Origin of the sequence: Lelliottia sp. SL45, assembly GCF_026672535.1 — a bacterium.
Lineage (GTDB): Bacteria > Pseudomonadota > Gammaproteobacteria > Enterobacterales > Enterobacteriaceae > Enterobacter > Enterobacter nimipressuralis.
Map to the genome: position 1 here is coordinate 1 of NZ_JAPPRH010000003.1, position 57671 is coordinate 57671.

General features: G+C 52.4%; 55 protein-coding genes, 1 tRNA gene and 6 pseudogenes (1 of these 62 running past the window's edge). 32 read left to right on the forward strand and 30 right to left on the reverse strand.

Features of this window, described 5'->3' with window-relative positions; genetic code table 11:
* From OVA10_RS05970 to OVA10_RS06055, 18 genes and pseudogenes are all read left to right on the forward strand, one after another.
* On the forward strand, nt 1–1551 hold a 1551-nt coding region (locus OVA10_RS05970; protein WP_268195605.1), incomplete at its 5' end, for a DUF2345 domain-containing protein.
* Between the two features lie 11 nt (nt 1552–1562).
* Entirely contained in the window at nt 1563–2369 is an 807-nt protein-coding gene (locus OVA10_RS05975; protein WP_268195606.1) for a hypothetical protein, read from the forward strand.
* Between the two features lie 474 nt (nt 2370–2843).
* The gene (locus OVA10_RS05980; protein WP_268195607.1) at nt 2844–3107 is read left to right on the forward strand and encodes a bacteriocin immunity protein; all 264 of its coding nucleotides are present in this window, start codon (nt 2844–2846) and stop codon (nt 3105–3107) included.
* Between the two features lie 105 nt (nt 3108–3212).
* On the forward strand, nt 3213–3476 hold the full coding sequence (locus OVA10_RS05985) for a bacteriocin immunity protein (RefSeq protein WP_268195608.1): 264 nt from the start codon (nt 3213–3215) through the stop codon (nt 3474–3476).
* A gap of 7 nt (nt 3477–3483) precedes the next feature.
* Nucleotides 3484–3936: a type VI secretion system baseplate subunit TssE gene (gene tssE / locus OVA10_RS05990; RefSeq protein ID WP_268195609.1), complete on the forward strand. Its 453-nt coding sequence runs from the start codon at nt 3484–3486 to the stop codon at nt 3934–3936.
* A 13-nt stretch (nt 3937–3949) separates the two neighbouring features.
* The gene (locus OVA10_RS05995) at nt 3950–4420 is read left to right on the forward strand and encodes a hypothetical protein (protein ID WP_268195610.1); all 471 of its coding nucleotides are present in this window, start codon (nt 3950–3952) and stop codon (nt 4418–4420) included.
* Between the two features lie 81 nt (nt 4421–4501).
* On the forward strand, nt 4502–5878 hold the full coding sequence (locus OVA10_RS06000; RefSeq protein ID WP_268195611.1) for a VasL domain-containing protein: 1377 nt from the start codon (nt 4502–4504) through the stop codon (nt 5876–5878).
* A 29-nt stretch (nt 5879–5907) separates the two neighbouring features.
* Nucleotides 5908–6555: a hypothetical protein gene (locus OVA10_RS06005; protein WP_268195612.1), complete on the forward strand. Its 648-nt coding sequence runs from the start codon at nt 5908–5910 to the stop codon at nt 6553–6555.
* Between the two features lie 616 nt (nt 6556–7171).
* Nucleotides 7172–8032: a small-conductance mechanosensitive channel MscS gene (mscS, locus tag OVA10_RS06010; protein WP_268195613.1), complete on the forward strand. Its 861-nt coding sequence runs from the start codon at nt 7172–7174 to the stop codon at nt 8030–8032.
* Nucleotides 8029–9114 (forward strand): AI-2E family transporter YdiK, encoded by a 1086-nt coding sequence (gene ydiK, locus OVA10_RS06015; protein ID WP_268195614.1) that lies wholly within the window; start codon nt 8029–8031, stop codon nt 9112–9114. Before mscS ends, ydiK begins: the two co-directional genes overlap by 4 nt.
* Nucleotides 9111–9449: a glycine zipper family protein gene (locus OVA10_RS06020; RefSeq protein ID WP_268195615.1), complete on the forward strand. Its 339-nt coding sequence runs from the start codon at nt 9111–9113 to the stop codon at nt 9447–9449. Before ydiK ends, OVA10_RS06020 begins: the two co-directional genes overlap by 4 nt.
* A 154-nt stretch (nt 9450–9603) precedes the next feature.
* On the forward strand, nt 9604–9972 hold the full coding sequence (locus OVA10_RS06025) for a hypothetical protein (RefSeq protein WP_268195616.1): 369 nt from the start codon (nt 9604–9606) through the stop codon (nt 9970–9972).
* Nucleotides 9973–10236: 264 nt separating this feature from the next.
* Complete coding sequence (locus OVA10_RS06030) at nt 10237–10641, forward strand: ion channel (protein ID WP_268195617.1); 405 nt, start codon at nt 10237–10239, stop codon at nt 10639–10641.
* 38 nt (nt 10642–10679) lie between these two features.
* Nucleotides 10680–11177 (forward strand): MgtC/SapB family protein, encoded by a 498-nt coding sequence (locus OVA10_RS06035; RefSeq protein ID WP_268195618.1) that lies wholly within the window; start codon nt 10680–10682, stop codon nt 11175–11177.
* 36 nt (nt 11178–11213) lie between these two features.
* A complete protein-coding gene (locus OVA10_RS06040) occupies nt 11214–12302 on the forward strand; it encodes an acyltransferase family protein (protein WP_268195619.1) in 1089 nt (362 codons plus the stop codon).
* 67 nt (nt 12303–12369) lie between these two features.
* Nucleotides 12370–12783 (forward strand): helix-turn-helix domain-containing protein, encoded by a 414-nt coding sequence (locus OVA10_RS06045; RefSeq protein ID WP_268195620.1) that lies wholly within the window; start codon nt 12370–12372, stop codon nt 12781–12783.
* 1049 nt (nt 12784–13832) lie between these two features.
* Nucleotides 13833–15018, forward strand: a pseudogene (locus OVA10_RS06050) (acetyl-CoA C-acetyltransferase).
* Between the two features lie 17 nt (nt 15019–15035).
* Nucleotides 15036–15530 (forward strand): phosphate acyltransferase, encoded by a 495-nt coding sequence (locus tag OVA10_RS06055; protein WP_268195621.1) that lies wholly within the window; start codon nt 15036–15038, stop codon nt 15528–15530.
* Here the strand turns inward: OVA10_RS06055 and OVA10_RS06060 are convergent.
* Nucleotides 15467–16273: pseudogene (locus OVA10_RS06060) on the reverse strand (IS5 family transposase). The gene OVA10_RS06055 and the pseudogene OVA10_RS06060 overlap by 64 nt on opposite strands.
* 162 nt (nt 16274–16435) lie before the next feature.
* Between OVA10_RS06060 and OVA10_RS06065 the strand changes: the two are divergent.
* Nucleotides 16436–17618: pseudogene (locus OVA10_RS06065) on the forward strand (restriction endonuclease).
* A gap of 36 nt (nt 17619–17654) precedes the next feature.
* Here the strand turns inward: OVA10_RS06065 and OVA10_RS06070 are convergent.
* The 9 genes and pseudogenes from OVA10_RS06070 to OVA10_RS06110 form a co-directional block, all read right to left on the reverse strand.
* Nucleotides 17655–18104, reverse strand: a pseudogene (locus OVA10_RS06070) (IS66 family transposase); the annotation flags it as partial.
* Nucleotides 18105–18185: 81 nt separating this feature from the next.
* Nucleotides 18186–18497, reverse strand: a pseudogene (locus tag OVA10_RS26045) (transposase); the annotation flags it as partial.
* A 22-nt stretch (nt 18498–18519) separates the two neighbouring features.
* Entirely contained in the window at nt 18520–19782 is a 1263-nt protein-coding gene (locus tag OVA10_RS06080; protein ID WP_174340250.1) for a GIY-YIG nuclease family protein, read from the reverse strand.
* Between the two features lie 3 nt (nt 19783–19785).
* Nucleotides 19786–21801 (reverse strand): DEAD/DEAH box helicase, encoded by a 2016-nt coding sequence (locus OVA10_RS06085; protein ID WP_268195623.1) that lies wholly within the window; start codon nt 21799–21801, stop codon nt 19786–19788.
* A 13-nt stretch (nt 21802–21814) separates the two neighbouring features.
* Entirely contained in the window at nt 21815–24520 is a 2706-nt protein-coding gene (locus OVA10_RS06090) for a class I SAM-dependent DNA methyltransferase (RefSeq protein WP_268195624.1), read from the reverse strand.
* A 202-nt stretch (nt 24521–24722) separates the two neighbouring features.
* A pseudogene (locus OVA10_RS06095) lies at nt 24723–25182 on the reverse strand (tyrosine-type recombinase/integrase); the annotation flags it as partial.
* Between the two features lie 111 nt (nt 25183–25293).
* Nucleotides 25294–26484, reverse strand: coding sequence for a tyrosine-type recombinase/integrase (locus tag OVA10_RS06100; protein WP_268195625.1), 1191 nt, complete (start codon nt 26482–26484; stop codon nt 25294–25296).
* A gap of 176 nt (nt 26485–26660) precedes the next feature.
* A tRNA-Phe gene (locus tag OVA10_RS06105) sits at nt 26661–26736 on the reverse strand.
* A 95-nt stretch (nt 26737–26831) separates the two neighbouring features.
* Nucleotides 26832–27545: a DUF554 domain-containing protein gene (locus OVA10_RS06110; protein WP_268195626.1), complete on the reverse strand. Its 714-nt coding sequence runs from the start codon at nt 27543–27545 to the stop codon at nt 26832–26834.
* Nucleotides 27546–27735: 190 nt separating this feature from the next.
* Between OVA10_RS06110 and OVA10_RS06115 the strand changes: the two genes are divergently transcribed.
* Nucleotides 27736–29871: an ornithine decarboxylase gene (locus tag OVA10_RS06115; protein WP_268195627.1), complete on the forward strand. Its 2136-nt coding sequence runs from the start codon at nt 27736–27738 to the stop codon at nt 29869–29871.
* Nucleotides 29872–29938: 67 nt separating this feature from the next.
* Here OVA10_RS06115 and OVA10_RS06120 read toward each other — a convergent pair whose 3' ends face one another.
* A complete protein-coding gene (locus OVA10_RS06120; protein WP_100778979.1) occupies nt 29939–30631 on the reverse strand; it encodes a response regulator in 693 nt (230 codons plus the stop codon).
* Nucleotides 30621–32258: an ATP-binding protein gene (locus OVA10_RS06125; protein WP_268195628.1), complete on the reverse strand. Its 1638-nt coding sequence runs from the start codon at nt 32256–32258 to the stop codon at nt 30621–30623. The genes OVA10_RS06120 and OVA10_RS06125 overlap by 11 nt, the downstream gene beginning before the upstream one ends.
* A 345-nt stretch (nt 32259–32603) precedes the next feature.
* Here OVA10_RS06125 and OVA10_RS06130 point away from each other — a divergent pair, with 345 nt between their 5' ends.
* From OVA10_RS06130 to citG, 8 genes are read left to right on the forward strand one after another with little or no spacing between them, the layout of a single operon-like run.
* Entirely contained in the window at nt 32604–33965 is a 1362-nt protein-coding gene (locus OVA10_RS06130; RefSeq protein ID WP_100778981.1) for a 2-hydroxycarboxylate transporter family protein, read from the forward strand.
* A gap of 17 nt (nt 33966–33982) precedes the next feature.
* Entirely contained in the window at nt 33983–34846 is an 864-nt protein-coding gene (locus OVA10_RS06135) for a fumarylacetoacetate hydrolase family protein (RefSeq protein ID WP_268195629.1), read from the forward strand.
* A 13-nt stretch (nt 34847–34859) separates the two neighbouring features.
* A complete protein-coding gene (gene citC, locus OVA10_RS06140) occupies nt 34860–35894 on the forward strand; it encodes a [citrate (pro-3S)-lyase] ligase (protein ID WP_268195630.1) in 1035 nt (344 codons plus the stop codon).
* 16 nt (nt 35895–35910) lie between these two features.
* Nucleotides 35911–36204, forward strand: a complete 294-nt coding sequence (gene citD / locus OVA10_RS06145; RefSeq protein ID WP_100778984.1) for a citrate lyase acyl carrier protein — start codon at nt 35911–35913, stop codon at nt 36202–36204.
* Nucleotides 36201–37076 (forward strand): citrate (pro-3S)-lyase subunit beta, encoded by an 876-nt coding sequence (gene citE / locus OVA10_RS06150; RefSeq protein ID WP_181826831.1) that lies wholly within the window; start codon nt 36201–36203, stop codon nt 37074–37076. The genes citD and citE overlap by 4 nt, the downstream gene beginning before the upstream one ends.
* Before the next feature lie 10 nt (nt 37077–37086).
* Complete coding sequence (citF, locus tag OVA10_RS06155; RefSeq protein ID WP_268195631.1) at nt 37087–38607, forward strand: citrate lyase subunit alpha; 1521 nt, start codon at nt 37087–37089, stop codon at nt 38605–38607.
* Between the two features lie 2 nt (nt 38608–38609).
* Nucleotides 38610–39149, forward strand: a complete 540-nt coding sequence (citX, locus tag OVA10_RS06160; protein WP_268195632.1) for a citrate lyase holo-[acyl-carrier protein] synthase — start codon at nt 38610–38612, stop codon at nt 39147–39149.
* On the forward strand, nt 39127–39930 hold the full coding sequence (gene citG, locus OVA10_RS06165; protein ID WP_268195633.1) for a triphosphoribosyl-dephospho-CoA synthase CitG: 804 nt from the start codon (nt 39127–39129) through the stop codon (nt 39928–39930). The genes citX and citG overlap by 23 nt, the downstream gene beginning before the upstream one ends.
* Nucleotides 39931–39966: 36 nt before the next feature.
* Here the strand turns inward: citG and OVA10_RS06170 are convergent, their stop codons facing one another.
* The 5 genes from OVA10_RS06170 to mutY all read right to left on the reverse strand — a co-directional run bounded on the left by OVA10_RS06170 (nt 39967) and on the right by mutY (nt 44774).
* The gene (locus OVA10_RS06170; protein WP_102104719.1) at nt 39967–40641 is read right to left on the reverse strand and encodes a class I SAM-dependent methyltransferase; all 675 of its coding nucleotides are present in this window, start codon (nt 40639–40641) and stop codon (nt 39967–39969) included.
* Between the two features lie 161 nt (nt 40642–40802).
* Entirely contained in the window at nt 40803–42059 is a 1257-nt protein-coding gene (locus OVA10_RS06175) for a nucleoside permease (protein ID WP_100778989.1), read from the reverse strand.
* Nucleotides 42060–42284: 225 nt separating this feature from the next.
* A complete protein-coding gene (mltC, locus tag OVA10_RS06180; protein WP_100778990.1) occupies nt 42285–43361 on the reverse strand; it encodes a membrane-bound lytic murein transglycosylase MltC in 1077 nt (358 codons plus the stop codon).
* Nucleotides 43362–43416: 55 nt separating this feature from the next.
* On the reverse strand, nt 43417–43689 hold the full coding sequence (locus OVA10_RS06185; RefSeq protein WP_100778991.1) for an oxidative damage protection protein: 273 nt from the start codon (nt 43687–43689) through the stop codon (nt 43417–43419).
* Nucleotides 43690–43715: 26 nt separating this feature from the next.
* The gene (gene mutY / locus OVA10_RS06190; protein WP_268195634.1) at nt 43716–44774 is read right to left on the reverse strand and encodes an A/G-specific adenine glycosylase; all 1059 of its coding nucleotides are present in this window, start codon (nt 44772–44774) and stop codon (nt 43716–43718) included.
* Between the two features lie 138 nt (nt 44775–44912).
* On the opposite strand from mutY, the gene trmB reads away from it, so the two are divergent.
* From trmB to OVA10_RS06205, 3 genes are read left to right on the forward strand one after another with little or no spacing between them, the layout of a single operon-like run.
* On the forward strand, nt 44913–45632 hold the full coding sequence (trmB, locus tag OVA10_RS06195; RefSeq protein ID WP_100778993.1) for a tRNA (guanosine(46)-N7)-methyltransferase TrmB: 720 nt from the start codon (nt 44913–44915) through the stop codon (nt 45630–45632).
* A complete protein-coding gene (locus OVA10_RS06200; protein ID WP_095283305.1) occupies nt 45629–45955 on the forward strand; it encodes a YggL family protein in 327 nt (108 codons plus the stop codon). Before trmB ends, OVA10_RS06200 begins: the two co-directional genes overlap by 4 nt.
* Nucleotides 45956–46004: 49 nt before the next feature.
* Entirely contained in the window at nt 46005–46724 is a 720-nt protein-coding gene (locus OVA10_RS06205; protein ID WP_100778994.1) for a DUF2884 domain-containing protein, read from the forward strand.
* 58 nt (nt 46725–46782) lie between these two features.
* Here OVA10_RS06205 and hemW read toward each other — a convergent pair whose 3' ends face one another.
* Genes hemW through OVA10_RS06230 form a run of 5 tightly spaced genes read right to left on the reverse strand, consistent with a single transcriptional unit; the run spans nt 46783 to nt 50097 of the window.
* Nucleotides 46783–47925, reverse strand: a complete 1143-nt coding sequence (gene hemW, locus OVA10_RS06210) for a radical SAM family heme chaperone HemW (RefSeq protein ID WP_268195635.1) — start codon at nt 47923–47925, stop codon at nt 46783–46785.
* Nucleotides 47918–48511: an XTP/dITP diphosphatase gene (locus OVA10_RS06215; RefSeq protein ID WP_100778996.1), complete on the reverse strand. Its 594-nt coding sequence runs from the start codon at nt 48509–48511 to the stop codon at nt 47918–47920. The genes hemW and OVA10_RS06215 overlap by 8 nt, the downstream gene beginning before the upstream one ends.
* Before the next feature lie 3 nt (nt 48512–48514).
* The gene (gene yggU / locus OVA10_RS06220; protein WP_100778997.1) at nt 48515–48811 is read right to left on the reverse strand and encodes a DUF167 family protein YggU; all 297 of its coding nucleotides are present in this window, start codon (nt 48809–48811) and stop codon (nt 48515–48517) included.
* Nucleotides 48808–49374: a YggT family protein gene (locus OVA10_RS06225; RefSeq protein WP_095283298.1), complete on the reverse strand. Its 567-nt coding sequence runs from the start codon at nt 49372–49374 to the stop codon at nt 48808–48810. Before OVA10_RS06225 ends, yggU begins: the two co-directional genes overlap by 4 nt.
* An 18-nt stretch (nt 49375–49392) precedes the next feature.
* Entirely contained in the window at nt 49393–50097 is a 705-nt protein-coding gene (locus OVA10_RS06230) for a YggS family pyridoxal phosphate-dependent enzyme (RefSeq protein ID WP_268195636.1), read from the reverse strand.
* An 18-nt stretch (nt 50098–50115) separates the two neighbouring features.
* Between OVA10_RS06230 and OVA10_RS06235 the strand changes: the two genes are divergently transcribed.
* On the forward strand, nt 50116–51096 hold the full coding sequence (locus OVA10_RS06235; RefSeq protein WP_181826827.1) for a type IV pilus twitching motility protein PilT: 981 nt from the start codon (nt 50116–50118) through the stop codon (nt 51094–51096).
* Between the two features lie 5 nt (nt 51097–51101).
* Here OVA10_RS06235 and ruvX read toward each other — a convergent pair whose 3' ends face one another.
* The 8 genes from ruvX to metK all read right to left on the reverse strand — a co-directional run.
* The gene (gene ruvX, locus OVA10_RS06240; RefSeq protein WP_268195637.1) at nt 51102–51518 is read right to left on the reverse strand and encodes a Holliday junction resolvase RuvX; all 417 of its coding nucleotides are present in this window, start codon (nt 51516–51518) and stop codon (nt 51102–51104) included.
* Nucleotides 51518–52078: a YqgE/AlgH family protein gene (locus OVA10_RS06245; RefSeq protein ID WP_100779002.1), complete on the reverse strand. Its 561-nt coding sequence runs from the start codon at nt 52076–52078 to the stop codon at nt 51518–51520. Before OVA10_RS06245 ends, ruvX begins: the two co-directional genes overlap by 1 nt.
* Nucleotides 52079–52193: 115 nt before the next feature.
* Complete coding sequence (gshB, locus tag OVA10_RS06250) at nt 52194–53141, reverse strand: glutathione synthase (RefSeq protein WP_100779003.1); 948 nt, start codon at nt 53139–53141, stop codon at nt 52194–52196.
* Nucleotides 53142–53161: 20 nt separating this feature from the next.
* The gene (gene rsmE, locus OVA10_RS06255) at nt 53162–53893 is read right to left on the reverse strand and encodes a 16S rRNA (uracil(1498)-N(3))-methyltransferase (RefSeq protein WP_100779004.1); all 732 of its coding nucleotides are present in this window, start codon (nt 53891–53893) and stop codon (nt 53162–53164) included.
* Between the two features lie 83 nt (nt 53894–53976).
* On the reverse strand, nt 53977–54684 hold the full coding sequence (gene endA, locus OVA10_RS06260; protein WP_268195638.1) for a deoxyribonuclease I: 708 nt from the start codon (nt 54682–54684) through the stop codon (nt 53977–53979).
* A 94-nt stretch (nt 54685–54778) separates the two neighbouring features.
* Complete coding sequence (locus tag OVA10_RS06265) at nt 54779–55276, reverse strand: SprT family zinc-dependent metalloprotease (RefSeq protein ID WP_100779006.1); 498 nt, start codon at nt 55274–55276, stop codon at nt 54779–54781.
* A 115-nt stretch (nt 55277–55391) separates the two neighbouring features.
* Nucleotides 55392–56789 carry a sugar porter family MFS transporter gene (locus OVA10_RS06270; RefSeq protein WP_100779007.1) on the reverse strand — a complete coding sequence of 466 codons (1398 nt, stop codon included), beginning with the start codon at nt 56787–56789 and terminating at the stop codon, nt 55392–55394.
* A 438-nt stretch (nt 56790–57227) separates the two neighbouring features.
* A protein-coding gene (gene metK / locus OVA10_RS06275) for a methionine adenosyltransferase (protein ID WP_102104710.1) crosses the window boundary here: on the reverse strand, nt 57228–57671 show its 3' portion. It continues 708 nt past the right edge of the window; only the last 444 of its 1152 coding nucleotides appear in the window; the start codon falls outside the window, past its right edge; it ends in the stop codon at nt 57228–57230.

Sequence of the window (57671 nt, forward strand, 5' to 3'; positions counted from 1 at the left end):
CTTCACCACGAGCGAGAGCTCAACAGGTCGGCCCGCATTCACCTGTTCAGCAATGCTGCACACCTCACTCCCGGGCAGGTGCTGGAGCCGCAGGGCGACGTCATTACGGCCCTGCAAGAAGGCGTGATCCTCACGCTGGTGACCTTCCGTGGCGCCCGTGATTCCCGTCTGCATGTGTCGGTCTGGGGCCAGCCTTATACCGAGCGTTACTGCTTCCGTCCGGTAGAGATCCCTCGCCCGGTCATCCCGGGTACGCTTCCGGCCCGGATCGAAAGTCGCGAAAAAAATGATACCTACGCACACCTGGACGAGCAGGGGCGCTATCGGGTGAAACTGGACTTCGACCGGGAGGGGACGGAATCCGGTTACGGTTACCTGTGGCTGCGGATGGCGAAGCCTTATGCCGGTGAAACGCTGGGCTGGCATACGCCGCTCATCGATGGCACCGAAGTGGCGATTGCGTACAGCAATGGTGATATTGACCTGCCGTACATCGCTTATGCGCTACACGACTCCGAACATCCCGACCTCGTGAACCGGGACAATCACACGCGCAACGTGCTGCGCACCCCGGCGAACAACAAGCTGCGGATGGAAGACAAACGCGGTGAGGAGCACATCAAACTCGCCACGGAATACGGCAAGACGCAGCTCAACAGCGGGCACATGGTGGACAGCAAGGGGCAGCTTCGCGGTAAAGGCACAGAGCTGCGTACCGATGAGTGGGGAACGCTGAGAGCAGGGAAGGGACTCTTTGTCGCTGCGGATACGCAGGCGAAAGCGCAGGGCGAGGCCCTGGACATGGATGCAGCGCTGAAGGAAATCGACAGGCTTAATCAGCAACTGCAACAGCTGGAAATGGCCGCAGAAAAAGCGCAGGCGCTGAAGGGGGATGTCGACAGCCAAATACAGATGTTTGAGCAGCGGCTGAAACCGCTCAATGAAGCGGTGCTTTTCTCGGCGCCGGAAGGCATGGCCCTGACCAGTGGTGAAGATATGCAGCTGGCAGCAGGCCGGAACCTGGCGGTTAACGCCGGGGGCGATATCAGCGTCGGAACGATGGGCAATCTTACCACGCTGGCCGGAGAGAAACTGGGGCTCTTTGCCCGCACTGGTCAACTTAGCCTGAAATCCGGAGAAGGGCCAGTGGATGTCCAGGCGCAAAACGCCAGTATGCGGTTGTTCGCTGAGAAGAAGCTGACGCTGAGCTCAGCGAGTGACATCTCCTTTGTCGGGAAAAAACGTATCACGCTGATCGGCGGCGGAAGCTATCTGCGACTTGAGGCCGGAAAGGTCGAGTATGGTACGACAGCGTCGTATATACGCAAGGTGAAGCGGACTATGTTTGCTGGTGCAACCGATCTACCAATTGAGTCAATGAAGCAGATGACAATGATCACTCAGTATTATGACAGAACGTTAAGTTTCTCTTCAAATGTCAACTATCGAGTTGAAACAGTGGATGGAGAGGAATTACTTTCTGGCTCCGGCACAGATGGGTATATAGACAAGAGTGATAGTGAATCTGAGTACTGGGTCTTTGTGAGCTGAGTGATAATTCAATGAAAAAAATAAATATTGAAATCGATGGGAAATCATATTTAATCGTTACAAAAGATGGGAAGGCAGAACTAGGAATAAAAGGTAACACCACTCCTGAAAAAGATGAAGAAGCTCATGAAATTGAAGTGCCAAATATTTTAATAATCACAAGGAAAAATGCTGATGTTTTGTTCATTTTGAGAGGGTGCGAAAAAGATTCTTTTAGAATTATGACAGCTCAGGAACTGTATGATAAATTTAAATATCAATGGTTTGAACCGTTAGCCGATAACTACCGTGAGTTACTGTATGTGAACAATGCAGATTATATCTTGGATGCATACAAAATATTTTCCTGGGATGATATTGCCAAATTTGCATTAGTTGATAGAGCGTTGATGTCTTATCGGACCGAAGGGAGTGGGGACTGGAAAAATGTTTCTAATGGAGGAAATAGATACCTGTTGTCACTTATCGATAATATTCCATATTGGACTGATGCGGTAGGCCAGATTCCATTCGCAGTTGGTACCTATCGAACTTTCCACACGGTAAAAGCAACAGTTGAAACAGGAATGACATGGGCTACGGGAGGACCGTTGGATGCATTAATGCAGAAATCGGATTCAACTAATGAGTATGATAATTTCTTCGTACTTCGAGGGGCGTTGTATGCTAGCAAAAAATTCACATATAGTGTTAACCCTACTGGAAAAACCTATCCAGCCGTTGAAGTTATAGAATCATCGGTTGATATAAGTGCTAAAATGTTAGGGAAAAGCATAACTAAAGAGGAGTTAGAACGATATGGCATTTGGAATAAATAGTAAATCCCCTTTAAAAATATGTTTCTTCATTTGCTCGGCAATTATAATGATGGGGTCGTATTCTTTAGCCTCACTTGCATACAAAAGCTTATTTTTCATATCCTCTCACAAAAGCGTAGGAATGATTTTTATATCATTCTTTTTTATATTTGTCGCATCACCAATTTTGTTGCTTTCTTTTTTTTCTTCAATAAGAGTAAGTGTGGTAATATTTTCATTGGGAATCGTGTATTTATTTTATGAGTGGTTCTCAGTACATCCTCTTCGTGTTACTCTTATGGGGTGCTGTTTTTCACTTGGATATTTTTTTGCAGTGAAAATGAATAAACACTTCACTCATTAGACAAAGATTAAGCCAATTAAGCCAATTAAGCCAATAAAGCCATGAAAATAAAAATAGCCATCACTTGATATGGACCATTTACCAGTAGCTAGCCCGAGAAGGCGTATTGATCTTCATAGAGAAAAAAGTGAATGACAACTTCATATAAACAGCTTAGTGATTATACTGAATGCGAGTTTATCCAATTCGTAACCGACATTGTTGAAGTCAATTCAAATTCAGAGGAAGAACATCACGCTTTGGTATCAAAGTTCGAAGAGCTGGTTCAACATCCAAGGGGTAACGGCCTTATTTATTATCCAGAAGACGGTGAGGACGATTCCCCTGAGGGAATTGTCCAGGCGATCAAAATATGGAGAAAATCAAAAGGGCTCCCATTATTCAAAGACTCATAATTCAACAACATTAGGTATGCTCTTTGGCTGCGAGATAGCAGCCCCATATATTAATTATTAATCAACGATAAAACTTATATTACGGGAGGCCTTGTGGAATTCAAAATGCGCTTTGAAGATTATACTGAAAATGAGTATAAAAATTTCTTGCAAGATATTTTTAAAGCAAACACCGAGCCTGATGATGATAAGCTAGACGAGCTGCTTGAGCATTTTGAAAAAATCACCAGTCATCCCGATGGACCAGACTTGATATACCACACTATAGATGAGGAAGACTGCAATCCAGAGGGAATAACTAAGGTAGTGAAAGCATGGAGAAAATCTCAAGACCTCCCGCTTTTTAAAAACTCTGAAGCTGATTCGTGAGGTCTAAATGCCAGATAGAAAATCACCATCTTTATACGAAATTCTTACGGGCAACTTTACAGGGGATCTTCCCCTTGAAGTTGTAAGCGAAGAAGACCAGGTCATTTTATCAGTAATGGATAACATCCAGCGTATATTGAACGCCCGGGCCGGTACCATTTCCCATCTACCCGATTATGGTTTGCCCGATATGACCAAAATTCTGCAGGGCATGCCGGGTACTGCTCACGAGCTGATCGATACGCTGGCCGGTGTCCTGCTCAGATATGAGCCGCGTCTGAAAAAAATCAGCGTGGTCCTGCTGGAGCAGAACGCCCCCGGTGAACTGCGCTACGCGATTGATGCTGAACTTAAAGGTGTCGGTCTGGTGCGCTACGGCACTGAATTTATGCCCGAAGGTCGCGTCCTGCTGCGACACCTGAAGAGTCAGCAGTATCTGGACTCAGCAACCCGTCTCTGAGGTCAGATAACACATGTCACTAAAATTACAGTTTCTCGATAAATTGCAGACCAGACAGTCTGCACCGGCTTCATCTGTCAGTAAGAGTCAGGCCGATATCGCAGAGTTTCACCTGAGAATGACGCTGCTTCAGGAGCAGATAGACGCGTGGCTCGACGGTATCGGCCTGAAGGTGGGGACGTTCAGCGTCTGCGTTACGGAGCTGCTGGCGGAGGGCGGAGCATTTTATATTGACGGCATCGTTCTGCGCGTCGACGACCGGGCGGTAAAGTTTACACCGGTATTTTTGTACGGCCAGAGCGTGGTCGGACGTGTGGACGTGACCCTTCACGCAGAAGGGTGCATCACTTCAGTGGGGCGTTTATTCATGCAGGCAGGTCAGCTTAACGACTGGCGACTGACTCAGCCAGGGGCACCGGCCATGCCGGGAGAGCATTTTGACGAAGGCGCATTTTTTGGCCTGATTTTATCGCTGCTGCCATAGCGGACCTGCAGAACCCGCAAACCCGCGCGAAGCCGCTTAACCAGAAAACAACGTCCGTCATTCTGATATGGATATTCAGCTGTGAATAACATGACTCCCCGTAAAATCAAAACCGGTGGCGACCCCAGGGCGCTGCCGGATTATGCCGCCCTGCGCGATGAGCTGAGCAAACTGACGCATCCGGCGCGTCCGGATGTGAACTGGCGATATGCCGAAAAACTCTGCCTCTCACTGTTTGAGCAGAACGGCGTGGAGCTGCAGACGGCAGCCTGGTATACCCTTGCCCGTATGCAACTGGCCGGCCTGTCCGGCCTCAATGAGGGGCTGGCAATACTGGAAGCACTGATAAGCCATCAGTGGGGGACGCTCTGGCCGCAGCCGGTGCATGCCCGCATGGAAATCCTCAGCAGCCTGAGCCTGCGCCTGCAGCAGCGGATGCGCACGCTGGCGCTGAATTACGGCGACCTCAGCCAGCTGTACCGGGCGGAACAGCTGCTTGGCCGTCTGGGTACGGTACTGCAGCGCCTGGAGCTTAAGCATCTGAGCCAGCTGGATGTGCTGCGTACCCTGATGCACAACAGCGCCGTCCGGCTGGAAAACAGCGATGGCACCGGCGCGAACATTCAGCCCGGCATCGTGTTGCCTTCCACTATGATGAATGGTTCGACCGCATCCACGAGGGACCTTGCTGGTGGTCCGGATGACGATTTCAGGGGGCCAGGCAGTGCAGTGAAGTGGGTATATGTCGCGCAACCGGAACCGCAGCCAAATGTGGAAGTGCTGTTGACAAAGCCTGCTCCGGTTAAAAAATGGAAATCCTTCGCGGGCGGGATGTGTACCATGCTGCTGATAAGCGCAGCTGCCGCATTCGGCTGGCAGTATCTTCACCGTTCCGACCCGCTACAGATTCAGTTTGCCGCCTCCCTGGCACCGTTACCGGCCGTGCTCACGCCTGAGCAACTGGCCATTCTGCAACAGCGGTCATCGTTACCAGCACAGGTAATCGCTCAGACACAGCAGCAGCTGGCCAGGCTGGAAAAATTACCTCCCGACTGGAATATCGCCTATGGCAGAAAACTCGCTGAACAGGCACGGACGCTGTGGCCGGAGCAGGCTAAGCCTCTGGTACAACAGTGGGAACAGCAGCTCAGTAGCGCCTTGCTGCCAGCGGAACAGCTGAACGGCTGGCATCAGGGAATGACAATCCTGCAAAAACTGAGCGACAGGCTGAACGGGCTGGATGAGCAGAAAGGGAAATACATGACGGTCAGCGAGCTCAAATCACAGGTTTTTGCTGCTACACAGGCATTCGGTAAAACGGTACCGGTTGAAGAACAGCTGCGGCAAATGAGCATTCCGGGTCTTTCACAGACAATCCCGGCCGCGCAAAAGATGCAGACAGAACTGCATCTTAAGCAGTTAATCACGCGGTATTCCGCCGTAACAGAACGCCAGTAACCGTCCTTACGCGTATTTTCGGAGTTTCAATGGATGAGAACGAGCTTCACAGAAATCACTGGTGCGAATGGTCAGCTGCAGACCTCACTTTTCTGGAGGTCAACTACCGTACCATGCCCCTGCCTGAGCTTGCCCGCATTCTGGGGCGAACGCCCGGCTCCGTTCGCCTGATGGCTCATAAACTGGCCTGTCAGGAAAAGGCATCGCCACGATGGACCGCAGAAGAAGACGATATCATTCGTCAGCACTATGCTTCAGGCGCAGGCGCTGCATTCATTGCGACGCTTCTTAAAGACAGAACGTCTTCGGCTGTCTTTACCCGGGCCGATACGCTGGGAGTGACCAGCGGCAGGTACTGGCGGGAGGAGGAGCGTCGAATTCTGAAGGAACACTATCCTGCTATCGGTTCCGGGGGGCTTAATCTGCTGCCAGGCAGAACCCCTGAGGCTATCAAAATAATTGCGGGAAGAATGGGGCTTCGTAAATCAAGCAGCAGCCGCGAGGGGTTTCGTCCGTGGAGCGACGCAGAGTGGAGGCTGCTGGAGGAAAACATTCATCTCAGCATTGCTGAGCAGCAGGCAACACTGTTTCCGGACAGAACAAAACGAGCAGTGGAGAAGGCCCGCGAGCGATTACTCAAAAAAAAACGGGCTCTTTGCCGCGAGCTTAAGGCGTGATGCGTTAGCCAGTTGTCTTTAGTGCCGGATAACGCCAGGCGAACCGTGCTGTCGGCCACAGGCAACGCCTCAACTTTGTGGTGAGCATTTTCCCGTAACGTCGATGCCAGACCATGCCCGCCCGGAGCGGAATACGCAATAACGGCCTGCTGAGAGGCATCGTTAATTTAAATCCCACTTTAAGCAATAACGATATTTCGCTTATATCCACCCCGCATCATAAATTCCCGGCGCGGTTCGTAACATTCGAAATTCGCAAGTGAGAAATAAAATCAAAAAATAAATAGCAAAGAAATGCTGTGAGCAACTTTATATTTTAATTAGGGAGGGTCTGGTGCGTCAAGAAATCATAAGACCATGCCGGCATTGTGGGGCGCTTATTTCAACTGATGCCACACGGTGTGGGCACTGTAAAGTCATAAGCCCCTTTTCCGGACGATGGGGTCGATATTTACTGCCGTGGATACTGAGTGCCTTATTACTTGCCGGCTTTGTCGTATTTACTTTTTTTTACGGGTGATATATGGCCTGCATATACAGGATGGCGGGAACGTCATTGCCTTAGCTTATTTTCAACCAGCACCCGTTTGGGTGAGATTTTAAAATGGAGTCGTAAATGAAAGAACTGAACATTACAGATGAAGTTGATAAGGCCGGTGAGTGGCTTGTAAAAAACCAGGGGTTATTAACCGAATATGCGGTCAATATTATTTCGGCAACCGTCCTGTTAATTACCGGACTGATACTTGCCCGCCTTGTCAGTGCGGCGCTTGACCGTGTGCTATCACGTCGCGGGATTGACGTGACGGTATCGGGCTTCCTTGCGGTCATGGTCCGCTATGCCATCGTGGTCTTCACGGTCATTGCCGTACTCGGTCGTCTTGGCGTGCAGACCGCGTCGGTCATTGCCGTCATGGGGGCCGCTGGCCTGGCTGTGGGACTTGCCCTGCAGGGTTCGCTGTCAAACTTCGCCGCCGGCGTGCTGCTGGTGACGCTGCGTCCCCTGCGTACCGGTGAGTTTGTGGATGTGGGCGGTGTGGCCGGCACGGTTGACCGGGTGAATATCTTTTCCACCACCCTGCGCACGCCTGACAACAAAATCATTATCGTGCCGAACGGCAAAATCATCGCCGGGGACATTATCAACTTCTCGCGCGAGCCGCGTCGCAGGGTGGATATCACCGTGTCGGTTGCCTGGTCTGCCGATATTGAGCAGGTGAAGCGCGTGGTGAGTAATGTCGTTACGGCCGATAGCCGGATTATCCATGAAAACGGCATCACGGTACGACTGAATGAGATGGCCCCGCCGGCCCTGAACTTCGTGGTGCGCTGCTGGACGGATACCGCCCTTTACTGGGATGTCTGGTTTGACCTGACGGAAGCCATCAAGCGCGGGCTCGACGACAACGGTATTCCTGCACCGCGCCCGCAGATGGATGTCAGCATCAGGAACGCCGGGCAGGAGCCTGCACGATGAGCACGCAAACGCATAACCGCGACCTGCCTCAGACCGTTCTTGGGGTTCTGCTGCTGCTCACGCTGCTGGTCTGCAGCGTCTGGATTATCCGCCCCTTTATACTGAGTGCCGTCTGGGCGGGGGTGATTGTCACCGCAACCTGGCCTCTCTTTCTCTGGCTGCGTCACAGAATGGGGGGGCGACGTCTGCCTGCCATTCTGGTGATGATGCTGTGCCTCTGTGGTCTGGTGTTACTGCCCATGGTGTATGGGATGACGGCATTATCCGCCGCGGTGAAAGGACTTGTTGCCTGGCTGACTCACCCTGAACCCTCAGCCCTGCCGGCTCCTGATGTTCTTTTGCGTATTCCGGTGGCCGGTCATTACCTGTATGAAAAATGGATGATGCTCGTGCAAAGTGACATCTCCGTTATCGCAGGCGCGCTGAAGCCCTGGCTGATAACCGGTGCAAGGCTTGTTACAGGCCAGCTCGCGGGGATGGGGATGCTGCTGGTAAACAGCATCATGATGCTGGCCGTCTGTCTGCTGCTTTATTTCTTCGGGGAACGTGTTGCACAGGGATTTCGTCGTTTTGCCTTCCGTCTGGCCCGCTCGCGTGGTGAGCACGCCGTTGAACTTGCAGGAAAAACCATCCAGGCGGTGGCGACCGGCGTGGTGCTGACGGCTGTGCTTCAGTCCGTTTTTGCGGGTATCGGCCTGTTTGTCTGCGGCGTGCCGGCGGCCGCCATGCTGGCGATGCTGATTTTTGTCCTGTGCCTGGTCCAGCTCGGGCCGGTGATTGTCATGCTGCCGGCCGTGGCCTGGCTCTTCTGGAGCGGCGAGAACGGTGCAGGCAGTCTGTTGCTGGCCTGGACAGTGGTGGCCGGCGGGATGGATAACATCATCAAACCGCTGCTGATGAACCGGGGCAGCGACACATCGCTGCTCCTGATTATGGCCGGAGTGACGGGCGGCCTGCTGGCGTGGGGGGTTATTGGTCTGTTTATCGGCCCTGTTTTGCTGGCCGTATCCTGGCGTCTGATTGCCGGCTGGGTGAATGAAGAATCGGTTTCACACCATGAATCAAAGGAAATGAAGCAATGAACAAAAAAATAGCGTGTGCGTTTGTGTTACTGGGGGCGCTGTTACCTGCCGTATCCGCCGTGGCAATGGATAAAACAGCAACCGGTGCTGTTGTCGGCGCAACCGTCGGCGCTGCTGCCGGGAAGGATGTGAAATCAGCCGTCGGGGGCGCGGTTGTCGGTGCAGGCACCGGAACAATGACCAGAGGCGGTGACACAGGCAAGGCAGCCCGACAGGGCGGTGCGGCAGGCGCAGCTACCGGTGCAGTCGTGGCGGCCGCAACGGGTAAAAGCGTGGTGAAAGGTGCGGTCACGGGGGCGGGCGCAGGTGGACTGGCCGGCGAGGCCCTGCACTGATAAATGACACAGGGCAGCGAACATACTGCCCTTTCTGCAGATCGCGTGGACTGGCGGCACGATTTCTGGCTGCTTAGTAAAAGGTCTTTTTAAGGCAGAACAGAAAAAGGTTCCGGGCTTATGCGCCATCACATCAACCCGTACAGGTAAATTTATGCCCCCCTCACTCGCGGAGGTTATCCATCTGATCCGCAGTCGCTGCGACAGTGCCCCGGGTTTTATTACGACAGAAACCCGGGTTGTTTCAGGTCTGGGATTCTGCAGTGATGACATGGAGGAGCTGCTTCACGAAGCGGAATGGCGTTTTGGCGTCAGATTTCCATCTGATGAAAATGCCCTGCGGGAGCTCTTTTCCCTCAGGCCACATGAATACCTTTTGACTCCGCAGGAGAGCCTGCCGCTCTCACCCGCATGGGTGTTGTGGCGGTTGCGGGGCGCGCCTTTGCCGGTGCAGGCAGATATCAGCGTGGGGGATTTTTTCCGGGGACTCACCGCGCTGTGTCTGAAGGGCGGCGAAATGTAGTCTTGTCTGTGGCAAACCATGGCAACTGACACGGAGCCACAGCAACGAGTTACCGGCGGTGCAAATGCATCCTGAAGAGCGGTACCAAATCGCGAATACCGACGAGGGGAAGATCGTGCCCGACCAGAATGCCATTTTGCAGGTGCACTGATGCGCTGTCGGTTACACCAGTTTCAATCCTGTATTAACCGGTCTGCATTTGCGCACGGCGATCGTTCTCATATATGGCGATTGTGCGCCCCGGTATTGTGTTATGGAGTTTTCATGTTTTTGCAGCTGATATGGCTTGCGGCGCTGATGTCACTCATGGTGGTTATTCATACGCTCTGGAGTCTGCATATTCTGAGGCTTGTGCCCGGGAAAGTCACAGACACAGTCAGGCTGGTGATGATACTGGTTCGCATCTGTGTTTCGATGCTGATGATCCATTTTATCGAGGCGGCGTGTTTTGCTCTCTTTTATTACTGGCGCTCAGGCTTCAGCGATGTGGCAACCGCCCTGTATTTTTCGCTGGCAAGTTACGCGACGGTGGGCTACGGCGACGTATTGCTGCCTGCCCATCTTCGCATAACTGGTGCGGCAGAAGGTCTTGTCGGGGTCTTGCTGGCAGGCTGGACGGTCGCACTCCTTTCCCGGGTACTGGCTACCCTACGGCCCGGGTCAAAATAGTTTTTCCATGAATATTTTCTTATCTGAGTGAGTAACCCATGCGTCTGACTTTACCCGCAGCAGAGACTCTGCTGCTTCCCTTCACCTCAGGACAGATAGCGACCTGCCTGCTGTGTGGCTTTGCCGTGGGCCTTGAACGCCAGCTGCGCGGCAAGCCGATTGGCATCAGAACCTCCACGTTAATTGTCCTCGGGAGCTACTGCTTCCTCGCCATGCTGGGTGCTGTTACTGCGGATGCCGCCGACCGGTCGCGAGTGCTGGGCCAGCTGATTACCGGTGTGGGATTTTTAGGGGCCAGCGTCATGATGACGCGCGATGGTATCGTGACGGGGGCAACATCCGCCGCTACGGTCTGGATGATGGCGGCAACGGGTGCAATGACAGGCCTGGGACTCGATCTGCAGGCGCTCATCATGACCGGACTGGTGGTGGGAATACTGGCGGGGGTCGACTACCTTGAGCGCAAAGTCCTGAGTCTCCAGAAGGGCGTGCACAGGCGACATGAGAAAACGACGCTGCCCCGTCAGGGCAGCTAAATTATCCTCTTACCAGATCTGGAAAATCCCCTGAATATGCTCTCAACACGTAACACCTTTCTGGACTTTCTGCGCCTTACTGCCGTTCTGCTGGTAATAACCTCGCATTATGCCTATATGTTTGATAACAGCACTCTGATTACCTTTCCGCGCGAATATCTTACGGGCGGGATTGGCAGGCTCGGCGTTTCGATTTTTTTTATGATATCCGGTGCGCTGGCATATGTTTCCCTGACGCGCTATAGCCTTCGCGAATACTACGTCAGGCGGACCTGTTCGGTCCTCATACCCTACAACATGGTGTATTTTACAGCAGCACTTATACTGCTGGTACTGGGGTTTTACTTCCGCTATCCGGTGAACCCGCTGGAGCAGCTGATGAATGGTGAGAAAAACGTTATCGCGTTTCTTCCCACCCTCGTCGGTATTGACCACTACCTTCATGGCATCTGGGGAGTGGAAACAGCATATCTTACCGGTGAATGGTTCATTGGCTGTATCATTCTGCATTATGCTATTGCACCGCTGGTTTTCCGGATAATGCAGCTGGCGCCGTTGCTGACGATGTCTGCAGCGCTTACTGTCAGCGTTCTGTGCTACGACAGTACACTTGCTAATCCGTACTGGTCAGCTCAGGTGCGCATAAGTGACTTTGCGTTCGGTATGCTGTTTATGCATTTTCTGCCCTGGTTCTGTAAATGGCGGGGCCTGCTTGCCGTGATGGGCATTGCTGTTATTCTTGGCGGATGCGTAATAGCTGACCTTTCACAGAAAACTATCCGGGAAGACCTCTTCCCGCTTGCACCACGCAGCCTGATTTTTTCCGTGGCGTTTCTGTTTATTTTACATGCCTGCTATCCCGTTATTAACCGGGTCTTTATACGTTTCAGGCTTAATAACAACGTATCCGGGCTGGCCTCCAGAGCATACATTATTATGCTTCTCCAGCATGTCGTCATTATCTTTATCAGTGCTAACATCAATATGGCTGAACTGAATGCGACCCAGGCGACGTTGTTCTGGTTGATCGCATTGATAACGACGGAAAGGATCTCGGCGGTACTTAAAGCTGGTATTGCAATGGCTGAAAAGATTACTGTGAAGTATGTTCTCAAAAAAATTTAAAATGAAAGTTGCAATGCACTCAAATTTTTATACGCAGGTCGGCAGATACAGATAATGAAGGAGGAATATGTCATCAGAAATTAATGGCCTGCATTCCGGCACGATGTACAATATCAGCATGGCCATTCACGAACTGCTTGACTGGATAGATAAGAATATCCATCAGCCGCTGTCGGTAAAGGATATTGTCAGGAGGTCTGGCTACTCAACATTTTATCTGCAGCATATGTTCACATCTGTCACCGGCGAGCCGATTGCCCGTTATATTCGTCGAAGAAAGCTGGGCGCGGCGGCCCGCTTACTGCGTGAAAATGATGCTGGCATATCAGATATCGCCTTCGGACTGGGTTTTGAAGATATCTCAACTTTTTATCGTTGCTTCAGAAGAGAATTTGGTCTTTCACCCGGTGAATACCGCAAACGCTGGATAAAGCCTTCTGACCTTATCATTTCCCGGGGGAAAGAATTGAGTAACTTATGAGTCGGATGCTGGCCGAAAGAAAAATCCTGAATAACCTGTGGTTATTTATCAGTGGCGAATACATTAAAATTCAATTTATTATATTCTTGATGCAGCTAAGGAACACGTTTGGGGATTAAAATATGAATGAACGTATATATTTCGATTGTCTTGTTTTAGGTGGCGAGCATGATGTAACGGTGTTACAATGGTCCTTTAACTAATTGTCTTGAAGTTAACTCAATATACGCACCCATGGCGAAGTATTGCTCCCCTCATATTCCATCTGAAGTTCTTGTACAAAAAAAGATAAGTTACAAGGTACGCCATTATCATCGTTATGATGGTAAATGTTTTCTGATAGCAACGAATGAAAATCCGGAAGATGATGAAATCGAACAGGCTATAACAAAAATGCAGCCCCGACCCGTTAACTTAGCTATTTGAGATGCTTTATTTTTATCCTCGATGCCAGGTGATAGTGTTTTATTGAGCGGCGAGCCTGTGCGGATTTCAAAGATTAGTCGGAATTAAAGTTGGAAATTAATTAAGTTATTGATGTCTGAAACATTATTAATAATGTTCAGGAGGTATCTAATGAGAATTTTTAATTATTACTTGAAGTGATTGAAAGACTTCATTCTGAAAAAAAAACACATTTAGATAATATCAATTACAGGAGAGATGTGAATGAATGGTTTAACATTCTGAATCAGTGCCATACCCATAAAAACTATGAGCTTAAGGCAGTAATGTTCCTGGGACTTATACATCTCTTTTGTGAGTAGAAGCGAAAAGAGAATTTTGATGAGTCTCGATTGATTCACTTGCTAAGATAAATGTTCAAAATGGGAATTAAAACACAAGGGGCTCATCATGCTCCCTTGATCTAGATCATTTTAGTTTTTTTTCTTTTTTTATTTTTGATATAAAAGCAATCCAGTAATACACGTTGCATGCCTCGAATATTCCAGCTAACTTGAAAATCATCTTTATTTGCGTTTAAGAACTATCAAAAAAGGCGGTATTCTTTTTTGAAATTTCATTTATTAAAATGAAGGATATGCGAAATGACAGATAGTGATGTTGTTGTACTGGATGCATGCCGAACGGCAATTGGCGCGTTATGTGGTTCCCTTGCCGATACCCCGGCATCAGTCATGGGGGGGAACTTATTAAAGCGATGCTGGAAAGACATGATATTCCGGCGTCAGAAATTGATGAAGTGATTATTGGTCAGGCGCTGACCGCCGGATGTGGTCAGAATCCTGCCCGCCAAAGCGCGCTTCATGCTGGTGTACCGGAGAGAATTCCTGCGTTTACGGTTAATAAAGTGTGTGGTTCAGGACTCAAAGCTATCCAGCTTGCCTGCCTGGCAATCAGAAACGGTGACGCAGACCTTATTATTGCCGGTGGTCAGGAGAATATGAGTCAGGCTCCTCTTTTATTACTCAACCACCGTGACATGCACAAAATGGGCGACCGTGCTCTGAAAGATTCCATGCTTTTTGATGGACTGACAGATGCATTTTACTCTTTTCACATGGGGGAAACTGCTGAAAGAATTTCAAGAGCTTTTGACATCTCACACGAAGAGCAGGATTTATTTGCATTACACTCCCAAATGAAAGCGCACCGCTCTATAGAGGCAGGTCTGTTCAGTGATGAAATCATTCCCCTCAGCATTAAGAAAAAGGGAAAAATTTACTTTTCAGTCACGATGAATTTCCCAGGTCTGAAACCACCATTGAAAAACTTGCTTCACTTCAGCCCGCCTTTCAGAAAAATGGCACCGTTACCGCAGGTAATTCATCTGGCGTTAACGATGGTGCCGCAATGATTATTCTGGCCAGTGCCGGAAAAGCCCGTGAGCTGGGTGTGACGCCTTTATGTACTCTTAAACATATCGCCAGTGCCGGCGTTTCGCCGGCGCTGATGGGAACCGGTCCCGTTCCGGCATCCCGTAAAGCACTTGAGATGACTGGCTGGTCGGTTAACGAACTTGACGTGATTGAATCCAACGAAGCGTTTTCTGCTCAGACAATTTATGTCAATAAAGAGATGGGATGGGATTGCGAAAAAGTCAATGTTAATGGTGGGGCTATTGCACTGGGACATCCCATAGGGGCATCGGGTGCCCGGATATTCGTCTCGCTTTTATATGAGATGAGAAGACGGAGAGCCTGTAAGGGACTGGCGACGCTTTGTGCTGGCGGAGGTATGGGTATCGCTGCCACGGTGCAAATGGATAATTAATTATAACAGGATGAAGTATGCTGAAAAGTTTAAATGCGTTCGTCGACATTGCTTTAATGTCTGAGCCAAAAAAAATTGCCATCGCTGCGGCCGAGGATATGAGTACTCTCGTGGCAATGAAAAAAATCGTGGAGCTGAATATTGCAACGCCGGTCTTTTTTGGAAATGAAAAACAAATAAAAGAGATATGTAGTTCTCTTGATTTCGACATCAGCTCATTTGAAATACACGATTTAAACGATAAGCCAAAAGCCTCTCAGGCTGCAGTCAGCTGCATACGTGAGGGAAAAGCCGATGTGCTGGCAAGAGGAGCCATTGAAACGCCAGATTATTTACGGCCTGTCCTGAACAGAGACACCGGACTGAAGCAAAGCAAGCTGATTTCTCAGGCCGCTTTTGTCGAAATTAGAGCCTATCTCAATAGGACTTTATTCCAGACAATAAGAGCCTATCTCAATAGGACTTTATTCCAGACAATAAGACCACAGGCAAAATGCAACATGGCCTCGTAATTTTCAGTCTTCTTTTCCCATCGTGTCAGAACCCGGCGAAAGCGATTCATCCAGCTATGAGTTCTTTCGACAACCCAGCGATGGGCTTTGAAGTCCGTGTTTTTACTGGCATCTGACTCTTCTTTACGGGACTGGATATGCGGCTCGTAGCGGCGGCTCTGCAGATATGTTTTCAGCCAGCCTGCATCGTAACCTTTGTCCAGGCAGAGTCTGAGTTTTTGCCCCGGACGACCCGTCTGAAGGGCATCGAGCGTATCCGCAACCAGTTTGATGTCGTGCGTGTTCGCTGCTGAGACAACCAGCGACAGAGGAAGCCCGCAGGCGTCCGTCAAAAGGCTGCGCTTTACGCCTTGTTTCCCTCTGTCAGTGGGGTTACGGCCTGTTTTTTTGTTCCTGACAGCGGCGATTTGGTCATACAGCCGTCCATTGACAGCCAGGACCAGTCAATGCTGTCCAGATGCCCGCAGGCAAGCAAACCGTTCTGCCAGAAGCGCTCGAAGACTCCGGCATCGCGCCATTCCTGAAAGCGCCGGTGTGCAGAACTCGATGAACATATCCCGGTGGCGTTCAGGGCGTTCCACTGGCAACCGGTCCTGAGGACGAAGAATATGGCGTCCATGGCAGCGCGGTTATCAACGCGTTTCCGGTGCGTACCGAGTGGATGGCAGGTTTTGTGCTCAGGGGGCAAGCGGTGCCATTTTTTCCCAAAGTTCATCGCTGATCCGCCATTTGCTGCCTGTCATCTTTTCACCTTCAGAAATTATCAGTTACGACATTCTGACAATCCCTTCTGGGATAGGTTCTAAATCTCAGTGAATGAGAGCAGAGCTTTTGAAAATGGATTGATTAAAATGAAATTTGAAGTGACTAACACATAGTAGTTGGAATAGACGGAGGATATTCAAATGATTTATCAGTGTGATACGTGTAGCAGAACTACGTTTGAAATTAGTTGTCCATGGTGTAACGGTATTTTTACCTTTAAAAACGTCTGCATGGGGTTCAGCATCATCGAACTCACAAGCAGCAGATATACAACGAATGACACCTTTGAATCCTTCGTTTTATCCTGAGTTTCAGTATCGCTCAAAGGGGGTGCTGAAAGATCTGTTCGGAAAAAAGAAAGAACAAAATCAGCTTAATCAGTTGCTTGAGAATGTTCTCGAAAAATACACCAGTTTAAAAGATCCATATTTTACTAACTTCATTCACACTTCCAGATTTTCACATAAAAATAAATCGGAAGCAGATTTCTCAACAGATAATGGTATATACTCCGAATTACAACTTTTCCGTGAGGTATTGGTCAGGAAAGGGTTCAATGAGCTTGAGGAATTACCTGAGCTATTAGATAAATTGCTCCTTACCACGTCATTTAGCGCTCTTTATTATGGTTTCGCTAAGGAAGTTAAACGGCATATTAAATCTACACTTACTGAATCCCTTAAGTCATGGATTGAGGAAGCTGGTACCACTTTTCGGGCAGATCTTTCATTATTTCTATTCTATATATGGAGCAATAAGATAGAGTTCTCATCAGTAGAATTCAATGAAAAATCGGATGCCACACCTGGTATCCCTTTGGTTTTATTTGATGAAGTTAAAAAATACTTGGCTGTGTGCGAACGTATTTATTTTGATATTCTGGTTGATAGATTAGCTACACGGCTTGAGCATTTTAACCCTAATAAATTCGTCACCATGTATTTAGTCGATGCAATGGACGGTTTCCAGTTCGAAGATTTCCTTGTAGAAATATTCCAGACTATGGGTTATGACGTCAAAGAAACCAAGAGAACGCAAGATCAGGGGGCTGATCTTTTCGTCACTCGATTTGGTAAGGATATGGTTATTCAGGCGAAAAATTATTCTGGTTCTGTAGGTAACTCGGCGGTGCAGCAGGTGATCTCTGCTAAAATGTTCTATGGTTGTGATGAAGCGATGGTTGTGACTAATTCCTACTTCACACGTTCTGCCAAACAGTTAGCTGAATCAGCCTTGGTACGTCTGATCGACAGGGATGAACTGCAAAAGTATCTGGATGATTACAATCAGAAGATAATCGAAGATTTCCAGTCAAACTCGTAAATTTGCAGCCCGGCGTTTTTCAAGACAGTTGTCGTTTTTTATGCTGCCCGGCTCCTGTACCGGCACAGGGATATTGTCGGTATGCACTTTCCCCGGCATCAGCACATACTGGCGCAGCAGCTCCCAGAGCGGCTCCAACAGTTCGCTTACCGCACCGCACCAACGCCCCAGCGTTGCACGACTCAGCTCCACACCCTGACGGAGGTATATCTCCGACTGGCGATAGTGAGGCGTATGTTCTGCGAACTTCGCCGTGACGATGCGTGCCAGCAGACTGGGGCCAGCGCAGCTGCGTTCGATGGGTTTTGACGGCATGGAAGCTTGAACGATGTGGTCACACCGGCAGCAGACCAGTTTTGGCCGCTGTGTTTCGATAACCTTAAAAGCGCTGATGATAAGCTCCAACTGTTCGGAGACATCACAGCCGAGCGGACTAAGGTGCGTATTCCGCTCTGATCGATCCCCCAGTGGCAGGAGAGCTGGCAGCACGGGTTGAGAGTATTCGGCGGTCACAACAGGAACAATATCGTCACGGATAATGTTCGGTGCCTGAGGCTCATCAGATGGCGCATCAACCAGATGACGATAGCGCTGACGCCAGGTGAAAAGCAGGTTGTCATAAATCCCGTTCTGGCGGGCAAGTTGTGCCACACAGGCACCGGGTTGAAGTGATCGCTGAACCAGGTCGAGTTTGAACTGTATGGAGTAGGTTGCCCGCTGGCGTGGGGCTGTCGGTTCTGTCATCGCCGTATTAAAGGTTCGTCGACAGACGTCGCTGACGGGGCGCTTACGATCCTGATGAGATTTTTGCAAGTATCCCCCGCGTCTGCGGGAATGAACCGATGTGGCGGATATTCTCGGGTAGAATGCTCGAATCATAGCCAAATGATTTCCACTCGCTTCATGAATGACCAGTACCTTTCTTCTCCACAATCTTCCCTGTCGTATTGTCCATCCGGTATTTCGAAATTGTACCGTCAAGAATGTACTTGATCACACAGAGCACAGTCTCTAAAGGCGCATGAAACCATTCGCGGGGATGATAAGTTTGTCCATCTAAACCCCGTAATGTGATATTGAGCCGTTGCTTACCTAAAAAACCGTGAATAAGCGTTTCAAATTTGTGAGTGTTGATATTGAAACATTGCGTTGTCATGACTATACGAACGGGTGCTTCGAGGAATGTTTTATCTTTTTCAGCGTGTTTGATGCGCTCTTCGATAGTTCCTTCGGTAAAGCCAATTTTATACAAATCAGGTTTAAAACGTTGAAGAGCTGGCTTGTCGCTACGCGTGGCAAGGACATAGATATATCCTGTCGGAACCGGAGCTTCATCAGGACGAATTGCCTGTCCATTTAAAACAACTTTACGACCTTCTGTATCTCGTACCAGACCATGCGTAAGTGAGAGGAAAAGCATATTCATCTCAGTTCCGTTTTCAAACACCAAATGTAAACGTGCATTCCAGGGAGCATATTCCTCCAGTCGCTCACCAACTTTATCTACATAGCCCATAACCCCATTGAGGATAAAAAAATCACCTTCATGAATTTTTAACTCATGGCGGAAGCGAACAAATGAAAACGCTCCCGTTTTCAGACCATTTTGGACTGTCTCAAACAGTGGGGAAAATCGATAAAAATCTGGGCACGGCTGTCGTTTGGCAATTTCGTCAGGTTGTATTTTCTTTTCAACCGGAACATGTTTTAACGTGAAAATATCGGGCTCAGCAAATGAGAGCAATCCATCATCGTCATCAGCAAAGATATCGTCCAGAGAGGTGACCAACTCCGACCTATCAACCTCGACGAGAGGAAGTGAGAATGATACAGATGATTCAAGGGTATTCTCGTTATTTTCACCTGCGAGTAAGCCATGAATATCAAATGGCTGCAGCATCTTGCGATATTGCTTGTTATCCTTGAGAGCCCTCAAACGCTGTGCTAGCAACGTTTCCTTAAATTCCTCCGAATCGGATAGAGGTGGACGCCCATGAACCACATAAAATGCATTAATCTCTTCTAATCTGCTTACAGGCAGATTACCCGTAGGAGAATATATTTTTAGTGGTTCAACTACGAGTAAACCAAGATCGTCCGGTTCAGAAAAAATATCATCTATTGTCACTTTTTGACGAGCTTGAAGAGGTGAAAGTCTGAGCATAAGTTACGGTTCCTGTCGCACAGTACGCTGTTGTTTCATTTTTCGGATGTAAGCTAACGCTTCTGCATAACGAACCTCTATTGCGTCACTGGCATTCAGCGATGGCTCCCTTTTATGCTCACTTGCAAACGCTTTAATTCTTGGCCAGAGCATCACAGCTTCTTCCTCAGATACCTGCGCCTGATTCGCTCTGACTGCTTCCTGAATAGTTTTTAGCATCGTCGCGGTGACTGATTTTGATAGAATCTCATAAGCACCGTGGAAAGGATTTACCGCATCAATTAAGTCAATATTCAAGTTTTCAATATTGATGAATTTATTGCTCATTTTTATAAACTGATTTTTTACGTTTAATGAATCATTCGAATTGCCGGAACGCTGACCTTGGCCGTTATCAATGATGGCATCCGACGGCAAATCGGCTTCATCAACTAACCCACCACATTGGCCTACAAAAAGGCTCTGTAAAATACCACTGCGAACTTGTTCTAGTTCGTATTCTGTCAGGTCAGGGTGAAGCGTTTGTATCACCGATGGTAACACTACCTGAGTAATCACCTCAGGCGGTGTTGATTCAGTAATAGCCTCTTTAACCATCTGCTCATTCGCCAATAGCGCAGCCAGGATCTCGTTTTTACCGCCGTTAAGGATTGTTAGAACCTTGTCTGATACCGGTAAAGCATGATCATCAACCAAAACCGTATTGGCAGGTAACGGCTCGCCACTCCATTGAGATCGTGGTTTAAATTGAATACTTGGAGTCATGATCTGCTCCATCAACAACGAAGTGGTGATGGCTTTAAGCATGTTGTTTACTGATACTTTAACGTCATCATCCTGAGCATCAGGCTGAGCAATAAGGTTGGTAAACTGTGCGTGAGTTTTGCCTTCACAATCTCGTGTTGCACGCCCAATTATTTGCACAATTTCTGTCATCGAGCTGCGATAACCAATGGTCAGCACATGTTCACAGAATGGCCAGTCAAACCCCTCTTTCGCCATACCTAACGCAATAATGATGTCTATATCGTCAACAGAGTGGATATTACGCAGATACGCCTGTACTTTCGGTCTTTCCGCCGGGTTATCATCTACCAGATTCGCTACGCGCAACAATTTGCCATCGCTTTTGCGTTTCACTCGATAAATACCGGTATCTGGCTCTTGCAGTTGCACCTCTCCCAACGCATCCAGGATGGCATCAACCTCGGCATGTTTATCTTTCGTTGATTCGCCGGAATTAATATTGGGAATATGGATGATGGTTTTCTTGCTGGCATCCAGCACCGAAGGTAGTGCCTTGATGTACGGCCCCTGATAAAAATGGTAGCCAATGCCCAAAGATTTTAAATACTGATATCCATTGAGCTGTTCGTAGTAGGTATAGGTCACTTTCGTGAACTGAGCCTCATCTTCGGGTTGCAGAATGGGTACGGTATCCCCTCGGAAGTAAGAACCCGTCATTGCAACAATATGTGCGTTGGAACCTTTCATCAGGGCATCAATCAGATTGCCCAAACGGTTATTTTCATTCGCTGAGACATGATGGAACTCATCAATTGCAACCAGGCAGTCATTAAACGATTCAACGTTCAGCTTATCGAAAGCAAAACGCAGAGTAGCATGAGTACAGACCAGAATGTCTTCAGGACTCGCCATAAATCGTTTAAAGGCTTCAACCTTCCCAGCCTCTCCACCGCCAATGCACAGATTATTTTCTGGTTTTACTTTCCAGTCAGCAAAGAAACCGTGCTTCGTAAGTTCAGTATCTTTAAACGAACCTCCAATAGACATTTCAGGAACCGCGACAATAGCTTTGCGTAACCCCTGATTAACAAGCTTATCCAGGGCAAGAAACATCAATGCTCTTGATTTACCCGACGCTGGTGGGGCTTTGATAAGCAGATAAGGGCTGTTGCGCTGCTCAAAGGCTCGTGCCTGCATTTCCCTCATACCAAGCTCATCAAGACACGCACTTCGTCCGGTCTGCCCGTACGTAACCTGTAAAATATTTTCCACAATTCAATCCTCTTTAGGCCCTAGCTGGCAGATCGGAACCATATGCCTTAGTCATAGCTTCGTAGCGTTCCAACAGGAAGCTCAAACGCTCAGTGGAGTCCCTGAATGGTTTGTCACGATAAAGTCGATCAACGGCCTGATCCAGTGTCTGGTGGGCTTCCAAAAGATCCGCAGGCATTTTCAGCGGATCATACAACTCAGCCAATGTGCTTTCAGGGTAATTTTCACGCATAAGCAAAACTACTTTTGCCAACGAGATAATATATTTGCTCTGTTCCTCACTCACAACAGGCCAAGGAAAAGTGTTATAGACTACTTTATTGCCGTAGCTGTAACGATTTTCAAGACGCATTGCAACCAGACGCATCCAGTCGTTATGCATTAAAGATGTCATAATCGCGAATTCATATAAGCTACCATTTGGTAGAATAAAGTTTCTGTCAGAACTGATGATATCGGAGTTAAAAAAACCGAGGGGGATATACGTTCTGCGTTCAGAGGTGACTCTCGGTATTAGGATATAATCTCCAGATGTAGGTTGCCGAATCTCATCGAAGAGGTGTGGTGTGTTTGCTTTTTTTTGGGTACTTAACTTAGGGCTTTTTCTGCGCATTTCAGCCACTTTTTGAACGCGGCTGTATACATTAGGCATCAGTTGAAGTTCTTCATCAGTAATCCCCACTAACCAGAGACACCAGCGATCTTGACCATTCAGAAATTCATCCGCTCCCATAACTCTTTTAATCCAGGGGGCAGCTTGAGGCTCCAGTCTTAGCAACATATCACGTTCACGACGATCCATTAGCAAATGACCACCATCGGTAGGCTTATTTCCAAACAATAGCTGGGGAACATTCTTTACCATCGGTTTAGCTTTTGCAATCACGGCAATATTACTACCTTCGACCAAATAAGGACTAATATTGTTCACATGCTTACTATGCCAAACCCCATCAACCTGCTGATAGAGCTGACGCGTTTTACTTCGTCCTGATAACCCAACAACTACAACATGTACCGCAGCCTTATCGCGGGCATTGTTTTCCCATGCAAAGGTTGGATAAGCCAGATGAATATGTAACCCCAGAGCGAAAATAGGTGGCCAAAGTGTTGCTACCTGCTCTCCCTGGCAAAGGGAGTTGGTGGCAACCAGTGCCAGTTCTGCTCGGCTGTTTTGGATATACTGCGCACCTTTCCAAAACCAGCAGGCAACAAAATCTAGGCCACCTAATGATTTGAAGCCGCTAAATACAGCCTGCATATCAGCACGCTGTTGATCAGACCGACCTAGCGTCCCTAAAAAAGGTGGGTTGCCTATCACATAAACCTCATCATCAACCCCTTTTGGACATACTTCCTGCCAGTCTTTTTGCAGGCTGTTACCGCTCCAAATTTTACCGGATGATCGCAACGGCAACGCTGGTGGTGCTGAACCAATATGTTCTTCCCACTGTTTATTTAACTGATGCTCTGCAAGCCATAAGGAAAGACGGGCTATCTCACAGGCAAAGTCATCGATCTCAATACCATAGAACTGGTCGAGATGAATCCTGCTCATAAGAAACGATTGCGGATCACTCTGCAATAGAGCCCTAATAACATCCATTTCCAATAGACGCAGTTCTTTATAAGCAACAATCAGAAAATTACCGGAACCACATGCTGGATCGAAAACCTTAATTTCGCCCAAGCGAACCAGTAATCGTTTAAGACCATTAGTATTTGTACGCTGCTTTTCCAATTCGTTACGCAGTGGTTCAAGAAACAGAGGTTGTATAACCTTCATTATGTTGCTGTAGGAGGTGTAATGCTGGCCTAATCGGCTACGCTGCTCTACATCAATCACAGCCTGAAACATGCTGCCGAAAATGTCGGGGTTAATCTCACTCCAGTCCATTGCACTGCATTCAAGTAAGATACGTCTGCCCTTCAACCCCAGCTCAGGAACAGGTTCATCGCTGGCAAATAAACCACCATTAACATAGGGGAACGTAGTGAAATGAATAGGAAGTGACTGCCGTAATGGACTATCCAGCTTGCTATTCATCACAGTAAATAGGCCCATTAGGAACTGATCTAAATCGCTTCCATCCTCAGCTGTGTAACTCTTAACTGCGGAAGTAAACTGACCTTTTTCAAAGATGCCAGTGTCTTCGGCAAAAAAGCAAAACAACAAACGAGTGAGGAAAACATTAAGCGCGTGGATGTCTTCTGCTTTGCTTAAATCATTACGCTCCTTGATAAGATCAAACAGCTTGCCCATTTTTTCAGCGGCTTTCACATCAGCCGGATTTTCACTATTGAGAATAGCCTTCTCCAGCCCGACCAGCGGTAAGAAAAAACCATAGTTACGTGGTAACTCTTCAAACTCAATATCGAGACGTTCCTGTGTCAGAGTGTCCCAGGCTAAAAAGCGAACAAAATTTGTTATTAGAACAAAGCGGATCTTATTTTTTGCAACCGCCGCATCGGCAATACGTTGGTCAAAAGCAGATTCAAGATCATCATTATCCGCTACTGGCTGGTAGTAGAGTTTATTTTTTAATGCAACGTGTCCTGGCTCTTTCGCAACATTACGCGCCCCGCCTTGCCGAATGAGACTTAGGGTAGCTTTAGGGAACTCAAAAGCAGTTAAAAAGCCGTAGATAAATTCGTCTTGCTCAGGATTTTCAACCAGTAGTTCGAGATGTTCAAAAATTTTCGCCTGATTAACAGCCATTATTTTTCCTAAAAAATACAATACCCGTAGAGGATGATGCACTCATTCTAACCGAAGAAAATTTTATCAAGTAGTTCCAATGCGTTACCTCGATTGTATCAAAAAAATAAAAAACTTAAGCCCTATGCCTGCCACCGTAGGGTGGCAGGCTTTGCTCATAGTACTTAACCCTCAGCGGAAATTAATCCCAAGACAGCCAGTACTACCGCTTAGCCTCTAGTTTGCCAAAATCAAACGGGCTTACCCCCTTTCCCCGATTAGCATCAAGAAAATCAGCCCACCATTGCAGCATCAGCCTGCGTTCATCCAGAAATTCCGCTTTATGGATATAAGCCGCTCGTACGCCGTTGCGTTCCTGATGGCTCATCTGGCGTTCTACAGCATCCTTCGACATAGCCCTGACTCAATTAACGAACTACAAGCCATTCTACGGAAGCCGTGGCCGCAAACCTCAACCTTAGTATCATACCCCACAACCCGTAGCGCACTGTTTACGGTGTTCTCGCTCATGGGTTTGAAGGGTAAATGATCGCCAGTAAATATCAGTTTATGCCCTCCGTTGATCACCTGTATTTCTTTGAGAAGTTCGACAGGCTATCGGTAAGAGGGATAATATACGGTGTGTGAATTTTTGAGCTCTTCAGTGAAATGTTTCCCCCTGGATCGCTTCACGCTAAAGTCCATGCAGCGCGGTAAATATGCCAGAAGGCTATAGAACAAACAAAAAATTAAAGAATGGCGTTCTCCACACCTTCAGGTGCGGAGAACAACCACTAACTGTTTGTCGATGAACTGAGGAGCTTGTCAATATAATCAGCGTACCACTGCATCATTTCCCGTCTGCCCTCAAGGTACTGCGCATGGTTATAGGTTCCGCGAATACTGTTTTTGTCCACATGGGCAAGCTGCATCTCAATCCATGCGGTATTAAAGCCCTTCTCATGAAGAATGGTGCTCATGGTGTGGCGAAAACCGTGGCCTGTTGCTCTGCCGTCGTAACCAATGCGTTTGAGCACCATATTGATGCTTGCTTCGCTCATGGGTTTGTTGATGTCGCAACGCCCCGGGAATACCAGACGATACTGGCCTGTAAGTGCGCGAAGTTCCTGCAGAATTTGCGTGACCTGTCTTGACAGAGGCACCAGATGGGGGCGTCCACACTTCATTCTCGATTCCGGTACCGCCCAGATGGCATTGTCTAAATCAAATTCAGACCACTCAGCAGCCCTTAACTCAATGGTTCTTACGCCTGTTAACATCAACAGGCTGGTTGCCATACGGGTAACAGGGCTGCCGTGGTAATCGGCCAGCTTTACGAGCAATTCTGGAAGTTCATGTGCCAGAAGGTGAGGGAAGTGCTTTGTTTTTGGCGCGGTCAGTGTACTGGTTAATTCAGAGGCGGGATTGATGGTGGCGCGGCCTGTTGCAATTGCATAACGGAAGATCTGATTGCAGAACTGTCGGACCTTACGAAGTTTTTCGAGCGAACCGCGTTTTTCAATCAGGCGAAGAACCTGCAGCATTTCCAGAGGAAGAATTTCAGCCACCGGGCGTTTACCCACGTGAGGGAAAATGTCTTTCTCGAGCGCCTCAAGCACGCTCTCTGCATAGCTTTCGGACCATGAAGCCTGCTTGTGTGTATGCCACTCCATAGCAAGCGCCCTGAACGTATTTACGACGGAGATTTTCCGTGAGAGCTTTTCGAGCTGTTTTTTCTCACTAGGATCTCCGCCTTCAGCGATAACCCTGCGTGCGTCGTCACGTTTGAGTCTGGCTTCAGCGAGAGTGATTTCAGGATAGACACCAATCGACAGTTTTTTCTCTTTGCCTGCGATACGGTATTTCATACGCCAGTAGCGTGCACCACTGGTTTTGACCAGCAAGAACAATCCTCGCTCATCACTGAGTTTATAGTCTTTCTCTTTCGGCTTGGCAGTCTCTACCTGCCTGGCTGTGAGTGCCATAAGGGGGCCCCTAAAACTGATTGAACACAGTGAGCCCCCAGGTAAGCCCCCGGCTGATCCTTGATTAAGGGAGAGTCAGGTTGACTTTGGTGGAGTTCAAAGCGTTCTTTAAGGTTGTATATGTTTGATTGTACTTGAGTTTCGAGGAGTTTGGGAGAGTACTGCAGAAGTGAAAGTGGTGCCCGGACTCGGAATCGAACCAAGGACACGGGGATTTTCAATCCCCTGCTCTACCGACTGAGCTATCCGGGCAACGGGGCGCATTAAACCCGATTGGGGCCCTTCCGTCAACGAAATTTATCGATTTCGCAACGGACTGCACACTCTCTCACCAGTTTGCTGGCAACTTAGGCAAAAAAGTGGGTCCACAGCGCGGAGAGCGGCATGGCGAGCACCAGCGCGGGGAGCATATTCACCACCGCAAACATCTTAATGCCACAGATGCGAAGCCCCGTAGCCAGCAGCAGCAGGCCGCCCACGGCGGTGAAGTCGGCCATCATCGCTGGTGTCGTTAACGGGAGAATCAGCGCGGCACAGGTGGCGAGCGCCAGCTGAATCATCAGCATCGGCACGCAGATCGCGGCGACGGCAATCCCGAGCGTAGTAGCGAAGATGGTGGCGGTAAAGAAGTCGAGAAAAGCCTTGGCGATCAGAATGCTGGGATCACCGGTCATCCCTTCCTGCATCGAGCCGAAAATCCCCGTGCCGCTGGCGCAGAACAGAATAATGATCGCCACATAGTTCTGAATAAACGTCTCATGGGAACCGCTCGCCGTTTTCCCCGGGCGGGAGATGAGGTTTTTGGCTTTACTCACGGCACCATTAATCCCTTTCTCCAGATAGCAAAACTCACCAATCAGCGCGCCGAGCAGCGTCGCCAGCACCATCACAGGTAAATTGGCGCATTTGATAACCAGCAAAATACCGATTCCGAGGGATGCCAGTCCAAAGATGGAGGGCATCGAAATGCGAATACGTTCAGGTAATCTCTGGCTTAATACCGCGCCCAGTACGCCACCCAGCAGTACGGCTCCGGCATTGATAAAGGGTCCAATAACCAAAATACACTCCCGCTATTTAATCATTGATCTTGCATTATTATTACATGATGGAGGCCATAAGCTGCCTGCTTTCCCACAGAGAAGTGCATAAAGTTTGTTTCTTGCACCTCAAAATGAAAGGTGACATTATTGCGCGAATTTTCCCCTCCTGTCTGGATTTCTTCTCCCCTTGAAACGGGTATTTACGCCTATGAAATCACTAAAAATTGCCGTCAGCCATGAGCTGGTGTCCGCGCTGTCCACTCACCGGGAAAAGGTGACGCTGGATAACACCGATTTTACGGACGTGGCGGCAGTCGTCATGACGTTGGCCGAGAGCCGCAGCGGTATTCTTGCGTTACTGAAACGTACGGGATTCCAGATTCCGGTATTCATCTTCTCGCAAGAGCCAGATGCTGCGCCAGACGGTGTTACCGGTGTGATTAGCGGTAAGGCGCAGGAGTTCCTGGAACTGGAAGCAGCAGCCTGTGGCTATGAAGAGAACTTACTGCCCCCCTTTTTTGACACCCTGAGTCAGTATGTGGCGATGAACAACAGCACCTTCGCCTGCCCGGGTCATCAGCATGGTGCCTTTTTCAGGAAGCACCCGGCAGGACGTCAGTTCTTCGACTTTTTTGGTGAGAACGTTTTTCGTGCGGATATGTGCAATGCAGATGTCAAACTCGGGGATCTGCTTATTCATGAAGGTTCTGCCAAAGATGCGCAAAAGTTCGCGGCAAAAGTCTTTAACGCGGATAAAACCTATTTTGTGCTTAACGGAACGTCTGCCGCCAATAAAGTGGTCACCAATGCGCTGCTGACGCGCGGCGATCTGGTGCTGTTCGACCGCAACAACCACAAATCTAACCACCATGGGGCGCTGATTCAGGCGGGGGCCACGCCGGTGTATCTGGAAGCTGCGCGTAATCCGTTTGGCTTTATCGGCGGCATCGACGAGCACTGTTTTGACGATGCTTACCTGCGTGAAATGATCCGCGACGTGGCGCCCGATAAGGCTCAGGATGCGCGTCCTTTCCGACTGGCGGTGATCCAGCTCGGCACCTACGATGGCACGATCTACAATGCCCGTCAGGTGATCGACAAGATCGGCCACCTGTGCGACTACATTCTGTTTGACTCCGCCTGGGTCGGTTACGAGCAGTTTATCCCTATGATGGCCGACAGCTCGCCGCTGTTACTGGAACTGAACGAGAACGATCCTGGAATATTTGTGACCCAATCGGTGCACAAGCAGCAGGCCGGGTTCTCGCAAACGTCGCAGATCCATAAAAAGGATAATCATATCCGTGGTCAGGCGCGATTCTGCCCGCACAAGCGCCTGAACAATGCGTTTATGCTGCACGCCTCTACCAGCCCGTTTTATCCGCTGTTTGCCGCGCTGGATATCAACGCCAAAATCCATGAAGGGGAGAGCGGACGCAGGCTGTGGGCGGAGTGCGTTGAGCTTGGCATCGACGCGCGCAAGGCGATTATTGCCAACTGCAAGATGATCAAACCCTTTATTCCACCGGAGGTGGCGGGGCGTCCGTGGCAGGATCATCCGACGCACGCCATTGCCAGCGAGCGTCGATTCTTCAGCTTTGAACCGGGCGCGAAATGGCACGGCTTTGAAGGCTATGCTGAGGAGCAGTATTTTGTCGATCCTTGCAAACTGCTGCTGACCACGCCGGGCATCGACGCACAAACCGGTGATTACACGGATTTCGGCATCCCAGCCACGATCCTCGCTCACTACCTGCGTGAAAACGGCATCGTGCCGGAGAAGTGCGATCTGAACTCGATTTTGTTCCTGCTGACCCCCGCAGAGAGTGCGGAGAAGATGGCGCAACTGGTGGCGATGCTGGGGCAGTTTGAGCAGCATATCGAAGACGACACGCCGCTTGCCGAAGTCTTGCCGACCATCTTCAACAAGTATCCGGTCCGCTATCGTGACTATTCGATTCGCGACCTCTGTCAGGAGATGCACGATCTGTACGTCAGCTTCAACGTTAAAGATCTGCAAAAAGCGATGTTCCGCAAAGCGAGCCTGCCTGCGGTGGTGATGAATCCGCAGGATGCGAACCAGGCCTACATTCGTGGCGACGTGGAACTGGTGCGCATCAGCGAAGCCGAAGGGCGCATTGCGGCCGAAGGCGCGCTGCCGTATCCGCCGGGTGTGCTGTGCGTGGTTCCGGGGGAAGTGTGGGGCGGAGCGGTGCAGCGCTATTTCCTGGCGCTGGAAGAGGGCGTGAATCTGCTGCCGGGCTTCTCGCCAGAACTCCAGGGCGTGTACAGCGAGAAGGATGCCGACGGGATCAAGCGCTTGTACGGGTATGTGTTGAAGTAGATTCTTCCTCTCACTGCGCAGGGGCAAGATATCAGGCCGGGTAGGTGCAAGCGCCGCCCGGCTTCTTTCACTCCGCACTCCGCCGGTACATCCGCCGCGGATGGCCAATCTTCCCGTAGAGCATCTCCACGCTCAAAAAACCCGCTTCCACACAGTGTTCCAGATAGCGCCGGGTGGTGGTTTTGCTTAATCCCGTCTCGTTAACGACTTCGTCGACGGAAAAACAGTGTGTCGCTTTGTCGTTGAATAGCGTCTGTACCCGCGCCAGAGTGTTCTCTTCGATCCCTTTGCTGCCGTTATCCTGGCGGTAGTTTTTGGCCTGCAGCTGATACAGCGAATCGACGTTTTGTTGATCGACAATCTTCCACACCCGCTGCTGCTCTGCAAACTGCACGAAGCGTTCCAGCGACTGGCTCAGCCGCTTCCACGACACCGGTTTCAAAATGTAGTCGAATGCGCCGTTGCGGATCGCCAGGCTACAGGTGTCCATATCGCTGGCCGCGGTAATGAAAATCACCGAGCAGTTGGCGTGCACCAGGAGAGGGTTGCTGATCAAGGTGATGCCTTTGCCGTCTGGCAAATAGTTATCCAGTAAAATCAGCTGTGGTTGTAGGCTGGAAAGCAGGGACTGCGCCTCGGCGAGGGATGACGCGATACCCACCAGTCTGAGGCGCGGATGTTTGCTAATCAGCTCTGCGTGAAGTTGTGCCAGCTCGTTCTCATCTTCAACGATCAGTACGTCGATATGTTCATGTTGCATAGTCAGTCTCTTCCAGTTCCTGAACAGGGCGCGGGGGAGTGCCCGTGGCGGGAATAAACAGCGAGAAAATAGCGCCCCGGGGCGTGTTATCGGCAACCTCAATGGAGCCGCCAGCCTGGGTGACGTAACTGTCGATCAGGTACAGGCCGATACCGTGATCGCCACGCGTTTTGGTGGTGATACCGCGCTCAAAGATCCGCTCGCGGATCTCAGGCCGGATGCCGACCCCGCGATCCGCCACTTCAATTATCAGCTCCCGATCGTTGAGTTTAATCAGCACTTCCACCGGATCGTGGGGGAGCGGGGCGCGCTGGGTCGCTTCAATGGCGTTGTCGAGCAGATTACCGATGATAGAAATCAGCTCAGCTTCCAGCAGCGGAGCGAAAGGCTTGTCCATCCGGCAGGCGGGATCGAAGTTTAGCTCGACGCCTTTCTCACGCGCCCGCGCCGCTTTCCCCAGCAACAGGCCGCACAGGGTCGGCGAGCTAAAGCGAGAGGAGATAAAGTCCAGCAGCTCCTGGGCATGTTCTGATTGCGCCTGAATGTAGCCAATCGCCTCTTCGTAGCGCCCCATATGCAACAGCCCGGAGAGCGTCGTCATGCGGTTCAACTGCTCGTGGCGCATGATCCGCAGGTTATCGACGTAGCGTTTTACCTGGCTCAGCTGGGCGCTAAGGGAGTCGATCTCGTTGCGATCGCGGAAGGTGATCACCCAGCCCTGAAGGGAATCCTCCAGCATAATCCGCACGCGACTGGCGATCACCGTCAGATCGTTAAAGCGGCAGATCTCATCGTGAGTATCTTTCGCCAGCATGGTCTGGGGGGTAAAAAACGCCACCGGGGCGATCACCTGGCTAATCAGCTGCCCGCGCAGTTCCCGCGCCGGTTGCGGCAAACCGAGAAGCGTGCGCGCCGCCTGGTTGATCACTTCGATCCGATAGTTATCGTCGATGGCGATCACCCCTTCGTAGATCGACTCCATCATTGCCTTTTGCTGGCGCACCAGCAGGCCGATCTCGCGCGGCTCAAGAGAGAAAATCTGTTTCTTAATACTGCGGGTGAAAAACCACGAGAAGACAAACAGGGCGAACAGCAGCAGCACCGCGGCAATCAGGATGTTCACCACTTTGCTCACGGTAATGGTGTCGAGGTAGCTGGTGAGATACCCCACGGAGACAATCCCTACCACCTGCCCGGCATCGTTGAAAATCGGCGCTTTACTGCGCAGGGAAATCCCTAACCCCCCTTTGCGGATGGTGGTGGTGCTTTTCCCGTGGAGCACGGCGTCGTTATCCCCGCCGACCAGCGTTTTACCGATGCGGTCTTCAAACACCGAATGAAACAGATGCAGCCCTTTATTATCACCAATGACAATAAAACTGGCATCGCTGTGGGAGGCTATTTGGTGCATAAAATCATGGATGGCTTTGATATCCTTTTCTTCCACCTCTTTACGCAGATTAGGAATAAGCGCAATCTCCTCCGCCTGTATTTTGGCGCGCGTGCTCATTTCCTGATATAGCTGTCTGCCGACGTCGACATAATAATATCCGCCCAGTAATGCAAACAGCACTGAGAAAAAGACGACCAGCGAAATAAATAGCTTTATCTGAAACGACACTTTCATGACTATCACGCAAGGTATCAATGGGTTTTGCCAATATATCATCTTTTCCCAGCCTGATGCGGGCTTTGCCCGAAACTTGTGATCCCTTGCACAGCGCGACCAGCAAAAGAAAATGTCAAAATCAGGCTTATCTTAAGGCTAATTTAATCAATGTTATTTGTTTGTACATTCCGGAAAAGAAACCATAAAAACCACGGCAATAAATAAGGTGTTAATCACATTAAATAAAAGAAACCATTAAAACCATAGAGGCCATAAAAACTTCGGTTTTAATATGTCTTTCCTCACATAAAGTAAGCCTTTGTGACTCTAAGCTGAACGCACAAATAACCAAGAGGCTTAATTATGAGCACTACTGACGATTCTTTCTCTGTTACCCACGACCCGATTGAAATTCAGCGGCCGTCGCTTAAAGAGCGGTGGTGGCACATTATGGATACCTGGAAAGTCGGGATCATTCCCCTGCCGCTGTTTGTGTTAGCCGGTGCGTTGATCGCCGTGGATTGTCTGGGCGGTAAACTGCCGAGCGATATCGTGGTGATGGTCGCCACGCTGGCGTTCTTCGGTTTTGCCTGCGGTGAGTTCGGCAAGCGTCTGCCGATTGTCGGCAAACTCGGCGCGGCGGCAATTTGCGCCACCTTTATTCCGTCAGCGATGGTGTACTACGGTCTGCTGCCGGATGTGGTGGTCGAATCCACGACCAAGTTCTACAAATCCACCAACATTCTTTATCTCTACATCTGCTGCATCATTGTCGGCAGCATCATGAGCATGAATCGCACGGTGCTGATTCAGGGCTTCCTGCGCATTTTCTTCCCGATGCTGTGCGGTGAAATTGTCGGCATGATCGTCGGGATGGGCGTCGGCATGGCGCTCGGCCTTGAGCCGTTCCAGATCTTCTTCTTTATCATTCTGCCGATCATGGCGGGCGGCGTCGGTGAGGGGGCGATCCCGCTCTCCATCGGTTACGCCACGCTGCTGCACATGGATCAGGGCGTCGCCCTTGGCCGTGTGCTGCCGATGGTCATGCTCGGCGGTTTAACCGCCATCATCATCTCCGGCTGCCTGAACCAGCTCGGCAAACGCTATCCGCACCTCACGGGTGAAGGCCAGCTGATGCCAAACCGCGCCAATGCAGACGCCAGTGTGTCGCAACCGGCGTTCTCCGGCAAAGCGGATGTGACCACCATTGCCTCCGGTGCGCTGCTGGCGGTGCTGCTCTATATGCTGGGTATGCTCGGTCACAAGCTGATTGGCCTGCCTGCTCCGGTTGGCATGCTGTTTGTGGCGGTGCTGGTTAAGCTCTGCAACGGCGCCTCTCCACGCCTGCTGGAAGGCTCACAGGTGGTGTACAAATTCTTCCAGACCTCCGTGACCTACCCGATTCTGTTTGCCGTTGGCGTGGCGATTACCCCATGGCAAGAGCTGGTGAACGCTTTCACTGTGAGCAACCTGCTGGTGATTGTCAGCACCGTCTCGGCGCTGGTGGCCACCGGGTTCTTCGTCGGTAAAAAGATTGGTATGCACCCTATTGATGTCGCCATCGTCTCCTGCTGTCAGAGCGGGCAGGGCGGTACGGGTGACGTGGCGATTCTGACCGCAGGCAACCGTATGAGCCTGATGCCGTTCGCCCAAATTGCTACCCGAATTGGCGGCGCGATTAACGTCTCTATCTCGCTGCTGGTTCTGGGCAACTTCCTCGTCTAAGTCTTCAGGAAAGAACAATGAAACTCGCAAGTTTTCTGTATCAGGGTAAACGCAGCTACGGCATCGTGCAGGCCGAAGGTGTGGTGGATTTAGGTCGCCGTCTGGGCGATCGCTACAGCGACCTCAAGGCGCTGTTGCAGGGCAACGGCCTGGCGGATGCCACGCGCTATCTCAACGATGTTGCAGATATCCCGATGAGCGCCATCACCTTTTTGCCGGTGATTGAGCAACCGGAAAAAATCCTCTGCGTAGGGATGAATTACGCCGACAAGCGCAAAGAGTTTGACCAGCACAACCCGGCACCAACGCTGTTCGTTCGCTTTGCCGATTCCCAGACCGGACATAACTCACCGGTATTAAAACCGCGCCACTCGTGCGAATTCGACTACGAAGGTGAGCTTGCGGTGATCATCGGCAAAGGCGGCGAGAACATCCCTCGCGAAGAGGCCCTTAGTCACGTCGGCGGTTACAGTTGCTACATGGACGGTTCCGCCCGCGACTGGCAGCACACCTGGTTCACCGCCGGGAAAAACTGGCGGCAGACCGGAGCGTTTGGCCCGTGGATGGCGACAGCCGATGAGATCCCGGACCCGCACCAGCTGGCAATCCGCACCTGGCTCAATGGCCGCATGGTGCAGGAAGACAACACCAGCAGCATGATCCACAAAGTCGCGGAGCTTATCGAGTATATCAGTACCTTTACCCGTCTCAGCCCTGGCGACGTGATCATCACCGGCTCGCCGGGGGGCGTCGGCAAAAAACGTACTCCGCCGCTGTTTATGCAAGAGGGCGATCGCATTGAGGTGGAGATCGAAAACATCGGTCATCTGAGCAATGTGATTATGGAAGCACACGCGCAAACCCTGGCGGCAGCGCACTGATCAAGGCGGCAGCATGCACTCGCAACTCCCTATCGACTTTCGTCAGACGATCGTCGCGCAACACCCGGAACGCTTAAGTCAGATCCGTTATCTGCTGGCGGACAGCGGCCTGGGGCTGGACAACGACATTACGCTGTTTATAGAGGCCTGGTCCGGTTCACAGCTGGTGGGATGTGCGGGGCTGGCTGCCAACGTCATCAAGTGCGTGGCGGTGGATGAAAAGCTGAGGGGCGCGAATCTCAGCGCCCGCCTGCTGGCGGAAGTAGAAAATGCCGCGCTGGCGCGTGGTCACTTTCATCTCTTTCTCTGCACCCGCCCGTGCAATAAAGAGCGCTTCGCCCGCAGCGGTTTCTGGCCGATTGCCCAGAGCGGTAATAACGCCGTTCTGCTGGAGAACACCCCACAAGGGATCGAGCGCTACTGCCGCTCGCTGCAGCGCAGCCGCAGATGCGGGGAGACGATTGGCGCGATTGTGATGAACGCCAATCCGTTCACCCTCGGCCATCGTCATCTGGTGGAACAGGCGGCGAAACAGTGTGACTGGCTGCACCTCTTTGTGGTGCGCGAGGACGCATCGTTCTTCCCGTTCTGCGCCCGTCTGGAGATGGTGCGCGCCGGTGTGGCACATCTGCCGAATGTCTCGGTGCATGAGGGATCGCAGTACATCATCTCCCGCGCCACGTTCCCGGCCTATTTCCTTAAAGAGAGCGGCAAAGTGCAGCAGGCGTGGAGTGAAATCGACGTGCTGATCTTCCGCGACTTTATCGCCCCTGCGCTTGGGATCACCCATCGCTTTATCGGCTCGGAGCCGTTTTGCGACATCACCCGCCAGTACAACCAGACGCTGCATCAGCTGCTGGCACCGGCGATAGAAGTAGTGGAGATGCCGCGCATCAAGGTGACAGGCAATGCCATTTCGGCGTCGGAAGTGCGCCGCTTGCTCACAACACAGCAGTTTTCTCGTATCCGGGCGATTGTCCCGGAATCCACTTTCGCGCATCTCAAAGCGCACTACGTGAAAGATCACGCGCGCGCGGAAGTCGCATAACTATCAGGAATTTATCATGAATATTGTAAGGGAGGCGCTGGCCGGAACGCAGGAGTCCAGCGACCTGATGGTGAAAATCGCCCCCGCCGACGGCGAGCTGGAGATTGTCATCCACAGTGAAGTGATTAAGCAGTTTGGCGAGCAAATTCGCCAGGTGGTCGACGAAACGCTGCGCGCCATGGATGTGCGCCAGGGGTTAATTATCGTTGAGGATAAAGGTGCGCTGGACTGTGTGATCCGCGCCCGCCTGCAGAGTGCGGTGATCCGCGCTTCAGACTCGCAGCAGATCGACTGGAGCAAAATGTCATGAACAAACTCCGTCGCAGTATGCTGTTTTTACCCGGCGCCAACGCCGCCATGCTCTCTACCGCGTTTATCTACCGCCCGGACTCCATCATGTTTGACCTCGAAGACGCCGTGGCCCTGCGCGAAAAAGACACTGCGCGGCTGCTGGTCTTCCATGCGCTGCAGCACCCGATGTATCAGGATATCGAAACTGTGGTGCGTATTAATCCGCTGAGCACGCCGTTTGGTCTGCTAGATCTGGAAGCGGCGGTTCGTGCGGGCGTGGACGTGATCCGCCTGCCGAAAACTGACACCCCGGAAGATATCTTTGAGCTGGAAGGCCATCTGGAACGCATTGAGCGCGAGTGCGGTCGCAAAGTCGGTTCGACCCGCGTGATGGCGGCGATTGAATCGGCGATTGGCGTGATTAACGCCGTGGCCATAGCCCGCAGCTCACCGCGCCTGATCGGCATTGCGCTGGCGGCGTTTGACTATGTGATGGATATGCAAACCGAACGCGGCGACGGCACCGAGCTGTTCTATGCCCGCTGCGCCGTGCTGCACGCCGCACGCGCCGCCGGGATCGACGCCTTCGACGTGGTATGGTCGGACGTAAACGACGAAGCCGGGTTCCTGCGCGAGGTCAATCTGATCCGCAAGATGGGCTTTAACGGCAAGTCCCTGATTAACCCGCGCCAGATAGACCTGCTGCATAACGCCTACGCGCCGACGCAGCAGGAAGTGGATCACGCGAAATTAGTGATTGAAGCGGCAGAAGAGGGCGAACGCAACGGCCTGGGCGTGGTGTCGCTCAACGGCAAAATGGTGGATGCGCCGATTATTAACCATGCGCAAATGGTGCTGGAACGCGCGGCTGCCTCCGGCGTGCGTCGCTAAGGATGACACAATGAATCAGACAGAACTGCTCCACCTGAACTTCCCTCATCTGCGGGAACTTAAACCTTTTGATACCGCCCACAGTGCCACGCCGTGGCTGGCGGATGTCGACGCCAAACACCGCCGTAAACTGTGCGAAACCCTGGAAGAGGCGGTGAAGCGCAGCGGTTTGCAGGACGGGATGACCATTTCGTTCCACCATGCGTTTCGCGAAGGCGACCGGGTCATCAACAACGTGGTCGCGCTGCTCGCGCACATGGGCTTTAAAAACCTGACCCTGGCGTCCAGCTCCTTGATGACCTGCAACGATGCGCTGATCGAACATATCAAAAACGGTGTAATTACCCGTATTTATACCTCCGGGATGCGCGGCAAACTGGCGGATGCCATCTCTCACGGGTTGATGGAAGAACCGGTACAAATTCACTCCCACGGCGGACGCGTGAAGCTCCTGCAGGACGGCGAGCTGAATATCGACGTCGCGTTTCTCGGTGTGCCGTGCAGCGACGAGTTTGGCAATGCCAATGGGACTCACGGCAAATCCAGCTGCGGTTCGCTGGGCTATGCAATGGTCGACGCCCATTTTGCCCGCAAGGTGGTGCTGCTCACAGAAGAGCTGGTGCCGTTCCCGAACATGCCCGCAAGCCTGGTGCAGGATCGGGTGGACTATGTGGTGCAGGTTGAGAGCGTGGGCGATCCGGCGAAGATCAGCGTCGGCGCGGCGCGCGTGACCAGCAATCCGCGCGAGCTGATGATTGCCCGCTATGCGGCGGATGTAATCGAGCACTCCGGCTATTTCAAAAACGGCTTCTCGATGCAGACCGGCTCCGGCGCGGCGGCCACCGCCTGCACCCGCTTTATGGGCGAAAAGATGGCGCGAAGCCACGTGAAAGCGCGTTTCGCGCTGGGGGGGATCACCGGTAGCCTGGTCGATCTGCATGAAAAAGGGCTGATCGAAAAACTGCTCGATACCCAGTGCTTTGACGGACAGGCCGCGGCTTCACTGGCTCGCAATCCGAATCACGTGGAGATCTCCACTAACGTTTACGCCAATCCGGGTAGCAAGGCGGCGAGCTGCGATCAGCTTGATGTGGTGATCTTAAGTGCGCTGGAGATCGACGTGGATTTCAACGTCAACGTCATTACAGGCTCCGATGGAGTGATGCGCGGGGCATCGGGTGGGCATTGTGATGTGGCCGCCGCCGCGAACCTGACCATTGTCGTCGCACCGCTGTTGCGCAGCCGTATTCCGACGGTGGTGAAACGGGTGACCACGCGCTTAACGCCGGGGGAGAGTATCGACGTGCTGGTGACCGATCACGGTATCGCCGTCAATCCTGCGCGTGCGGAAATTCGCGAGCGGCTGGAAGCGGCGGGGCTGAAAATTGTCGATATCGAGGCCCTGTACGCGCGGGCGATTTCGCTGACCGGCGAACCCAAACCCATCGAATTTACCGACAAAATCGTCGGGGTGATCCGCTACCGTGACGGCAGCGTGATCGACACCGTCCGACAGGTTAAGGAGTCATAATCATGACCATCTCGACACCCGTTCATTCGGGTGTCAGCCTTACGCAGATGCTGGCGGCGAAAGAGAATCGCGCCGCGCGTCAGGCTGACTGGCTTACACATTATCAACAACCGGTGATTTCCCTGACGCTGGTAACGCCCGGTGATATCAAAGACTCTCTGCGCTATCGCAATACCATGGGCGTGGCGCTGCAGATGTGCGATCAACTGCTGTGGGAGCACCGCTGGCAGGTGCTGGACCGCCAGGTGCTGTGGCTGCCCACGGGACCAGAAGCCATGTGGTGCGTGGCGCATCAGGCGCCAGAAATTAAAGCTCACTGTGCCGAGCTTGAACAGACGCATCCTCTCGGACGACTGTGGGATCTGGATGTGATCTGCCCCAACGCCGGGCATGTCGGACGGCGCTCGCTCGGTGAGAACATGCGCCGCTGCCTGATCTGCGATGAACCGGCGCACGCCTGTTCCCGCTCGCGTCAGCATCCGGTGGAGCAGGTGGTGGCCCGCGTGGAGAAGATGATCGATGACTGGTTTGCTCGCGACTAAACCGCGCCGCACAGATGTGCCGCAGCTCGCCGAGGAGGCTCTGTGGATGGAACTGGAGCTCACGCCAAAACCGGGGCTGGTGGATAAGCGCAATAACGGCTCCCATCGCGATATGGATCACGCACTTTTTACCCGCAGTATCGCCGCCATAGCGCCGTGGTTCTCGCGCTTTGCTGAACTGGGCGCGGAACATGCCGGAAAACCCGCGGCGGAACAGTTGAGCCTGATTCGCCCGATGGGAATTGCCTGTGAGCAGGCGATGTACGCGGCGACGGGCGGAGTTAACACCCACAAAGGCGGGATTTTCGCGCTCGGGCTGCTCTGTTTTGCAGCCGGGCGCGTTAACCCTGTCACTTCAGACAGTCTCTGCTGTGAGATAAGTAACATTTGCCAGGGGCTGGTGGAACGTGAACTGGCCGGGCGCAGCGGGAGGGCAACCGCCGGTGAGCGCCAGTACCAGGAGCTGGGCTTTACGGGGGCGCGCGGCGAGGCTCAAAGCGGATTCGCGACGGTCAGGAAGGTTCTGCCTCAGTGGAATCGTCATCAACTCCACGATCTGCTGCTGCGGTTAATGGCGGTGAATCAGGACAGTAATCTGGTGTCGCGCGGCGGCCTGGACGGGCTGCGCTACGTCCAGAGGTACGCGAAAGATGTGCTGGCGAACGGCTGGGATCGAAAGATTCTGAATGAAATGGATAACGCGCTGATCGCCCGCCGTCTAAGCCCTGGAGGCAGCGCAGATTTACTGTCGGTGGGAATTGTACTGGATGGGTGCGGATGAAAAGACTCATCTCCCGACGGGAGATGAGTCAAGGGATTAGCGCTTCTGGAGCAGATAGCTGTTTTCAAATCCAGGCAGGCTGCCAATCACGTCGAAGCCGTTGAAATAACCACCCGCACGCAGCAAATCGACCGCCGGACCGACCTGTGGCGAGTACTGGTGATCGCGATAATCGTCAAAGACAATAAAGCCGCCAGGCACTACGGTTGGGGAGTAGAGCAGGAAGTCGATCAGGACGTGACGCCCTTCGTGGCCGCCGTCGATGTGCAAAAGTACAGTCTGAGGATTGAGTGCCAGAACGCGTTCGATGCTCAGCTCCGAATATCCGCGTATCAGGTTTACTTCCGGGAAAAGACGCTCGTGATAGAAGCGCAGCTCACTTTCCTGACAGGTTAATTCCATCGGGTCAATGCCGATCATGCGGCGTTTATGCTGACAAATTTCATTCATAAACGACGTGGATTTGCCCTTCCAGACGCCAATCTCAATGATATCGCCCGCAACATTATTATGCTCAAGCAGCCAGCAAAGATAACCGAGGCATTTCACGTGGTCGTGAAATGAAAGCTCCCGACGCGCCATGGCCAGCTCTTCCGGCAGCTCGGCTTGTGCCCGCGCCAGCGTTTCGCCAACACTATCCCAGGTCGTATCGATAATTTTTTTTATCTCAGGATCCTGGAAGAAAACTTTCAAGTCAGCGATATCTAGCATCTTTTAACCTTATTTGTGCATCAGGAATGACGGAATGTCGATAGCAACAAATTTGCCACAATAGGTTAAGAATGAGGCGCTAAATAGGTCCCTTTTTTATAGGTATTTATCAGGATAGAAAGGGGTATCCCTCTCCCGAAAAAGGGAGAGGGAAGGGAGGATTAATGCGCGATTGGCTGTGCGCCATTCGGAACGCGGACGTGTTTGTATTTGAACAGGGCGATGAAGGCGAAGAACAGCACCAGAGAGTAACCGGCGAAGATCAGCCACACCGGCTGCCAGTCGGTAATCCCGTTGGTGGTGTACATCTCAACGACTTTACCGCTCACGATGCCGCCGAGAATACAGCCGAAACCGTTGGTCATCATCAGGAACATACCCTGAGCACTGGCGCGGATTTCAGGCTTAACTTCTTTTTCGACAAACACCGAACCGGAGATGTTGAAGAAGTCGAAGGCGCAGCCGTAAACAATCATCGACAGAACCAGCAGCACGGTGCCGAACGGCGTTGGGTCGCCGTAGGCGAACAGACCGAAGCGCAGCATCCACGCAAAGATACTGATAAGCATCACGTTTTTGATACCGTAGCGGCTCAGGAAGAACGGGATGGTCAGGATGAACAGGGTTTCAGAGATCTGTGAAATCGACATCATTACCGACGCGTGCTCAACGATAAAGCTACCGGAGAACAGCGGGTTGTTGTCGAAACTGTGCAGGAAGGTGTTCCCGAACATGTTAGTGATTTGCAGCTCTGCGCCCAGCAGCATGGAGAAGATAAAGAAGATCGCCATGCGTTTGTTTTTAAACAGCGCGAACGCATCCAGGCCGAGCATGGAGCTCCAGCTCTGTTTTTGCTGCTGGTTAGAAACCGGAATATGCGGGAGCGTCAGGGTGAACAGGGCCAGCAGTACAGAGAGGCCAGCACCGATGTAGAGCTGCATGTGGCTCAGTTCAAAGCCTGCGAAGCTCACGCCCCACATCGCCATGATAAAGCCGATGGTGCCCCAGATACGGATTGGCGGGAAGTCGGTCACGATATCCAGGCCCGCAGACTTAATGCGGTAGTAGGAGATAGTGTTGATCAGGCCAAGCGTTGGCATATAAGCCAGCGAGTTCAGCAGGATCACCATAAACATCGCCCCTGGCGTGGTCACTCCGGCCGCCATAAATAGCGTACCCGCCCCCACCAGATGACAGAGCGCATAAAGCCATTTCGCGCTTATCCATTTATCCGCCACGATCCCCAGAAGCGTTGGCATAAAGACCGCTGCAATACCCAGCGAGCTGTATACGGCACCGATAGACGCACCGTCGAACTTGAGCGTCACAAACATGTAGGAGCCGAGCGTGGTTAGCCAGCTACCCCACAGACAGAACTGCAGAAACGACAATATTTTAAGCTGCAGCTTAAGGTTCATGTTACTTTCCTCACAATTGAGCGGGAGATATGTTGTTATGGGAACATTCAGGGTTGTTATTTGATGCAATTCTATCAGCAGGCGAGGTTATGTTTTGTTACCTCCCGCAAAAAAATGCAATCCTCATTAATTTGCAGTTTAGATTGTGATGCAAATAACATTTTCGTATGGATGGGGCAGTGTGGGGATTATTGCCCTCTCCCGACGGGAGAGGGCAGGGGAAAACTAGCGGCGACGATAATTTTTCTGCGCCGTATTCACCTTATACAGATAACGACGTGATTCCGCAGACGGGTGGCGAGTGGTCAGGGTTGAGTAAACATCCCCTGGCGACATGCTGTTGATGATGTTCGCGGCCTGAATTTTATCATTCGAGAACACGCGCAGTACGCTGCCTGCGCCGCCGTTATACGCGGTGATCACCGCATAGCGACGCGACGTCGGGTTATCAATCCCGCCCAGATAGACATTGCTCAGCATCGCCAGATAGGCGGTGCCGGTATCAATATTGCTGGCCGGATCAAACAGGAAGCTGCGGCTAGGCATGCCGGATCTTCCCTGGGAACGGAATACATCTTTCCCGGCGCTGTGCTGGACAACCTGCATCAGTCCTAACGCATCGGACCGGCTCACCGCGTACGGGTTAAAGGAGGATTCGGTCTGCATAATCGCCAGAATCAGCGACTCATCCACGCCATATTTGCGCGATGCCTGACGCACCATGCCCACATACTTATGCGCACGCTTGTCGAGGTGATTCGGCACCAGGTTGATGGTCACGCTGTAGATAATTTTCAGGCCGTTGCTGCGGCTTTTCAGACGCGTTTTCAGCAGGTAATCGGCGAAAGAGGTGGCGCGGCCTTCCCAGCGAATCGACTGCCCGGTCTGGTCAACGACCTGCCCGTACAGGAACGGCTCTTTGGAGATGGTGATATCGTCGGCATCGGAATAGAGATCGATAGTGCCAGGATCGTCACCCATCAGCAGGGTTTTGACGATGGCCTGACGTAAGTGCGCCGCAGGTTCGGTTCCCGCGATGGTTTCGATCGTGATCGTACCGTCATCAAAGTTGATGTGGCTACGGGTCTGGTAGGCGTCGGTATATTTAACGTAGTCCTTCGGTCCCGCGATAAGAACTTCGTTAAATCCCCAAATATTCTCGATGTTGTGGGCAAACTGCCCCATCAGAATGTCAAAACCGTTCGTGTCCTTAACCCAGGCTTCGTTATAGCTATCGCCTTTTTTACTGGAACAAGAGACAAGCAACGGCGCAACAAGGGCTAGCGCTAGTAATTTTTTCATCATTCCGGGATTGCGTGTTGTGTTTGCTAAACTGCGGGGTTACCCCCGCACGCTGTTATTTTTCCGGCGGCGTATAGCCTTCAATGTGCACATCTTTGCCTTCAAACAGGAAGTTCACCATCTCCTGTTCCAGCAGCTTGCGGTGTTCCGGGTTCATCATGGTGAGTTTTTTCTCGTTGATGAGCATGGTCTGTTTCTGCTGCCACTGCGCCCAAGCCTCTTTGGAGATCTCGTTATAGATGCGCTTACCCAGTTCACCCGGATAGAGCTGGAAATCCTGCCCTTCGGCGTCGCGCTGCAGATAGGTACAAAAAATTGTTCTGGCCATTCTGATTCCTCGTTGTCTTGTCGAAGCTAAACGACTGCTCCGGCACGTAATTGCTGTAACAGGCGCTCCACGGGAGCGGCCAGCCCGACGGATGGCGGTTGCGCTAAGTTATACCAGAGAGCCACGCCTTCATCCATGTAAGAGGCGAAGGAGGACACGGGAAGCCACATTGGCACAATATCCAGATGGAAATGGCTGAACGTGTGGCGAAACGCCGTCAGCTGCTGGAGTTTATCGGCGCTTATCTGTCGCTGCGCCAGCCACTCACGCAGCCCCTCTTCGCTGTCAAACTGCGGGAAGCAGTACAACCCGCCCCATAAACCGCTCGGCGGACGCTGTGAAAGAAACACCTTGTCGCCATGCTGCATCAGCAGTAAAAAGCCGGTGCGTTCTGGCAGGGTCTGCTTCGGTTTTTTGCCGGGATATTGCGCCCATGAATGATTGGCATAGGCCACGCAAAGATTATTGACCGGGCACAGCTCGCATTTCGGTTTGGAACGCGTGCAGACGATTGCCCCTAAATCCATCATCGCCTGGTTAAAACGCTCGACGCCTTTCGCGGGCGTCACCGCTTCACTGATCTCCCATAAGCGCTTCTCGACCTCTTTCTTACCCGGCCAGCCGCCGACCGCATAGCAGCGGGCCAGCACGCGTTTGACGTTGCCATCGAGAATCGGGAAATGTTTGCCTAAGGAGAGAGAAAGCACCGCGCCCGCCGTGGAACGGCCGACGCCGGGCAGGGCGGCCACTTCGTCGAAGGTTTCCGGGAATTTACCGTTATGCAGAGTCGCGACCTGCTGCGCTGCCTTATGCAGATTGCGCGCACGGGCGTAATAGCCAAGCCCAGTCCACAGGTGCAGCACCTCGTCGAGCGGCGCGTTGGCGAGATCGATTACCGTCGGAAACCGCGCCATAAAACGCTCAAAGTAGGGAATCACGGTCGCGACCTGCGTTTGTTGCAACATCACCTCGGAGAGCCATACTTTGTAGGGCGTTTTTTCAATTTGCCAGGGCAGGGTTTTACGCCCGTATTTGTCGTACCAGTCCAGCACCTGGGCTGAAAATTGAGAGGCTTGCATGGTCATCGATTCGCTTAATCAGGGACGCAGATTGCAGCACAGCGCCATGCGACTGTAAACCGGATCTTTCCCATGCTTGCATACAGGGCTTAACTTTGGATAATGCCCGTTTCCCGAACATTCTCACAAGCAGACTACTCTTTTATGAAAAACGACGTCATTTCACCGGAATTTGATGAAAACGGTCGCCCACTGCGCCGTATTCGCAGCTTTGTCCGCCGTCAGGGGCGCCTGACAAAAGGGCAGCAACATGCGCTGGATAACTACTGGCCGGTGATGGGCGTTGAGTTCAGCGAACAGCCAGTCGACTTCGCCGCCCTGTTTGGCCGCGATGCGCCGATCACGCTGGAGATCGGTTTTGGCATGGGCTCATCGCTTGTGACCATGGCGAAAGCGCGTCCGGAGCAAAATTTTCTTGGCATTGAAGTGCACTCACCGGGCGTCGGCGCATGCCTTGCGACCGCGCACGAAGAGGGCGTAGAGAACCTGCGTGTCATGTGCCACGATGCGGTCGAAGTGCTGCACAAAATGATTCCTGACAATTCTTTGAACATGGTTCAGCTCTTTTTCCCTGACCCATGGCACAAAGCACGTCATAATAAGCGCCGTATCGTTCAGGCAGAATTTGCTGAGCTTGTGAAAAGTAAGCTAAAACTGGGCGGTGTCTTCCATATGGCCACCGACTGGGAACCTTACGCGGAACACATGCTGGAAGTGATGTCGTCGCTCGACGGGTATAAAAACCAGTCTGAGAGCAACGACTACGTACCGCGACCGGATTCACGTCCGGTAACGAAATTTGAACAGCGTGGCCATCGTCTTGGTCACGGTGTATGGGACTTAATGTTCGAGAGGGTTAAATAATGGCAAACCGTAGCCGTCGTCTGCGTAAAAAAATGCACATCGAGGAATTCCAGGAAGTTGGTTTTTCCGTCGCATGGCGTTTCCCGGAAGGTACTAGCGTAGAAACCATCGATAAGGAAGTTGACGCCTTTATCGATGAAGTGATCGAGCCAAACAAACTGGCGTTTGATGGCAGCGGCTATCTCTCCTGGGAAGGGCTGATCTGCAAGCAAGAGATCGGTAAGTGCACCGAAGAGCAGCAGGCACTTGTGCGCAAATGGCTGGAAGACCGCAAATTCGAAGAGGTCCGCGTTAGCGAACTTTTCGACATTTGGTGGGACTAACTAGCAAAGGGCCGGCAAATGCCGGCCCGTTTTGTCTTGAGGGATAATTATGATGCGCAAAACGCTGCTGGCTGTGGCATTGATGACCACCGCGTTAACTGCCCATGCGGACTACAAATGTGAAGTCACACCGCGCGACGATGTGATTCTCAGCCCGCAAACCGTTCAGGTTAAAGGTGAGAACGGCAATCTGGTGATCACGCCGGATGGCAACGTGATGTACAACGGCAAGCAATACACCCTGAGCGCGGCCCAACGCGAGCAGGCGAAAGATTATCAGGCGGATCTACGCTCAGCGCTGCCCTGGATCGACGAAGGCGCCCTGACGCGCGTTGAGAAAGGCCGCGTGGCGCTGGATAAGATCATCGCCAAAGAGGTGGGTGAGAGCAGCAATATGCGCACCCGTCTGACCAAGCTGGACGCCCAGCTGAAAGAGCAGATGAACCGTATCATCGAGCACCGCACGGATGGTCTGACGTTCCATTATAAAGCCATCGATCAGGTGCGCGCAGACGGACAGAACCTGGTGAATCAGGCGATGGGCGGCATTCTGCAGGACAGCATCAATGAGATGGGGGCGAAAGCCGTGCTAAAAGGCGGCGGTAATCCACTGCAGGGCGTATTAGGCAGCCTGGGCGGATTGCAGACCTCGATTCAGAACGAATGGAAGAATCAGGAAGCGGATTTCCAGAAATTCGGCAAAGACGTGTGTCAACGCGTGGTAACTCTGGAAGACAGCCGGAAGGCGCTGGTGAGTACGCTGAAGTAATTATTCGTATCCACTCCCTCCCCGGGAGTGGATCTCTTCACGCTTTTGATTCTGCGCGTCAGGACTCTTCAGCGAGGAACAGCTCGAGCAGGGAGTTTAAGAACAGTTTCCCGTGTTCAGTAATCTGCCAGTACGCGTCGCATTCCGTCAGATACCCTTTCTCCAGCGCGGCATCAATCTGTGGTCGAATCACGCTTTCCGGCAAGCCGGTATAAAGCGTAAATTCCGCGCGTGGGGCCGCTTCCAGCAGACGGAAACGGTTCATGAAGAACTCAAAGGGTTTATCGTCTACCGCCACGTCGTGCTGACGTTCCAGATAGCGCCCCTCCATATACCCGCGTGGATGACGGGTTTTCGCGGTGCGCAGAATACGCCCGTCAGGGAAAGTCACTTTGCCGTGTGCGCCGCAGCCGATACCCAGGTAATCGCCAAAGCGCCAGTAGTTGAGGTTGTGCTGACACTGGTAGCCGGGCTTCGCGTAGGCGGACGTTTCGTACTGCTGATAACCTGCAGCCGTCAGCAGCTGATGGCCTTGTTCGAAAATATCCCACAGGGCATCGTCGTCGGGCAGGACCGGCGGGCGCGAGCCAAACAGGGTATTTGGCTCAATGGTCAGCTGATACCAGGAGAGATGCGGCGGGTTCAGCTCGATAGCCTGGCGCAAATCGTCCAGTGCCTCTTCCAGAGACTGATCGGGCAAGCCGTGCATCAAATCGAGGTTAAAGCTGCGAAGCCCGAGACCGGTTGCCAGGTGCGCCGCGCGTTTCGCCTCTTCCGGGCCGTGAATACGCCCCAGACGCTTGAGCTTTGGTTCGCTAAAGCTCTGTACGCCAATCGAGATACGGTTCACTCCGGCGCGCTGATACTCGATAAAACGATCGGCTTCCACGGTGCCCGGGTTGGCTTCCATGGTGATTTCCGCATCGGCTGCCAGATTCAGGCGCGCACGCACGCCGTCCAGCAGCGTCTGCATCGCCGGGCCAGAAAGCAGGCTCGGTGTACCGCCACCAATAAAAATGGTCTTAACTTCACGTCCCTGTGCGTAAGGTACGTCGGCATCCAGATCGGTCAACAGATGCTGAACGTAGTCGTCATGCGGCACTTCGCCTTTCAGCGCGTGCGAATTGAAATCGCAGTATGGGCATTTCTGCACGCACCACGGGATGTGAATATAAAGACTCAGAGGTGGCAAATTAGCCATTACGTAATGCTTCCAGTAACAGTTTCAACGCGCGCCCACGATGGGAAATCGCGCTTTTTTCTTCGCGGGTCAGTTCCGCTGCGGTTTTGCCCTCAGAGGGGACAAAGAAAATTGGATCGTAGCCAAAGCCGCCATTTCCTGATGATTCGCGGGCTATCACGCCAGGCCAGCTGCCATGGCAGACAATCGGCGTGGGATCTTCTGCATGGCGCATATAGACCAGCACGCAGTGGAACTGCGCCTGGCGCTGCTCGTCCGGCACCGCTTTCAGCGTCTCCAGCAGCTTTTCCAGATTCTGCTGGTCGGTGGCGTCTACGCCAGAATAGCGCGCAGAGTAAATGCCCGGCGCGCCGCCCAGCGCATCGACCGCCAGCCCGGAATCATCCGCGATAGCCGGAAGGCCAGTGACCTGTGCCGCATGACGCGCTTTCAGAATCGCATTTTCGATAAACGTCAGGCCGGTCTCTTCCGCGGACTCGACGCCCAGTTCGGTCTGTGCGACCACATCCAGACCAAAATCATTTAATAGCGAGGCCAGCTCGCGCACTTTACCGGCGTTACCGGTCGCGAGAACAACTTTCTGCATACGTTAATCCTGTTGTGACAGTGCCGCGACTTCCGTCGGGATGTGTTGCGGGTTAAGGATTTTTACCTGTTTATGACGCCCCAGCTCACCCTTTTCAATGATGACCTGGCTTTTGGCGACGCGAAACTGTTTTGCCAGATATTTGGTCAAATGCGCGTTCGCCTGGCCGTCTACGGGAGGGGCGGTAATGGCGACTTTTAACTCGTCGCCATGTAATCCCACGATGCTGTCGCGGCTGGCTTTCGGCTGAATATACAGCCGCAAAACCAGCCCGTCGGCGAGGTGACTGACGGCACTCATAGCGCCATCCACAGCCCCGGCAGCAGCATGTTGCCCGTTGACTGTAAAAGTTCAGCGATGCCCATGTTCAGGACATACAGCAGCAGCACCAGAATCATCGGTGAAAAATCAATCCCACCCATGGCTGGCAACAGATTGCGGATCGGGCGCAGGAGCGGCTCCGTCAGCTGAATCATGGCGTATTCAACCGGACTACGACCGCGACTCACCCAGCTCATGACCGCCATCACCAGCAGCACCCAGAAGATCAGCAGGCCAATGGTTTTCAGCAGGATTAGCACCGCTGCGATCCAGATGATCGGCTGGAAGGTGACCACCATAAACAGCACGATAGCTTTGATGATACTGAGCACAAACGCCACCAGCAGAGAGGCGCTGTCGATCGGCCCCATCGGTGGTATAACGCGGCGCAGCGGCCCAATAACAGGTTGTGTGATTTTCACGACAAACTGCGAGAACGGATTATAAAAATCACAACGAGCCCACTGCATCCAGACGCGTAACAGCAGCGCCATCGTATACAGCTCAATGACCGTTGAGAGCAGGAAAGTCAACGTCTTCATGGCGTTCCTCAGGTTTCCTTATTTTGGAGTGTAATCGCGCGCACCGAAAATGGCTGTGCCGATGCGCACCATAGTGCTGCCTGCCGCGATGGCGGCTTCCATATCGTCCGACATGCCCAGTGAAAGCGTGTCTACGGTCGTGTAGCGCGCTTTAAGCGCCTCAAATGCTACAGCCATTTGCTGTGCTACGGCAAACTGCCTGTCGTAACTCGTTTCCGGTGCCGGAATCGCCATCAGCCCGCGCAGGGTCAAACCGGGCAGTTCAGACACCTGTTCGGCTAGTGCATCCAGCTCAGCCAGAGTGATACCAGACTTACTGTTCTCATCGCTAATATTGATTTGAATCAGGATGTTAAGCGGTGCCATGTCGGCAGGGCGTTGATCGCTCAACCGTGTGGCAATGCGCAGACGATCGACCGTATGACACCAGTCAAAATGCTCAGCAACCAGCCGACTTTTGTTCGACTGCAACGGGCCGATAAAGTGCCACTCAAGATTCGTTTTCCCGGTTTGCTGGAAATAGCGAATTTTGTCCACACCTTCCTGAACGTAGTTTTCGCCAAAAGCGCGCTGCCCGGCGTCGATGGCTTCTGCGATGGCGCTCGCAGGCTTCGTTTTACTCACTGCAAGCAACGAAACTTCTTCTGAAGCACGGCCGCAACGCGTTGCAGCGGCTGAGATTTTGTCCCTGACCTGTGCCAGGTTATGCGCAATGTCGTTCATGAGTCCGAGGATGGTTGTATGGATATGGAAGAAATTGTGGCCCTTAGTGTAAAGCATAATGTCTCGGATCTACACCTGTGCAGCGATTCGCCACCGCGCTGGCGTAGATTAGGCAAACTCGAGCCGGCGCCCTTTCCTCCACCTGATGTCGCGCAGCTGTTAAAAACATGGCTGAATGACGAACAGCAGGGCGCCTGGTGGGCGAATGGACACGTGGATTTCGCGGTGACCTTGCTCAGTGGCAAGCGTCTGCGTGCCAGCGCGTTTGTGCATATCCATGGCGTCTCGCTGACGCTGAGACTTCTGCCGGAGGAGTGCCCGCAGCTCTCAACGATTGGCGCGCCGCGCGTCATTCCCGACCTGCTCTCCAGTGACAATGGCCTGATTCTGGTGACGGGGGCCACCGGCAGCGGCAAATCCACAACGCTTGCGGCGATGGTGGATTATCTCAACCACCATTCCGACGGCCATATTCTGACGCTGGAAGATCCGGTGGAGTACGTCTATCAAAGCCAGCGGTGCCTGATTCAGCAGCGGGAAATTGGCCTGCACTGCCCGTCATTTGCTCAGGCGCTGCGGGCGGCGCTGCGTGAAGACCCGGATGTCATTTTGTTGGGTGAACTGCGCGATAGCGAAACGATCCGCCTGGCGCTCACGGCCGCCGAGACCGGGCATCTGGTGCTGGCGACGCTGCACACGCGCGGGGCGGCTCAGGCCATTGAACGGCTGGTGGACACCTTTCCGGCAGAAGAGAAAGATCCGGTGCGAAACCAACTGGCAGGAAGCCTGCGTGCGGTGCTGGCACAAAAACTGGTACGGGACCTTCAGGGCGGGCGCGTAGCGCTGTTTGAGATGCTGGTGAACACACCGGCGTCGGCCAATCTTATCCGCGAAGGGAAAACCTGGCAGTTGCCCGGTGTGATCCAGACCGGGCAGCAGGCGGGTATGCAGAATTTCGACCAAAGCCTTGCAGAGCGCAAAGCGCAGGGAAGGCTTTAGCGAAATTAAAACCCTTGCTCGAAGTAGCTTTCGAGAATAATCACCGCCGAGGCAGAATCGACGCTGCCTTTGTTCAGCGCGCGGAATCCGCCATGCTCAAACAGACCTGCGCGGGCTTCAACGGTGCTCAGACGTTCATCGTGCAGCTTAACGACGACGCCAAAGCGGCCATGGATCTTATTTGCAAACTTGCGCGCACGGGCGGTGAGCAGCTGCTCGGTGCCGTCCATGTTGAGCGGTAGCCCAACGATGACGGCTTCGGGCTGCCACTCTTTCAGCAGGCGCTCGATAATGGCCCAGTCGGGCGTACCGTCCTGGGCTTTGATCGCCGTTAACGGGCGTGCCGTGCCGGTAATGCGCTGACCAATCGCCACGCCAATACTTCGGGTGCCGAAATCAAAGGAGAGAAGCGTTCCGCTCATTATGCGTGCCCCGCCACACCAGGCATGGTCTGGATGTCGATACCAATGAGTTTTGCCGCTTCGCGCCAGCGATCGGCGATCGGGGTTTTAAACAGAATATTCAGATCCGCCGGGGCCGTGAGCCACGCGTTATCGAGAATTTCCTGCTCAAGCTGGCCTTTCTCCCAGGAGGAGTAGCCCAGCGCGACCAGCACTTCGGAAGGCTGATTGTGCGTGCCGAGGGTTTCCAGAACGTCGCGCGAAGTGGTGATCACCGTATTATCGGAAACGCGAATGCTGGAGGAGAAACCCGGAGGCGTATGCAAAATAAAGCCGCGATCTTCTGCCAGCGGGCCACCGAGCATCACCGGCTTATCAAGGCGGATTTCCGGGGCACGCTCTTCAGGCGTGATCTTGAGCTTCTCAAGAATGCCCTCGATTTGCAGGTTTTCCAGCGGTTTGTTGATGATAATCCCCATTGCGCCGTCTTCGCTGTATTCACAGATATACACGACAGCTCGACGGAAAATCGGGTCCTGGAGAGCAGGCATGGCAATAAGAAAGTGATGCTGTAAATTCATTGTCAGAGGTTCTGATTCCTGGTTTAAAAAGCGACAAGGCCCAGTATGCGGAGAAAGCTGGGCCTTGTCACTATTGACTTCGCCGCAGGTGGATGAGGCGGCATGTGCGAGAGCGTTACTGCTTCAGACGTTTTTCAATCGCGTCCATCAGCATACCGGTGATCGAGACCGGGAACTCGGCTTCGATTTCGCGGATACAGGTCGGGCTGGTGACGTTCACTTCCGTCAGGCGGTCGCCAATGATATCCAGACCGACGAAAATCAGCCCTTTGGCTTTCAGCATCGGGCCGACGCGGCGCGCGATTTCCCAGTCGCTTTCCGTCAGCGGGCGCGGCTCGCCACGGCCACCGGCCGCCAGATTGCCACGCGTTTCGCCGCCCTGCGGAATACGCGCCAGGCAGTAAGGTACCGGCTCGCCATCGACGACCAGCACGCGTTTATCGCCGTCCACAATAGCCGGAATATAGTTCTGCGCCATGCAGTAGCGGGTGCCGTGCTCGGTCAGAGTTTCCGCAATAACGCCGAGGTTCGGATCGCCTTCTTTCACGCGGAAGATCGACGCACCGCCCATTCCGTCCAGCGGCTTCAGAATGATGTCGCCATGTTTCTGCCAGAAAGCTTTCAGCTGTGCTTTGTTACGGGTGACGAGCGTTTCTGGCGTCAGGTCGGAGAACCAGGCGGTATAGAGTTTCTCGTTACAGTCGCGCAGGCTCTGCGGTTTGTTAACAATCAGCGTGCCTTTCTCTTCTGCGCGCTCAAGAATATAGGTGCAGTAGATGAATTCGGTGTCGAACGGGGGATCTTTACGCATCAGGATCACATCGAGTTCGGCGAGGGGAATATCCTGCTCAGATCCGAATTCGTACCATTTATCGTAATTTTGCTCGACGTTCACGATGCGCGTCCGCGCGCGGGCTTCACCATTATTCAGGTACAGATCGGCCATCTCCATGTAGTGAAGCTGGTAGCCGCGACGCTGTGCTTCCAGCAGCATAGCGAAGCTGGAATCTTTCTTGATGTTAATGCTTGCGATGGGGTCCATCACGATGCCGAGCTTGATCATTGTTCTTCTCCGTTAATGCTTCAACCCAGATCGCCAAAACGCACCTGGAGTGCAGTGATGGCTGTGAGTGCAGTCGTCTCAGTACGTAGAACGCGAGGTCCCAACAGAATATCAGTAAATTCATAACGTGCGGTCATGGCAATTTCGTCTGCCGACAGCCCACCTTCCGGGCCGATCAGCAGCCGCACGCTTTCCACCGGCAGCGGCAGCGTATTAATGCTGGCGCTGGCGCGCGGGTGAAGATTGAGCTTTAAGCCGCTCTCTTGTTCGGCACACCACGCCTCTAAATCCATGGGCGGGCGGATCGTCGGAATGCGGTTGCGGCCGCACTGTTCGCACGCGGCGATGGCGATTTTCTGCCATTGCTGAATTTTTTTGTTCAGACGTTCAGCATCCAGTTTAACGCCACAGCGCTCAGAAAAAAGTGGCGTAATGAGGCTTACACCCAGTTCGATCGATTTCTGAATGGTGAATTCCATTTTTTCACCGCGCGACATCACCTGGCCCAGATGAATATGCAGCGGGGACTCCCGGTCATCCACTTCGCCTCGCAACACATTCACCTGCACACTCTTTTTATCGGCGCGAGTGATTTCGGCGTCGAACACCTGGTTGCTGCCGTCGAAAAGCTGCACGGCCTGGCCCGCGCCCATGCGCAATACGCGGCCTACATGGTTCGCGGCTTCGTCGGAGAGGGCAATTTCGTGGCCTGCTGTGATCGGTTCAGGGTGATAGATGCGAGGGATGCGCATAGTCAGTATTCCATCTAAAACTTCCCACTCCCGACGGGAGTGGGCGAAGTGAGGGGTAAAATAGCAATTGCCGCTAGTGTAGGTTAGCTCTTTTGCGCCTGGCAAGCCCGCTGCACGTACGGGTTGTGATTCCCCTGGACTTTGGCGATGCGGTTATCGCGCTCACACTCCCAGTCGGTGACCGGATACAGCTTATCCCAGGCGTTAAAAAGCTGGGTTTGCTGACGGGAGAGGTTCAGGTCGTAGCGATCGCGCATATAGAAGTAGGTGCGGGCGATACTGCCGCGCGCGCGGGCTGGCGGCTCGGCCACTTTCTCTTTGAAATCGACTTTCATTGTGCACTGGCCGTACTGACCTTCGCCGCCGTTCCACTGGCTGTACATGAAGTTGGCGCGGTCGCCGTTGACCTCGCCCACGGCGGGCTGCAGGTTATGCATATCACTTTCAATCTGGCGATAGACGGGATCTTTGGCGCAGTTTTTACGCCCGCCATCCTGCCAGCACTGGCGCTGATGGCCGAACTGCCATGCCGGCACCACGTGTTCCCATTCGATACGGTTGGCGCGGTTTTCATTTTTACGCACTTTGTAACCGCAAGATTCGAGGTCAACGACCCCTTTTTTGCCTTGCCAGTTAATTTTACATCCGCAGTAGAAATCACCCGGCGCGTCGGCGTTCACTTTGACGCCTGCGGCTTTGGCCTGGGAAAAACTGTTAATACCTTCGGCCAGCGCAGGGCCTGCGAGCACCGTCGCCAGAAAGGCAACAGAGAAAGAATAGTGACGGGACATCTCAAACTCCGTGTCAAAACGAGCCCGCAACGTAGCGAAAGATGTTCCAGTATGCAATCAGTCAGATCAGGAAAGTTCCTGATTGTTCAATTGATTATTCTGCGACCAGCGGCTCGCCGCATTTTACGCAGCGGTAGATGGCCTCGCCGCGTACCACACGATTATGTCTGCGAACGGTCAGCTGGTGCTGCTGGCACTGGCAGCGGTAGGGGAAGGTATTTCGCCGCACCGATTCCAGCTCAAACTGGTGCGTACGGCGGGCGGGAACACCCAGCACGGCTTCCATCATCCATTTCCACTCTTTGCCGTGCGGTGCCACGCGGCCAAAGTGTTTCCACACCAGCAGATGCGCCAGCTCATGGGGGACAACTTCGTCGATAAACGCCTGCTGATTTTCCATCATCAGCACCGGATTGAGACGGATCTCGTAGGATTCAAGCCAGGCGGTGCCCGCCGACGTCCCGCGCTGCTGATAGACCAGTTTAGGTTCAGGGTAATTTCGCCCGAGCTTCAGGTTGGCCTGCGCGAGTTTATCCCGCAATGCGCGCATAACGGCTTGCTGGAGGGCGATGGGAAGACGTGGGGTTTTCATAGGGCCAGAGGATAATGCGGTGGATATAAACAGTAAAGCCTTCTCCGGTGGAGAAGGCTTTTCGTGTATCACCCTCTCCCCGTGTGATGGGGGAGGGCATCAGGCCACAATAATCTTAGTTCTGCGCCCCAATCTCACGCAGTGGACGGCCTTTCATCAGGTTGCGTTCGATATGTTCCAGAGAGACGTGTTTGGTTTCCGGAACCAGCCACAGTGTCAGAACAATAAAGAACAGGTTCAGACCGCCGTATACCCAGAAGGTATTGGCATTGCCGAGGGTATTCAGCATGGTCAGGAACGTTGCGCCGACGATCATATTGGCAATCCAGTTCGTCGCCGTTGAGCAGGTGATACCAAAATCACGCCCTTTCAGCGGCTGGATTTCGGAACACAGCACCCAAATTAGCGGACCGGCACTCATCGCAAAACCGACGATAAACATCAGCAGCATCGCGACGGCAAAGTACTGCGCGGTCGCGGAGTGAATGCCCATATGCATCATGGTCCCCAGCACGCCCATCCCGATAGCCATCACCAGGAAACCTAAGGTCAGCGTTGGCTTACGGCCCCAGCGGTCAACCAGACCGATTGCGATAAAGGTCGCCAGCACGTTGGTCAGACCGACGATCACGGTCCCCCACATCTGCTCGGTGGTGTTGGTATACCCGGCCAGCTCAAAGATTTTTGGCGCGTAGTACATGATGACGTTCATCCCGGTGAACTGTTGCATCACCTGTAGCAGCACACCGAGGAACACCGCGCGACGGAAGTTGCTGTTCTCTTTAAACAGCGCCCAGCCGGTCTGTTTGACCTTCAGGCTTTCGCGGATCTCATCAAGCTCGTTTTTGGCTTCAGCACTGGTATCACGCAGGCGCATCAGCACGCGTTCCGCATCATGGAAGCGACGTTTCGCGGCGTACCAGCGCGGGCTGTCTGGCAGGAAGAAGACACCGATCAGCAGCAAAATTGCCGGGATGATAATCACGCCCAGCATCCAGCGCCACGCGCCGCTGTAGCTGAAGGCCGTATCGGAAAGGTACGCGCCAAGAATACCGATGGTGATCATCAGCTGATACATGGAGATCATGCTGCCGCGAATTTTCTCTGGCGCGATTTCAGACAGATACAGCGGGGCAGTATACGACGCCACGCCAACCGCCAGACCGAGCAGTACGCGGGAGATGATCAGCACTTCGACGTTAGGTGCGGCGGCGGAGCAGAGTGAACCGGCGACAAACAGAATCGCGCCAATCATCAGGCTCTTTTTACGTCCGAGACGGTAGGAGAGCCAGCCGCTGCCAACGGCACCGACGGCAGCGCCGAACATCATGGAGCTCACCACCCATTCCTGGGTATGTGGGCTGATCTGGAATTCATCGGTGATGAAGGGTAAAGCACCGGCAATGACGCCGATATCCAGGCCGAAAAGAAGTCCTGCCAGGGCTGCGAGGAAGCAGACAAAGAATGTCATCGCCTTGTTGGACGTACGCCCCTGTTTATTATTGTCAGGCATTATGCCCTCCAGTTGGGTTATCAGTTTTATCGATGTAAAGGGTAGGTTAGTACGGCGTAAAAATATGTGACGCTACTCACATTGGTGTAATCGGTTACACTCACTTATAACTGTCAGTTTTATTAAAGCTCTGAAAATATAGTGTTAATTCTGTTGATGTGCATCCCGTTTAACGCAGTTTCAGACTTAACTGAAATGAAATGTAACAGCAGATGAAGGCAGAACATGCAAAGAGATTATTCTGAAAGAAGTGCTTTTGTTGCGCGGTGTAAGCGGTTTCAGTAGGAGTCGTTTGCCGGGTGGCGGCGATATCTCACGCGTGCAGGGCGTTAAAGAAATGTAGCTCACAAAAGTGAAGCGCGGGCGGGCAAAATCCCGGCAGCAGAAATGCAAAAGGCCAGCGCGAGGCTGGCCTTTAAGAACGCTATCAGTCGCTAATTACAGACCGGCAGCGTCACGCAGCAGGGCGGCTTTGTCGGTTTTTTCCCATGGGAAATGTTCGCGACCAAAGTGACCGTATGCAGCGGTTTCTTTGTAGATTGGGTGCAGCAGATCCAGCATCTGAATCAGGCCGTATGGACGCAGGTCGAAGAACTCGCGCACCAGCAGGGTCAGCTGTTCGGTAGAGATCTTCTCGGTACCGAACGTTTCAACCATGATGGAGGTAGGTTCTGCCACGCCGATTGCGTAGGAAACCTGAATTTCACAACGATCTGCCAGGCCCGCAGCCACGATGTTTTTCGCCACATAACGTGCAGCGTACGCAGCAGAACGGTCAACTTTAGACGGATCTTTACCGGAGAACGCACCGCCACCGTGACGAGCCATGCCGCCGTAGGTATCAACGATAATCTTACGACCGGTCAGACCGCAGTCGCCCAT

Excerpts from the sequence above, each read along its gene's own strand:
- OVA10_RS05975 (WP_268195606.1), top strand. The coding sequence starts at position 1,563 with ATGAAAAAAATAAATATTGAAATCGATGGGAAATCATATTTAATCGTT.
- OVA10_RS05980 (WP_268195607.1), top strand. The coding sequence starts at position 2,844 with ATGACAACTTCATATAAACAGCTTAGTGATTATACTGAATGCGAGTTT.
- OVA10_RS05985 (WP_268195608.1), top strand. The coding sequence starts at position 3,213 with ATGCGCTTTGAAGATTATACTGAAAATGAGTATAAAAATTTCTTGCAA.
- tssE (WP_268195609.1), top strand. The coding sequence starts at position 3,484 with ATGCCAGATAGAAAATCACCATCTTTATACGAAATTCTTACGGGCAAC.
- OVA10_RS05995 (WP_268195610.1), top strand. The coding sequence starts at position 3,950 with ATGTCACTAAAATTACAGTTTCTCGATAAATTGCAGACCAGACAGTCT.
- OVA10_RS06005 (WP_268195612.1), top strand. The coding sequence starts at position 5,908 with ATGGATGAGAACGAGCTTCACAGAAATCACTGGTGCGAATGGTCAGCT.
- mscS (WP_268195613.1), top strand. The coding sequence starts at position 7,172 with ATGAAAGAACTGAACATTACAGATGAAGTTGATAAGGCCGGTGAGTGG.
- ydiK (WP_268195614.1), top strand. The coding sequence starts at position 8,029 with ATGAGCACGCAAACGCATAACCGCGACCTGCCTCAGACCGTTCTTGGG.
- OVA10_RS06020 (WP_268195615.1), top strand. The coding sequence starts at position 9,111 with ATGAACAAAAAAATAGCGTGTGCGTTTGTGTTACTGGGGGCGCTGTTA.
- OVA10_RS06025 (WP_268195616.1), top strand. The coding sequence starts at position 9,604 with ATGCCCCCCTCACTCGCGGAGGTTATCCATCTGATCCGCAGTCGCTGC.
- OVA10_RS06030 (WP_268195617.1), top strand. The coding sequence starts at position 10,237 with ATGTTTTTGCAGCTGATATGGCTTGCGGCGCTGATGTCACTCATGGTG.
- OVA10_RS06035 (WP_268195618.1), top strand. The coding sequence starts at position 10,680 with ATGCGTCTGACTTTACCCGCAGCAGAGACTCTGCTGCTTCCCTTCACC.
- OVA10_RS06040 (WP_268195619.1), top strand. The coding sequence starts at position 11,214 with ATGCTCTCAACACGTAACACCTTTCTGGACTTTCTGCGCCTTACTGCC.
- OVA10_RS06045 (WP_268195620.1), top strand. The coding sequence starts at position 12,370 with ATGTCATCAGAAATTAATGGCCTGCATTCCGGCACGATGTACAATATC.
- OVA10_RS06055 (WP_268195621.1), top strand. The coding sequence starts at position 15,036 with ATGCTGAAAAGTTTAAATGCGTTCGTCGACATTGCTTTAATGTCTGAG.
- OVA10_RS06080 (WP_174340250.1), bottom strand. The coding sequence starts at position 19,782 with ATGCTCAGACTTTCACCTCTTCAAGCTCGTCAAAAAGTGACAATAGAT.
- OVA10_RS06090 (WP_268195624.1), bottom strand. The coding sequence starts at position 24,520 with ATGGCTGTTAATCAGGCGAAAATTTTTGAACATCTCGAACTACTGGTT.
- OVA10_RS06100 (WP_268195625.1), bottom strand. The coding sequence starts at position 26,484 with ATGGCACTCACAGCCAGGCAGGTAGAGACTGCCAAGCCGAAAGAGAAA.
- OVA10_RS06115 (WP_268195627.1), top strand. The coding sequence starts at position 27,736 with ATGAAATCACTAAAAATTGCCGTCAGCCATGAGCTGGTGTCCGCGCTG.
- OVA10_RS06120 (WP_100778979.1), bottom strand. The coding sequence starts at position 30,631 with ATGCAACATGAACATATCGACGTACTGATCGTTGAAGATGAGAACGAG.
- OVA10_RS06125 (WP_268195628.1), bottom strand. The coding sequence starts at position 32,258 with ATGAAAGTGTCGTTTCAGATAAAGCTATTTATTTCGCTGGTCGTCTTT.
- OVA10_RS06130 (WP_100778981.1), top strand. The coding sequence starts at position 32,604 with ATGAGCACTACTGACGATTCTTTCTCTGTTACCCACGACCCGATTGAA.
- OVA10_RS06135 (WP_268195629.1), top strand. The coding sequence starts at position 33,983 with ATGAAACTCGCAAGTTTTCTGTATCAGGGTAAACGCAGCTACGGCATC.
- citC (WP_268195630.1), top strand. The coding sequence starts at position 34,860 with ATGCACTCGCAACTCCCTATCGACTTTCGTCAGACGATCGTCGCGCAA.
- citD (WP_100778984.1), top strand. The coding sequence starts at position 35,911 with ATGAATATTGTAAGGGAGGCGCTGGCCGGAACGCAGGAGTCCAGCGAC.
- citE (WP_181826831.1), top strand. The coding sequence starts at position 36,201 with ATGAACAAACTCCGTCGCAGTATGCTGTTTTTACCCGGCGCCAACGCC.
- citF (WP_268195631.1), top strand. The coding sequence starts at position 37,087 with ATGAATCAGACAGAACTGCTCCACCTGAACTTCCCTCATCTGCGGGAA.
- citX (WP_268195632.1), top strand. The coding sequence starts at position 38,610 with ATGACCATCTCGACACCCGTTCATTCGGGTGTCAGCCTTACGCAGATG.
- citG (WP_268195633.1), top strand. The coding sequence starts at position 39,127 with ATGACTGGTTTGCTCGCGACTAAACCGCGCCGCACAGATGTGCCGCAG.
- OVA10_RS06170 (WP_102104719.1), bottom strand. The coding sequence starts at position 40,641 with ATGCTAGATATCGCTGACTTGAAAGTTTTCTTCCAGGATCCTGAGATA.
- OVA10_RS06175 (WP_100778989.1), bottom strand. The coding sequence starts at position 42,059 with ATGAACCTTAAGCTGCAGCTTAAAATATTGTCGTTTCTGCAGTTCTGT.
- mltC (WP_100778990.1), bottom strand. The coding sequence starts at position 43,361 with ATGAAAAAATTACTAGCGCTAGCCCTTGTTGCGCCGTTGCTTGTCTCT.
- OVA10_RS06185 (WP_100778991.1), bottom strand. The coding sequence starts at position 43,689 with ATGGCCAGAACAATTTTTTGTACCTATCTGCAGCGCGACGCCGAAGGG.
- mutY (WP_268195634.1), bottom strand. The coding sequence starts at position 44,774 with ATGACCATGCAAGCCTCTCAATTTTCAGCCCAGGTGCTGGACTGGTAC.
- trmB (WP_100778993.1), top strand. The coding sequence starts at position 44,913 with ATGAAAAACGACGTCATTTCACCGGAATTTGATGAAAACGGTCGCCCA.
- OVA10_RS06205 (WP_100778994.1), top strand. The coding sequence starts at position 46,005 with ATGATGCGCAAAACGCTGCTGGCTGTGGCATTGATGACCACCGCGTTA.
- hemW (WP_268195635.1), bottom strand. The coding sequence starts at position 47,925 with ATGGCTAATTTGCCACCTCTGAGTCTTTATATTCACATCCCGTGGTGC.
- OVA10_RS06215 (WP_100778996.1), bottom strand. The coding sequence starts at position 48,511 with ATGCAGAAAGTTGTTCTCGCGACCGGTAACGCCGGTAAAGTGCGCGAG.
- yggU (WP_100778997.1), bottom strand. The coding sequence starts at position 48,811 with ATGAGTGCCGTCAGTCACCTCGCCGACGGGCTGGTTTTGCGGCTGTAT.
- OVA10_RS06225 (WP_095283298.1), bottom strand. The coding sequence starts at position 49,374 with ATGAAGACGTTGACTTTCCTGCTCTCAACGGTCATTGAGCTGTATACG.
- OVA10_RS06230 (WP_268195636.1), bottom strand. The coding sequence starts at position 50,097 with ATGAACGACATTGCGCATAACCTGGCACAGGTCAGGGACAAAATCTCA.
- OVA10_RS06235 (WP_181826827.1), top strand. The coding sequence starts at position 50,116 with ATGGATATGGAAGAAATTGTGGCCCTTAGTGTAAAGCATAATGTCTCG.
- ruvX (WP_268195637.1), bottom strand. The coding sequence starts at position 51,518 with ATGAGCGGAACGCTTCTCTCCTTTGATTTCGGCACCCGAAGTATTGGC.
- OVA10_RS06245 (WP_100779002.1), bottom strand. The coding sequence starts at position 52,078 with ATGAATTTACAGCATCACTTTCTTATTGCCATGCCTGCTCTCCAGGAC.
- gshB (WP_100779003.1), bottom strand. The coding sequence starts at position 53,141 with ATGATCAAGCTCGGCATCGTGATGGACCCCATCGCAAGCATTAACATC.
- rsmE (WP_100779004.1), bottom strand. The coding sequence starts at position 53,893 with ATGCGCATCCCTCGCATCTATCACCCTGAACCGATCACAGCAGGCCAC.
- endA (WP_268195638.1), bottom strand. The coding sequence starts at position 54,684 with ATGTCCCGTCACTATTCTTTCTCTGTTGCCTTTCTGGCGACGGTGCTC.
- OVA10_RS06265 (WP_100779006.1), bottom strand. The coding sequence starts at position 55,276 with ATGAAAACCCCACGTCTTCCCATCGCCCTCCAGCAAGCCGTTATGCGC.
- OVA10_RS06270 (WP_100779007.1), bottom strand. The coding sequence starts at position 56,789 with ATGCCTGACAATAATAAACAGGGGCGTACGTCCAACAAGGCGATGACA.